We start from the raw sequence: 55,802 nt of genomic DNA, 5'->3' as shown, positions 1-55,802 counted from the left end.
TTCAGCGCCACCGGGTCCTGCAAGGTGCCCTGCAGCGAGACCCGCGTCGGTCCGTTCGCCAGGGTCAGCTGCACCGGCCAGGGCGTCTCGTCATCGCGCAGGTTGAGGATGGCGCCGCCGCGCAGGTCGGCGGTGATGGGCTGGGCGGCGTAGGTGCCGCGCGCCTTGGCGACGATCCGCGCGGGTTCGCCTGCCGGATCCTCGGTCGCCGCCTCGATGCGGAAGTCGGCCCTCAGCTTGGCGATCGCGACATGGGCCTGGCCACCGGTGATCCGCAGCGCGCCAATCTTCGGCCCCGGCGTCGCCGCCTCGGCCACCGTCTCGCGCGGGCCGCCGAAATCGAAGGTGTAATTATCCTTGCCGTCGGCGCGGCCGATCACCTCGAAGACCGGCTGGTCCAGCGTGACCACGGGAATGGCGACGGAGCGGTCGCGCAGCCAGCCGGCGACATCGAAATCCAGGCTGGCCCGGGGGATGGCGGCAAAGGGCGGCGCATCCTCGAAGCCATCCGGGTTGCCGATGCGCAACCCTTCGGCGGTGATGCTGGTCACCTTGCCCAACTTCACGTGCAGATGCTCGATCGTCACCGGCCGGCCGAGCCGGGCGGTCGCCTGCGCCTCGACGATCGGAATCAGCCAGTCCCAGCGGAACAGCAGCACCAGCACCACGATGGCCAGCAGCGGCAGCCCCAACCCCAAAGCCCATCGCCGCCCACGCATCCGCATTCGCCTCCCTGGCTTGCAGAGCGCGACGGGGAGCGAATGGTTCAGCCCCTTTCGGCGACGATGGCCTCACAATGCTCCATCACCTCGCGGCCCGTCAGGTTCCAGACCGTGATGCCGCCGACCATCAGGCATTGCACCAGCCCCTCCGCCAGCTCCGGCAGGGTCAGGCCGAGCCGGATGGCATTGGCCGCATGCGCCTTGGCGCCGCGGGTCTGCCCGACCAGCACATCGAGCAGGGCGAAGATCAGCTCCTTGGTCTTGAGATCGAGCGCGCCGCCATCCTCCTGCCCGCGCATGAGGGAGGCGCGCATCAACCCATAGCCGGCGAAGGCGCCGGGGGCGTGGCGGATCAGCGGCTGGAAGCTGTCGGGCACGCCGCCATGCGTCGCTTCGAAGCTGGCGATGCCGGCCTCCAGCGCCGCCCTGGTGATGTCCATGGGGCTTTCCCCGGTCATGCCGCGCGACGGTCCAGCCAGTCGCGGAAGCGGTACCAATTGCCGACGATCGGCAGCATCCAGGGCGTGCCGGTGTAGAAGGCGCGGGTCGGGAAGTCCCGCCCGTCGAAGACCGGCAGGCGGTTGGTCCCGCCCAGCAGCTTCTTGCCGACCTCCGCGCCGAGGTAGGAGAGCATCGCCACGCCGGAGCCGTTGCAGCCCATGGCGTAGTGCAGCCCCTTCGGCGTGACGCCCATGTGCGGCAGCGCGTCGAAGGCGAAGGCGACGTTGCCGGTCCAGGCATGGGTGACGCGCACGCCCTTCAGCTGCGGCCAGCGCGCCAGCATCATCTCCCGCAAAATGGGCGCCGAGACCTCGGGCGAGACCTGGGTGAAGCGGGCGCGGCCGCCGAACAGCACCCGCGTCCCATCCGGCGACATCCGGTAGTAGGACAGGATGCGGCGGCTGTCGGCCAAGGTTCGCCGCTTCGGGATCAGGCTCGCGGCCAGCGCCGGGTCCAGCACCTCCGTCGCGATGATATGCGAGGCGACCGGGATCAGCCGGCGCTTCAGGTCCGGCGTCAACCCGCCGGTATAGCCGTTGGTGGCGATCACCACGTCCTTGGCCTCGATCGGCCCCTTGGTCGTCTCGACCCGCCAGCCCTCGGCGATGCGGGTCAGCTTGCCCGCGCGGCAGGTGCCGATCAGCGTCGCGCCATGCTTCCGCGCCGCGGCCGTCAGCCCGCGGTGATAGAGCGCCGGATGAATCTTGCCGGTGCGGTTCACCACCATCCCGCCATGGTAGTAGTCGGAGGCGATCTCCTCCCGCTGCCGGTCGCGTGGCACCATGTGGGCATCGGCATCGGCCAGCTCGTTCAGCACCTCCGCCTTGGCCGCCATCCCGTCATAGTGCTTCGGCGTCCAGGCGCCGACGAAGCGGCCGGTGCGCTCGTAGTGGCAGTCGATGGCTTCGCGGGCGATCAGCCCCTCGATGTGGTTCAGCCCGGCCAGGCCATCCGCCATGATGGCGCGCATCTCGGCCTTGGCCTCCTCCACCCCCTGCCGCCCCTTGGCGCCCGAGAGCCCCTTGCCGACGTTGTTGCCGCCGGAGACGCCGCCGCCATTGCGGGTGGAAGCGCCGAAGCCCAGCGGCTCCGCATCCAGCACCACCGCATGGGCACCGCCGCGGCCGAGCTCGATGGCGCAGTTGAGACCCGTGAGGCCGCCACCGACGATCACCACATCAGCGCGGGCCGGCAGCTCCTGCGGCAGGTCGTCGCCCATGGTGATGTCGTCCCACCAGTAGGGCGCGGCCTTGAAGTCGGGATGGAAGACGGTGGGGTCCATGGGCTTCCCTTGGTCCTGGAAATTGTCGGTACCGACGAAACAGGAAAGGCCGGGGAGGAAGTATCCTCCCCGGACCCCTCCTCTATTTCTCTGAGTCCGGCACCTGCCGCGCGGCAGGTGCCGGACTCACAAAAAGGAAAGGTGGGGCTTGGGGAGGGAATACCTTTCCCTCCCCAACCTTCCTGCTCACCGCGAGATTGTCGTCGCAAGCGCCCCACGCCCGAACAGCGCGGTCAGCCCGAGGCAGACCCCGACCAGCAAGATCTGCAGCACGGAGACCGCGGCGATGGTCGGGTCCACCTCCATCATGATGTTGTCGAACATCTTCTTCGGCAGCGTCATCGAGGCGCCGGAGAGGAACATCGCCAGCACCAGCTCATCGAAGGAGCTGACGAAGGCGAGGAAGGCGGCCGAGACCAGGCTCGGCCGCAGCTGCGGCAAGGTGATGCGCCAGACCGCGATGAACCAGCTGGCGCCCAGACCGGCGGCCGCCTGCTCCTGCGCCTCATCGAAGGTCCGCAGCCCGGCGCTGGTCAGGATGACGACGAAGGGCAGCGCGAGGACGGTATGCGCGACCGCCACGCCATACCATGCGCCGATGAGCTGCAGCCGGCTGAAGACGCCATAGAGCGCGATCGAGAGGATGATCGTCGGCACGATGATCGGCGCCGCCGCCAGCCGGTCCAGCGCCCGCACCCAGCGCCGGCGCGAGCGCACCAGCGCGAAGGACAGCGGCACGCCGAGCCCCATCGCCAGCACGGTGCAGAGGCTGGCCGCCTGCACGCTGCGGATGGTCGCATCGATCCAGCCGGGGTCGTTCAGGTAGCGCTGGTACCATTGCCAGGAGAACCCCGGCGGCGGGAATTGCAGGTAGGCGGCCGAGGAGATGGAGATCGGGAAGACCACCAGCAGCGGCAGCATGAGAAAGGCGAAGACGATGCCGACGAAGACCGTCAGCATCGCTTGTCCCGCGCTACGGCGTCGCAAGATGCGACTTCCCGCCGAAGCGCCCGACCAGCGCATAGATCCCCAAGGTCACCGCCAGCAGCACCGCGGACAGCGCCGCGGCGAAGGGCCAGTCGAGGAATTCGCGCACCTGCTGCTCGATCAGCATCGAGATCATGATGACCCGCCCGCCCCCCAGCAGCGCCGGGGTGATGAAGAAGCCGAGCGAGAGCACGAAGACCAGCGCGCAGCCGGCCGAGACCCCCGGCAGCGACAGCGGCAGGGTGATGCGGGTGAAGGCCCGCCAGGCCGGCGCGCCCAGCCCCTCCGCCGCGCGGCCGAGGTCCGGGTCCACCCGCAGCAGCGCCGCATAGATGGGGAAGACCATATAGGGCAGCAGCACATGCACCATGCCGATCAGCACCCCCGAGGTATTGTACAGCAGCATGACCGGCGCATCGATCAGCCCCCAGTCCCGCAGCATCCGGTTCATCACGCCATTGCGCCCGAGCAGCACCATCCAGGCATAGGTGCGCACCAGCACGCTGGTCCAGAACGGCAGCAGCAGGGCGAACAGCCCGAGCGCCAGCCCGAGCCGCCCGGCCCGCGAGAGCCAGAGCGCCACCGGATAGGCGAGAACCAGGCAGATGCCGGTCACCACCGAGGCGATGCGCAGGCTGTCCGCCAGCACCGAGACATAGAGCCCGTCGAGCGCCGCCTTCTCGAAATACTCAAGGCTGCCGCCCTCGACCGACATCGCCAGCAGCCGCAGCACCGGGAAGGCAAACAGCCCGAGCAGCAACACCAGCGCCGGCAGCGCCAGCAGCAGCAACAGGCGCTCACGCGCGTCAGCCACGCGGGACGACATGCACATCCTCCGCCGCGAAGCCGAGGGCGACGGTCGCCCCCTCCCCGGCCGGCGGCGGCGTCGAGGGCCGCAAGGGCACCCGCGCCAGCACCTCCGGCCCACCCTCCACCCGGATCCGCAGCTTGGCGGAGAGCCCGAGGAAGATCGTCTCCACCACCCGCCCGGTCGCCCGGCAATCGAGGCCTGCCGCCTTGGCATCGAGGCGCAGGGCCTCCGGCCGCAGCAGCAGGGTCGCCGGCCCCGGCGGGCAGGCCACCGGCACCGGGCCGAAGCCCGGCACCGCCACCGCATCGCCGCGCGCCTCGCCCTCCAGCAGGTTGGACTCGCCGAGGAAGTCGGCCACGAACCGGGTCGCCGGCCGGGCATAGACCTCGGCCGGGGCGCCGACCTGGTCCAGCCTGCCGTGGTTCATCACCGCGATCCGGTCGGACATCACCAGCGCCTCCTCCTGGTCATGGGTGATGAAGAGCGTGGTCAGGCCGAGCCGGCGCTGCAGCCGCCGGACCTCGAGCTGCAGCCCCTCCCGCAGCTTGCGGTCGAGCGCACCGAAGGGCTCGTCTAGCAGCAGCAGCCGCGGGCCGAAGACCACGGCGCGGGCGAGTGCCACCCGCTGCTGCTGCCCGCCCGAGAGCTGCCGCGGCAGCCGCCCGGACAGCGCGCCGAGTTCGACCAGCGCCAGCGCCTCCGTGACGCGCTTGGCGATCTCCGGCTTCGGCCGCCGCCGCATCTCGAGCGGGAAGGCGACGTTCTGCGCGACGGTCAGATGCGGGAACAGCGCGTAATTCTGGAAGACCATCCCGACATCGCGCTGTCGCGGCGACACCTCGGTCACATCCTCCTCGCCGAGCCGGACCCGCCCCGCATCCGGCGCCTCGAAGCCGGCGACGACCTTCAGCAGCGTGGTCTTGCCCGAGCCGGAAGGGCCGAGGATGGTAAGGAACTCCCCCTCCGCCAGATCGAGGTCGACGCCGCCGAGCGCCGTGGTCGCGCCGAAGCGCTTGACGATCCCCTGGACCGAAAGCCTCAACGCCGGAGCATCCAGCGATTCCAGCGCTCCTGCGCCTTCGCGCCGTTCTCCGTCCACCAGGCGACATCGAGCCAGAATTGCTTCTCGAGGTTGCCCGGCGCCGCCGGCAGCAGCGGCCGCACCTCCTCCGGCACGAAATCCATCGTCGCCGGGTTGAAGCCGGCATAGGAGAGCTCGGTCGCATAGACCGCCTGCAGCCGCGGATTGGTCATCACCTGGATGAACTGCTGGCCCCAATAGGCCTGGCGGGTGCCGCGCGGGATGCCGAAGACGCTGCTCTTCAGGCTGCCCTCGGCGAATTCGGTGGCGACGGTGGCGCCCGACTTTGTCAGCTCGAAGAAGCGGCCGTTCCAGCCGGTGGCCAGCACCACCTCCTTGTCCACCAGCAGCTGCGCCGGCTGCGCACCCGTGGTCCACCAGACCACGATATGCGGGCGGATCTCGTCCAGCTTGCGGAAGGCGCGGTCCATGTCGAGCGGATAGAGCCTGTCCTTCGGCACCCCATCCGCCAGCAGCGCGAATTCCAGGTTGTCGACCGGGTGGTTGCGCAGCGAGCGTGGCCCGGGGAAGCGCTTCACGTCCCAGAACTGCGCCCAGCCCTTGGGCTGGCTGCCGTTCGGGAAGACATCCGTCCGGAACCCCAGCGCCGTGGAATAGGCCGAGGAGACATAGACATGGCTGTCGATCGCCGCCGCCGGGTAGCCGCTGCGGTCGATGATGCTGGCATCCAGCGGCTCCACCAGGTTCATCTGCTTCACCCGGGTCGCGTCCTGGCCGCCGATCTCGGTCACCGTCCATTCCGGATTGCCGCTCTCGACCATGGCGCGGAGCTTGCCGAAGTCGACCGGGGAGGTATCGACCACCCGGATGCCGTGGAGCTTCTCGAATTCGGCGAAATAGGTCCGGCGGAAGATATTGGCCATGGCCCCGCCCGAGGCATTCACCACGATGCGGTCCGGCTTGGCCCGGGCCGGCTGGCCCAGGGCCGGGGCTGCCAGGGCAAGACCTGCCGAGCCCAGGAGCATGCTGCGCCGGCGTGGATGGTTCGTCATGGCAAGGACCCCTCGATTCCGGCGGCAGCTTGCGACAGCACGCCGGGCTTGAGAAGGCGGCAGGCCGGATCGCCGCCCGGCGGGCGCGCCCCGGGCCTCAGCCCGCCGCCTGGACCATGCCGGGCTGTTCCGCCGCCTGCAGCGCATGGCAGATCGCCGGCACCGCGCCGGCCGGCACCGGCCGGCTGAACAGGTGGCCCTGCGCCTCGGTGCAGAGGCCGTCCCGCAGCAGGGCGAGCTGGCCTTCCGTCTCCACCCCTTCCGCCGTCGTCGCCATGCCGAGCTGGCGGCAGAGCTCCGTCACCGCGCGGATGATGACATCGCAGTCGCCCCCCTGGCCCAGGCCCTCGATGAAGGAGCGGTCGATCTTGACATTGTCGAAGGGAAAGCGCCGGAGGTAGCCGAGCGAGGAATAGCCCGTGCCGAAGTCGTCCATGGCGATGCCGACGCCGAGGCCGCGCAACGCATGCAGCGTCTCCAGCGTGCCCTCGGTATCCTCCATCATCACCGTCTCGGTGATCTCCAGCTCCAGGCGGTGCGGCGGCAGGCCGGAATGCTGCAGCGCATGCGCCACCTCCTGCACCAGCCTGCGGTTGCCGAACTGCACCGGCGAGAGGTTGACCGCCACCTTGATCCCGGCGTCCCAGGCCATCGCATCGGCGCAGGCCCGCCGCAGCGCCCATGCGCCGATCGGCACGATCAGCCCGGTGGTCTCGGCCAGGGCGACGAACTCCGCCGGCGGCACCACCCCGCGGGTCGGGTGGTTCCAGCGCAGCAGTGCCTCGAAGCCGCAGATCCGGCGGGATCGCAGGGTCACCATCGGCTGGTAGTGCAGGTCGAACTCGCCGCGAAGGAGCGCCTGGCGCAGGTCCATCTCCAGCGCCCGCCGCGCCTGCATGAGCGCATCCATGCCGGGCTCGAAGCAGCGATGGCGGCCGCGCCCGTCCGCCTTGGCGCGATACAGCGCCAGGTCGGCGCGCTTCAGGATCTGGGCGGGGTCGCAGCCGTCGCCCGGGACCAGGGCGATGCCGACGCTGCTGCCGATGACCACCTGATGCCCCTCGAGGTCGAAGGGCTCGGCCAGCGCCGCGATCAGCCGGGTGGCCAGGGCGGCCGGGTCCTGCGGCGCCTCGAGGCAGGTCTGCACTACGGCGAATTCATCACCGCCGAGCCGTGCCACCGTATCCGTCTCCCGCACCAGCGCCCGGAGGCGCCGGGTCACCGCCCGCAGCAGCGCATCGCCGACCGGATGCCCCAGCGTGTCGTTCACCGCCTTGAAATGGTCGAGGTCGAGGCACAGCACGGCGCAGGCCTCGCCCCGCCGGCTGCGGGCGATGGCCTGGCCCAGGCGCTTCTGGAACAGCAGGCGGTTCGGCAGGCCGGTCAGCGCGTCGTGATGCGCCATGTGGGCGATCTTCGCCTCGGCCTGCTGCCGCTCGGTGATGTCCTCGGCCGTCACCAGCCAGCCGTTGTCGTCGTCGAGCGGCCGGAAGCTGAGGGCGAAGGACCGGCCATCGGCCATCTCCCGGATCTCGGCCGCCGGCTGCCGCCGCGCTTTCAGCCGCCGGATGAGGCGGGCGAGCCCGGCCGCATCGCCGCGGGCCAGGCCGGCGTCGCGCCGTGCCAGGGCCAGCAGGCCGGCGAGGCTGCGGCCCGGCTCCAGCGCGGCGGCCGGCAGCGCAAACATCCCGGCCAGGCGGGCATTGGCCACCACCAGCCGGTCCGCCGCGTCGAACATGCAGAGCGCCTGCGACATATTGGCCAGGGCCGCGCCGAAGCGCAGGTGCTGCAGCCGCGCCTCGGCGGCGGCCCGCATCCGCTCCTCCGACAGGGCGAGCGCGGTCTCCGCCTGGCCGCGGGCCGCCCGCGCCTCGCGCATCGCCGCCTCGGCCTCGGCCAGCTGCCGCTGGCTGCGGAACTGGCGCAGCATCAGCAGGCCGATCGCCGCCACCACCAGCTCGAACAGCAGGGCGGCGCCGACGAGGTAGCGGGCCAGGTTGCGCCATTCCGCCAGCACCGCCTCGGTGGCGGCGGTGACGGTGACCACCAGGGGGTAGCGGGAGAGCCGGTGCGCCGCGATCAGCCGATCCTGCCCGTCGGCCTGGCTGACCTGCCGCACCAGCGCATGCCGCGCCCCGCTCGCCTCGAGCTGGCGGAAGACCCCGGCCTGGGCGAAGGAGCGCCCGATGCTGGCATCGAGGTGCGGCTGTCGTGCCAGCAGGGTGCCGTCCTGCCGGAGCAGCGCGATGGAGGCCGTCGGATCGGGCAGCACCGAGGCGTAGAGGCGCTCGAAGTAGGCGAGCTCGACGGCGCCGAGAAGGAGGCCGAGGAATTCGCCATCGGCCGCGCTGACCCGGCGGGCGAGGTAGATGGTCCAGGTCCCGGTGCCGCGGTTCGGGACCGGCGCGCTGATGTAGCTGAGCCGGCCGGGATCCGCCTTCAGCGCCTGGAAGTAGTCCCGGTCGGCGACGTTGACCGGCGGGATCGGCCAGTAGCGGGAGAAGTTCACGAGCTGGCCGTCGGCATCGATGGCGGTGACGGCATCGAGCTGCGGCAGGCCGTGGGCCCGGTTCCGCAGCCGGTGGTGGGTCGCCTCGCCCGCCATCAGCCGGCGGAAGTCGTCCGGCGTGCCGAGGCCCTGCGACCGCAGGCTCTCGTGCAGGGAGGTCTGCAGCTGCTCGACCGCCTCGAAGGAGCGCTCGGCATGACCCGCCAGGATCAGGGCCGTGGCGCTGAGGTGGCGGCTGCTGTCCTGCAGCGTTCGGGCCCGGAGGTGGGCGAGCAGCAGGCCGGTGGCCGCCGCGGCGGCAAGGCCCAGCACGATCCCGCAGATCAGCAGCAGCCGCCCGGGCCGGCCCCTCCGGGGCGGGGCGCCGGGTCGCCTCGGCCCGGGGAGGGCCTGCGCCGCCGGGCTCTGCCGTCCCCGCGGGCGGCCCGGCGGGCGGCCCCGCGGGCGGCCATCCGGGCGGCCCGGGTCCTCGCCGGCGCGGCGCAGGGTCATGGCGGCGGCCCCGGCGCCGCTGCCCGCGGCGGGGGAGGTGATCGCAGCGGCGCTCATCGGTCCGTCCCTTGGTCAGGCGGGCCGCAAAAAAGAGGATAAGCGCTAAGTTTCCGTTACCAGGCGGCCCCCGCCTGCGGTCAGCGGCCGGTGCCGGCCCCGGGCGCCCCCGGGCTGGTCGGGATCGAGGCGCCGGGCCCGATCCGGCCGACGTTGCCGAACAGGGCCTGCAGCAGGGTCCGGTCGTTGCCCGGGGTCGGCGTCTCCCGCGCCACGACGGCGACCGGCCTGCCATCCTCATCGCCCAGCGTGCGGACCCGGGTCACCACGCCGCGCGGGTCGAATTCCACCACGACCGTCTGCTGGTCGGTCACCGACAATTCCCGGCCCGGGCGGGTGCGGGTGCGGCTGCTGATGTAGTACCAGACCGGGTCGCCGAAGGTGCTGGACTGGGTCGGCGAGCCCAACAGGGCCTGGACATCCGTCCGGGTCTGCACCCCCGGGGTGATTTCCTTCAGCTGGTCCTCGGTCAGGCGGTTGCCGCGCTGGATGACCGGGGCGTCGAAGACGCTGCAGCCGGCCAGCAGCAGCAGCCCGCCGGCCAGGGCCAGGCCAAGCCGGCGATCCGCCGGGCGCCATGCGCTGGACTCGTTGACCGGACGGCAAGGGCGATCCATGTCTCTGGTCCCATCGTGAATACCGCCCCGGCATGGTGCCGCCGGCGGAGCCTGGTGGAGCGTCGGCGATCCTCCCGCGCCCGGGGCCCGTGGCCCCTGGGTGCGGAACGGGCGCACATCACCGGCGCGAATGCCATCATGCCACGGCACGGTCAACCGCGCCGCGGGATGCCCTGCCTTCCGGCGGCCCTGACCGGGCTGCCGGTCGGCGCCGCCGACACAGCTTCTAAGGACACCCCGACCATGGGCCTGCTCGCCCTGTTCCGCCGCAAGCCGCATGAGCGTACCGGCTTCGAACTCTACGGCAAGGCCGTCGCCGCGGCGCGCGACCCCTGGTTCTTCGGCCCCCTGGCGGTGCCGGACACGCTGGATGGCCGCTTCGACCTGGTCGGGCTGCATGTCGCCCTGCTCATCCGCCGGCTGCGCCAGGACCCCGACCCGCGGGGCGCGGCGGTCGCCCAGGCGGTCTTCGATGCCATGTTCGCCGACATGGACATCAACCTCCGGGAGATGGGGGTCAGCGACCTGGCCGTCGGCAAGCGGGTGCGGCGGATGTGGGAGGCCTTCCACGGCCGCTGCCTCGCCTACGAGACCGCGCTCGACGCCGGGGACCAGGCCGCGCTGGCCACGGCGCTGGACCGCAACGTCTGGCGGGCCGAAGCCGCCGCCGCCGCCTCCCCCGCCGCCGCACAGGCCTTGGCCCGGCATGTCGTGGCCGCGGCGGAAGCCCTGGCCGCCCTGCGCTTCGCCGCGCTGCTGCGGGGCGAGGCGCCGTTTCCCGCCACCCCTGCCGCCCCGGACGCCAGCCATGCCGCCTGAACTGACCCTTCCCGAATTCCACCGCCCGGTGCCGCTGGGCACCGTCGGCCAGGCCGGCCGGCGCCTCGCGCTGGAGGCGACGCCTGAGGAATGCGCCGCCCTGGCCGGGCGACTCGGCATCCTCGACCTCGCCAGCCTGACCGCCTCCCTGCAATTGCTGCCGGAGGAGGGCGGCAGCGTCCGGGTCGAGGGCCGCCTGGTCGCCCGGCTGACCCAGGCCTGCGTGGTCAGCCTCGATCCGGTCGGGCAGGCCGTGGACGAGGAGATCGCCTTCCGCCTGCTGCCCCCCGGGCGCGAGCCGCAGGATGGGCCCGACGACATCGACGAGATCGAGAGCCCGGACGGCATCGCCGACCTGGGCGAGGCGCTGGCGGAGCTGCTGGCCCTGGCGCTCGACCCCTACCCCCGCGCCCCGGCGGCGGAGCTGCCGGCCGAGGCGGGCGGCGCCGTCACCGGCGGCTTCGCGGCGCTCGCCGCGCTGCGCCGCAAGGGCTGAGGGAATTCCCCGGCGCGCCCGCAAGGCCGCCTTGCGCCTGGGGGGGGGTGGTGCTACAGCCCCGCCCTCCCGTTGAACCGCCTCGTGTGTTGTAAGAAAGGCTCGGCGCCATGGCCGTCCCGAAGAAAAAAGTTTCGCCCTCCCGCGCAGGCATGCGTCGCAGCCATCAGGCCCTGACCAAGATGGCCCATGCGGAATGCTCCAATTGCGGCGAGCTGAAGCGCCCCCACCACGTCTGCTCGGCCTGCGGGCACTACGACGGCCGTGAGGTCGTGCCGGCCGGCGACGCGCTGAAGGCCGCCATCCGCAACTGAGCCAAAGTCGGCATCCAGGCGGAGCACCGCAGATCGTGTCGCAGAACCTGGCGGCGCCCGCCTTCGCCCTGGCGATCGACGCCATGGGCGGGGACAATGCCCCGCACATCGTCCTCGACGGGATGGAACTGGCGGCCGAACGCCATCCGCAGGCGCGTTTCCTGCTGGTGGGCGACGAGGCGCGGGTCGGCTCCATGCTGGCCAGGCGCCCGCGTGCCGCCAAGGCCTGCATGCTGCGCCATGCCAAGGACGTCATCTCGGCGGAGATGAAGCCGACCGCGGCGCTGCGCCAGGGACGGCAGAGCTCGATGCGGATCGCCATCGACGCGGTCGCCAACGGGGAGGCTTCGGGCGTGGTCTCGGCCGGCAACACCGGGGCGCTCATGGCGCTGGCCAAGATCGTGGTGAAGACCCTGCCCGAGATCGACCGGCCGGCGCTCGCCGCCATCGCCCCCTCGGCGCGCGGCGACGTCGTCATGCTCGACCTCGGCGCCAACATCCAGTGCGATGCCCGCAACCTCGTCGAATTCGCCGTCATGGGCGACAGCTTCGCCCGCGCCGTGCTCGGCCTCAGCGCCCCGACCTTCGGCCTGCTGAACGTCGGCTCCGAGGAGCTGAAGGGCGACGACCGGGTGCGCGCCGCCGCCGAGGTCCTGCGCGAGAGCCATATCGGCGCCAATTTCCACGGCTTCATCGAGGGCCATGACATCGCCGCCGGCACCGTGGACGTCGTGGTGACAGACGGCTTCACCGGCAATGTCGCGCTCAAGACCGGCGAAGGTGCCCTGAAGCTGATGCGCGACCTACTGCGGCAGGTCTTCACCAGCAGCGTGCCGGCCCGGATGGGCTACCTGCTGGCCCGCCCGGCGCTCGACCGGCTGCGCGAATGGATGGACCCCCGCCGCTACAACGGCGCCATCCTGCTCGGCCTCAACGGCGTGGTGGTGAAGAGCCACGGCGGCACCGATGCCACCGGCTTCGCCCATGCGGTCGATGTCGCCATGGACATGGTGACGCACCGCTTCAACGACCGTATCCGCGAGGGCCTGGCCCTGCTCTCCAAGCCGGTCACCGCACCGGCGCCCCCCTGAGGCACGACCGATGGCGATGATGCGAAGCCTGATCGCCGGATGCGGCGGCTACCTGCCGGAACGCTGCGTGCCGAATGCGGCGCTGGCCGCCGAATTCGGCATCGAGACCTCCGACGAATGGATCGTCGAGCGCACCGGCATCCGCCAGCGCCATATCGCCGCACCCGGCGAGACCGCCTCCGCCATGGGCAGCGCCGCCGCCCGCCAGGCGCTGGAGCGCGCCGGAATCGAGGTTTCGGCGGTCGATGCCATCATCGTCGCGACCGCGACGCCGGACAGCGCCTTCCCGGCCACCGCCGTCCGCATCCAGCAGCAGCTCGGCATCACCCGGGGCTTCGCCTTCGACATCGCCGCCGCCTGCACCGGCTTCGTCTATGCCCTCAGCGTCGCCGACGCGATGATCCGCACCGGCCAGGCCCGCTGCGCCCTGGTGATCGGCACCGAGGTCTTCTCCCGCATCCTCGACTGGACCGACCGCGGCACCTGCGTGCTGTTCGGCGACGGCGCCGGCGCCGTGGTGGTGACCGCCGGCGAGGGCGAGGGCAAATCCACCGACCGCGGCATCCTCTCCACCCATCTCCATTCCGATGGCCGGCACGGCGACATCCTGCTGGTCGACGGCGGCGCCGGCTCCACCGGCGGCACCGGCCTGCTGCGGATGGCCGGCAAGGAGGTCTTCCGCCACGCCGTCTCCAAGCTGGCGGCGGTGGTCGACGAGGCGCTGGCGGCCAATGGCCTCGGCCATGGCGACATCCGCTGGCTGGTGCCGCACCAGGCGAACCTGCGCATCATCGAGGCCATGGGCCGGAAGCTGAACCTGCCGCGCGAGCGCGTGGTGGTGACGGTCGGCCAGCATGCCAATACCTCGGCCGCCTCCATCCCGCTCGCCCTGGCGGATGCCGCCGGTCGCGGCATGATCGAGCGGGGCGACCTCGTGGCGCTCGAGGCGATCGGCGGCGGCCTGACCTGGGGTGCCGCCCTGGTCCGCTTCTGAGCGGGGAGTGCGACTTAAGAGCAACGCTGTGGCAGTTTCGCCTCGCCGCGGTTGACGCCTGTGGTCAATATGGGTTTCCTAACAAGCAGAATGGCTTGCAGGAACCAGCTGCCGTATGAACACGCTCACGCGCGCGAACCTGGCTGAGGCGATCTACACGGAAGTCGGCTTGTCCCGGAATGAATCCGCCGCGCTGCTCGAATCGGTGCTTGAACGGGTCGCCGCGGCCCTGCAGGCGGGCGAGGCGGTGAAGATTTCCGCCTTCGGGACCTTCATGGTCCGGCAGAAGGGCCAGCGCGTCGGGCGCAACCCGAAGACCGGGGTGGAGGTGCCGATCCTGCCCCGCAAGGTCCTGTCCTTCCGCCCGTCCCAGGTCCTCAAGGCCCGCATCAACGGGCAATCCATGCCCGATGGGGATCACGCTGCATGAGCGAGTCTCCGCCCGCCCGCCTCCGCAAGGCTGCCACCGCCTTCCGCACCATCAGCGAGGTGGCCGACGACCTGCACATCCCGCAGCACGTGCTGCGCTTCTGGGAGACGAAATTCCCCCAGCTCAAGCCGCTGAAGCGCGGCGGCGGCCGGCGCTACTACCGGCCCGAGGACATCGGCCTGCTCCGCCGCATCTCCGACCTGCTGTACACCCAGGGCTACACCATCAAGGGGGTGCAGAGGCTGCTGCGCGACGGCGGGCTGGGCGAGGCCGAGATGCCCGCCCCGGAGCCGCCCGAGGGCGGCCCCGACAGCCTGCGCGCCATCCTCGAGGATCTCGAGGACCTCGCGGCGGAGATGCACGCCCTGGCCAGCCGGTAGGCCGGCGCGACCCGGGAACGCCGCCCCGGCGGCGCCGACTCCATCCACCGCGGTGCCCCGGCCGGCCTCGGCACGCGACCAGGCAACAATGGGCCGCAGGGGCTAGGCGGCGGGCCCCCAGGGTGCTATCCCGCGCGGCGACGGATCGTAGCGCAGCCTGGTAGCGCACTTGTCTGGGGGACAAGGGGTCGTGGGTTCGAATCCCGCCGGTCCGACCATCCTTCCCATCATGTGCCGAAAAATCGCAGGTGAGCTTGGCCCGGCCAAGTGCTTCAGGGCCGGATCGCCGTGTCCGGCATCACCCTGCCCCGCCCGCGTCACCGCGGTGCCATCCTTAGCGAAGCGCCCTGTTATCGTGGCCCTGCGGCGGGCGGCGGCTACTTGCCGTCGAGCTCGCCGAGGAAGGCGCGGAAGTCCTTCGCCTCGCGGAAATTGCGGTAGACGCTGGCGAAGCGGACATAGGCCACTTGGTCCACCTCCTTCAGCGTCTCCATGACGATCTCGCCGATCTGGCGGGAGGAGACCTCGGCCTCCGCCTCCATCTCGAGGCGCCGCTGGATGCCGTTGACGATCCGCTCGACCCGATCCTCGTCGATCGGCCGCTTGCGCAGCGCCACGCGGATGGACCGCGCCAGCTTCTCCCGGTCGAAGGGTGCCCGCCGGCCATCGGTCTTCAGCACCGTCAGCTCGCGGAGCTGCACCCGCTCGAAGGTGGTGAAGCGGCTGCCGCAGGCGGGGCAGGACCGCCGCCGGCGGATCGCCGCGGCATCCTCCGCCGGGCGGCTGTCCTTCACCTGGGTGTCCTCACTGCCGCAATAGGGGCACTTCATGCCGCGTGCCCTTTCCGGAGCAGCCTTACTGGTAGATCGGGAAGCGCTGGCAGAGCGCGAGCACGCGCGCCTTCACGGATTCCTCGACCGCGGTATTGGCGGCCACGTCGTTGGCGCTGGCAAGCCCATCCAGCACCTCGCCGATCAGCTTGCCGACCTCGCGGAACTCCGCCTCGCCGAAGCCGCGCGTGGTGCCGGCCGGGGTGCCGAGCCGCACGCCGGAGGTGACCATCGGCTTCTCCGGATCGAAGGGAATCGCATTCTTGTTGCAGGTGAGATGCGCCCGGTTCAGCCCGCCCTCAGCCAGCTTGCCGGTCAGCTTCTTCGGCCTGAGGTCGACCAGCACCAGGTGGTTCTCGGTGCCGCCGGTGACGAGGTCGAGGCCCTGGGCCTTCAGCTCCTCGGCCAATGCCACGGCATTGCCGACCACGGCGCGGGAATAGGCGCGGAATTCCGGCTTCAGCGCCTCGCCGAAGGCGACCGCCTTGGCGGCGATGACATGCATCAGCGGCCCGCCCTGCAGCCCGGGGAAGACGGCGCTGTTGAACTTCTTGGCCAGCGCCTCGTCGTTCGTGAGGATCATGCCGCCGCGCGGGCCCCGCAGGGTCTTGTGCGTGGTGGTCGTCGCCACATGCGCGTGCGGGAAGGGCGACGGATGCGCGCCGCCCGCCACCAGCCCGGCGAAATGCGCCATGTCCACCATGAACCAGGCGCCGATCTCATCGGCGATCGCCCGGAACTCCGCGAAGTCCCAATGCCGCGCATAGGCGGAGCCGCCGGCGATGATCAGCTTGGGCCTGGATTCCAGCGCGATCCGCCGGACCTCCGCCATGTCGATCCGCTGGTCCTCGCGCCGCACCGTATAGGGCACCGGCTTGAACCACTTGCCCGACAGGTTCGCCGGCGAGCCATGCGTCAGATGCCCGCCCGCGGCGAGGTCGAGGCCCATGAAGGCATCGCCCGGCTGCAGCAGCGCCAGGAAGACCGCCTGGTTGGCCTGTGCCCCCGAATGCGGCTGCACATTGGCGAAGCCGCAGTCGAACAGCTTGGTGGCCCGGGCGATCGCCAGGTTCTCGGCGATGTCGACGTATTCGCAGCCGCCGTAGTACCGGCGCCCCGAATAGCCTTCGGCATACTTGTTGGTCAGCACCGACCCCTGGGCTTCCATCACGGCGCGGGAGACGATGTTCTCCGAGGCGATCAGCTCGATCCCGTCCTGCTGCCGGCCAAGCTCCAGGCCGATGGCCTCGGCGAGCTCGGGATCGGCCTCGGCGACGGAGGCGCTGAAGAAGCGGGCGGGGCTGCGGTAGGCGGTTGTCTCGTTCATGGCGTCACCCGTTTGCAGGAATGGCATCTGGTGCCAGCTTGGCGAGGCGCCGGGCATGGCGGCCGCCTTCGAACTCGGTCTCCAGGAAGGCCCGCAGCGCATCGATCGCCACCTCGGGCCCGATCAGCCGGGCGCCGAAGGCCGCTACATTGGCATCATTGTGCGCCCTGGTAAGCCTCGCCTCGGTGGTCGAATGCAGCACCGCGGCGCGAATCCCGCCATGGCGGTTGGCGGCGATCGACATGCCGATGCCGGTGCCGCAGACCAGCACGCCGAAGCGCGCCCGGCCGTCCTGCACCGCGGCACAGACCTCATGCGCGAAATCGGGGTAGTCGACGCTGGCGGTCGCATTGGTGCCGAAATCCAGCAGCGGATGGCCGGCCTCGGCCAGGGCCTGCTGGAGGATGGTTTTCAGCGGCAGGCCGGCATGGTCGCCGCCGATCGCAATGGGGAAGGGTGCGTCGGACATGGGGCATCCCTATCACGCAGTGGTGGCCGGCGCGAAGGCCGGTGGCGCAATCCCGGCATGCAGGAAGGAAGGTTAGGGAGGAAAAAGCATTTCCTCCCCAAGCCCCACCTTTGCTTTCTGTGAGTCCAGGCTTCGCCGCGCGGCAAGTGCTAACTCCCAGAAATAGATGAGGGGCTTGGGGAGAATACCTTCTCCCCAACCTTCCTTATTTCGGCCCAATCCGCACCTTCTCCGGCAACGGAATGAACTCCACCGCATCGCTCGGCACCTTGGCGAACCGCCCCGCCTGCCAATCCGCCTTGGCCTGCTCGATCCGCTCGCGCGAGGAGCTGACGAAGTTCCAGAAGACATGCCGCGGCCCGTCCATGGCCGCGCCGCCCAGCAGCAGCAGACGCGCCCCCTGCGGCCCGGCCTTGAGCGCGAGCGAGGAGCGCGGGTGGAAGACCAGCATCCGCCCCGCCCCATGCGTCTCCCCGCCGGAGGTCACCTCGCCCTCCAGCACATAGGCGGCGCGTTCCTCGTGCTGGTCCGGCATCGGCACCGAGGCGCCCGGCGCCAGCACCGCATCGGCGTAGAACAGCGGGGAGGAGACGGCGACCGGCGCCTGCATGCCCCAGCCCTCCCCGGCGATCAGCCGCAGCGCCAGCCCGCCCTCCTCGGCGAAGGGCAGGCTCGCCGCGGCGTGGTGGGCGAAGTCGGGCGCCGTCTCCTCGGCCGACTTGGGCAGTGCCACCCAGGACTGGATGCCCGCCAGGCTGCGCCGCGCCTGCCGGCTCTCGGCGCTGCTGCGCTCGGAATGGGTGATGCCCCGCCCCGCCGTCATCCAGTTGACGTCGCCCGGCAGGATCGGCTGGTCCGAGCCGAGGCTGTCGCGGTGCTGGATCGAGCCCTCGAACAGGTAGGTCACGGTCGAGAGCCCGATGTGCGGATGCGGCCGCACGTCGAGCCCGGCACCGGCCAGGAATTCGCCCGGCCCCATCTGGTCGAAGAAGATGAAGGGCCCGACCATCTGCCGCTGCTGGGCCGGCAGGGCGCGCCGTACCTCGAAGCCGCCCACGTCATGGGCGCGCGGCAGGATCACCAGGGATACGTCGTCAGACATGGTCGATGCTCCGCTCTGTTCGGGCGGACCATAGGCGACTGCGCGGCGTCCCGGCCATCACCGCTCGCGATGACGGCTATTCGCCGAGGAGCGCCTCCCGCAGGGCCTCCCAGCTGTCCCGGTCGGGCGCCATGATCAGCCCGCCGCTGGTCAGGTGCGGCCCGTAGGCGCTGCCGTCGAAGCGGGCGGCATGGCCCCCGGCCTCGCGGTGCAGCAGCCAGCCCGGCGCATGGTCCCAGGGCATCAGCTTGTTGTAGAGCAGCGCATGGGCGTGCCCGCCGGCGACCATGCGGTATTCATGCGCGGCGCAGCGGAAGCCGACGCTGGCCGCCAGCCGCGGCAGCCGGGAAGTGACGCGCGAGCGCAGCGGCTCGGCCAGCCAGCTCCAGGAGACGGCGGCGACCATGCGGTTCACCGGCACCGGTGCCGCCACCCGGAGGTCGCGGCGGTGGCCGTCGGGCGCCTCGATCCAGGCCCCCTCCCCGCGCAGCGCCATGGCGGTGTCGTCGCCGAGCGGGTCGTGGATCCAGCTGGCCACGATCTCGCCCCGCACCATGGCGGCGGCCATGCAGCCGAACAGCGGCAGGCCGGCGGCGAAATTGGCGGTGCCGTCCACCGGGTCGACCACGAAGGAGAGCTCGGCGCCGGCCAGCTGCGTCAGCAGCGCGGGCTCGGCCGCGCAGGCCTCCTCCCCGACCACGACGCAGCCGGGGAAGCGGGCGAGCAGCCCGGCCGTGATCATCCGCTCGGCCGCCTCGTCGGCGTCGGTCACCAGGTCGAGCGGGCCGGATTTGGTCCGCACCGCCTCGGTCGTCAGTCGGCGGAAGCGGGGCAGGATCTCGGCCCGGGTGGCCGCGCGCAGCAGGGCGGCAACATCCGCCATGGCCGCCAGGTCGAAGCGCCGGCTCATGCCGGCGGCTGCTCGAACCGGGCCCGGTCGGTCGCGGAAAGCCTTACCGTCACCTGCACGTCATCCTCGGTATCGGCGCGTTCGATCACCTCGCCATGGCGGTACAGCCAGGCGAGGCGGGCGCCGTCCTGCGAGGGGATGGCGTAGCGCACGGTTTCCAGATTGGCCGAAAGCCGGGCATCCAGCGCGTCCAGCAAGGCCGGCAGCCCCTCCCCGGTCATGGCGGAGACGGCGATGGCGCTGTCGCCCTCGGCGGCGGCTCCCGGCACGGCGCCGACGCCGCCCAGCAGGTCGGCCTTGTTCAGTACCTCGACCACCCGGCGCTGCCAGCCCTCGTCGAGCGGGGCATGGGCACCTTCAGCCATCTCCTCAAGCACCTTCAGCACGTCGCTGCGCTGGGCCGCGGTATCCGGATGCGCCACGTCGCGGACATGCAGGATGATGTCGGCCGCGGCCACCTCCTCGAGCGTCGCCCGGAAGGCCTCGACCAGCTGGGTCGGCAGCTCCGAGATGAAGCCGACGGTATCCGACAGGATCGCCCGCCGCCCCGACGGCAGGCGGATGCCGCGCATGGTCGGGTCGAGCGTGGCGAAGAGCTGGTCCTGGGCATAGACGCCGGCGCCGGTCAGCGCGTTGAACAGGGTGGACTTGCCGGCATTGGTGTAGCCGACCAGGGCGATGACCGGGTAGGGCACCTTCTCCCGCTGCCGGCGGTGCAGGCCGCGGGTGCGCCGGACCTGGTCCAGCTCCTTCTTCAGCTTCACCATGCGGTCGGTGATGAGGCGGCGGTCGATCTCGATCTGCGACTCGCCGGGGCCGCCGAGGAAGCCGAAGCCGCCGCGCTGCCGCTCGAGGTGGGTCCAGGACCGCACCAGCCGGGTGCGCTGGTAGTCCAGGTGGGCCAGCTCGACCTGTAGCGCGCCCTCCTTGGTGCGGGCCCGCTCGCCGAAGATCTCGAGGATCAGCCCGGTGCGGTCGATGACCTTGCAGCGCCACTCGCGCTCGAGGTTGCGCTGCTGCACCGGCGTGAGCGCGGCGTCCACCACCACCACCGCGACCCGCTGGTCGTCGATCGCCTGCTTGGCCATCGCCACCTGGCCGTCGCCGAGGAAGGTGCTCGGCCGGCGTTCCCGCAGCGGCACGATCGCCTGATGGACGATGGTCACGCCGATGCTCGCGGCCAGCCCTACGGCTTCCGCAAGACGCGCCTCGGCAGCCCTGGGCGCGGCATCGAAGGCATGGCTGCCGGTGCCGCGGGGCTGCTTCTCATAGGGCAGGATGACAGCGGCCCGGGTGGGGCCGGTGTCGGAGCCGTCGCCGCGGTCGTTCGCAGGCGCCGGCAGCCCGGGGTCAGTCTCCGCCGACAGGGTTGACCTCACGGTTCATGGTCAGGGTGGTGCCCTCGCGGGCGACGGTGGCGGCCGGGGCGCCTTCGCGGGCGGCGGCGGTCGCATCGAAGAGCTGTATCGGCGCGCCCGGCATCACGGTGCTGATGGCGTGCTTGTAGACAAGCTGGGTATGACCGTCCCGACGCAGCAGGACGGAGAAATTATCAAACCAAGTGATAATTCCTTGGAGTTTGACACCATTCACGAGGAAAATCGTGACCGGAGTCTTGCTTTTGCGAACGTGGTTCAGGAATACATCCTGCACGTTCTGGGACTTCTCGGCTGCCACGGCACGGTCCTTCTTTTTGTTGGCATCCACCTTAAGGCAGTATACCGAAACGGGTTTGCCCCGCTGAAGACTGCACCATCCAATGTTGATGCGGGATTGGCAAGCGATGCCAGACCCTCGTGGAGGGCATGCCGGGCCGCCTTGCCACGGCCTCGGGCATTACCCCGCCGTTCCGCCGCGCAGGTAGGCAGTGAGCGCCATCGCATCCGGAAATGCAAATGCCGGCGCCGCCGCGGCGACCCCGCCGTCATGCGCCGCATCCCCCAGCAACACCGGGGTGCAGCCGGCATTGCGGGCCGCCTGCATGTCGAGCGCGGTGTCGCCGACATACCAGACCTCCGGCCCGGCGACCTGCCCGAGGGCCGGCAGGGCCAGGCGGAAGGGCGCCGGGTCCGGCTTGTCCATGGCGGCATCGCCGGCCCCGAGCAGGATGCGGAACTGCCCGGCCCAGCCGAGATGCGCCGCCTCCGCCCGCAGCAGCGGCCCCTGCTTGTTGCTGATCACCCCCTGCGGCAGCCCGGCCCCGGCGACCGCGGCGATCACCCCGGCCGCGCCGGGCATCGGGGTCAGCACCGCCAGGTGGCGGGCGCGGACCTCGGCGTAGAAGATGTCCCGGGCGGCCTCCCAGTCGCTGCCGAAGATCCCGGGAAAGCTCTCGCGCAGGGACCGGCGGACGTTGCCCTTCACCTCCGCCACGCTCCATTCCGGCAGGCCGAAGCGGGCGAAGGCGGCGTTGAGCCCGGCGGCGATGGCGAGCCAGCCATCGACCAGCGTGTTGTCCCAATCCCAAAGGATCGCCTTGGGCGGGGTCATGCGGCGTTCCCGAGGCTGCCCTTCACGTGGCGGGCAAAGATCTCGAACAACCGGCGCACGACCGGCCCGACCGTCCCATCCCCGACCGGCACGCCGTCCAGCGCCACGATCGGCTTCACGAAGGAGGTCGCCGAGGTCAGGAAGGCCTCCCGCGCCGCCCGGGCTTCCTCCAGGGTGAAGGGACGGTCCTCGAATTCCATGCCGGCCGCCTGCATCTCGGCCAGCAACGCCGCCCGGGTGCAGCCGGGCAGGATGACATGGTCGAGGTGGCGGGTGCGGATGACCCCCGCGGCATCGACGATCCAGAAGGTGGTCGCCGCCCCCTCGGTCACCAGGCCGGTCGCCGCGTCATACAGGATGGCCTCGGCCGCGCCCTGCTCGCGCGCCGCCTGCCGCGCCAGGCAGTTGGGCAGCAGGTTGATGGTCTTGATGTCCCGCCGCGCCCAGCGCTGGTCCGGCAGGGTGATGGCCTTGGCGCCCCAGCGGTCGACGCTGGCGGGATAGGGCGGGATGCGCTTGACCGTCACCACCAGCGCCGGCGGCACCGCGCCGGAGGGGAAGGCATGGTCCCGCCGCGCCACGCCGCGCGTGACCTGCATGTAGAGCAGCCCCTCGGAGACGCGGTTCCGCCGCGCCACCTCGGCCAGCACGTGGCGCAGGGCGGCGCGGGACATCGGCATCGGCAGCCGCATCTCGGCGAGCGAGCGTTCCAGCCGGGCCAGGTGAAGGTCCTCGTCGACGAAGCGGCCGGCATAGAGGTGCACCACCTCGTAGATGCCGTCGCCGAACTGGTAGCCGCGGTCCTCGATGTTCACTTCGGCCAGCCGCTGATCGACGTAGCGGCCGTTGACATAGGCGATGCGCGACATGAAGGACCCCGGTCTGCCGAGGCCCGAGCATGTCACAGCCCGGTGCTGACGGGCACCCGATCCTCGGCATGGACGCCGAGGAATTTCAGCTTCCGGTGCAGCGCGCTGCGCTCCATGCCGACGAAATTGGCGGTGCGGCTGATGTTGCCGCCGAAGCGCAGCAGCTGGGCCTCGAGGTACTGCTTCTCGAACAGCTCCCGCGCCTCGCGCAGCGGCAGGGTCATGATCTCCGAGCTGCGGTCCAGCTTCAGCATGGCCGGCGCCGCCGAGCCCACCTCGGGCGGCAGCATCTCCGCCCGGATCGGCTCCCGCGCCTCACCGGGGGCCATGATCAGCAGCCAGTCGATCAGGTTGCGCAGCTGCCGGACGTTGCCCGGCCAGTCATAGGCCTGCAGCGCCGCCATCGCATCCTCGGCCAGCTCCCGGGAAGGCATGCCCGAGGTCTCGCCGGAGCGCACCATGAAGTGCCGCGCCAGCGCCGGCACGTCCTCCCGCCGTTCGCGCAGGGCGGGGATCCGCAGCGGCACCACCGCGAGCCGGTAGTAGAGGTCCTCGCGGAACCGCCCGGCGGCGATCTCGGCCTGCAGGTCGCGGTTGGTGGTGGCGATCACCCGCACGTCCACCTTCACCCGCACCGCCCCGCCGATCCGCTCGAAGCCCTGTTCCTGCAGGGCGCGCACGATCTTGCCCTGGGTCTCGAGCGGCATGTCCGCCACCTCGTCGAGCAGCAGCGTGCCGCCATGGGCGCGCTCCAGCACGCCGGCCCGGCGCGGCGCCGCCAGGGCATCGGTGCCGGCTTCCAGCCCGAACAGCTCCTCCTCGAAGCGGGACGGATTCAGCGTGGCGCAGTTCAGCGCGACGAAGGGCCCGTCCGCCCGGCGGGAGCGGGCATGGATCATCCGTGCCGCCACTTCCTTGCCGGCACCGGCCGGGCCGGTGACCAGCACGCGGCTGCCGGTCGGCGCCACCCGGTCGATCGCCGCCCGCAGCTGGGCGATCCCGCTGGAGGTGCCGACCAGCTCCGATTCCGGCCCGGCCCGCAGCCGGAGCTCGGAATTCTCCCGCCGCAGCCGCGCCGCCTCCAGCGCCCGGGCCACCACCAGCAGCAGCCGGTCGGAGTTGAAGGGCTTCTCGATGAAGTCGTAGGCGCCCTGCTGGATGGCGCGCACCGCCGTCTCGATGGTGCCATGGCCCGAGATCATGACCACCGGCAGCTGCGGCTCCTCGCGGTGCAGCGCCGCCAGGATGCCGAGCCCGTCCAGCTTCGAATTCTGCAGCCAGATGTCGAGCACCACCATGGACGGCCGGCGCTGCTTGAAGGCCGCCAGCGCCTGATCGGAATTCGCGGCCTGCCGAGTCTCGTAGCCCTCGTCCGAGAGGATCCCCTCGATCAGGGCGCGGATATCCGGCTCATCATCCACGATCAGGATTTCATGCGCCATGCGCGCGCCTCATGCTGCCGTCCGGCCCAAAGTCGGGGGAAATGTCATTCGCTCCAGTCTCCGTGCCATTGGACCGGTCCGCCAGGCGGTCCGTCCCAGGGCGCCACGGCAGGGTCAGGACCGCCCGGGCACCACCACGCCCCGACGCTGCCTCCCGGGGTCGGTCCTCCAACCCCAGCCTGCCTCCGTGGTCCTCCATGATCTTCTTGACGATGGCAAGGCCGAGACCGGTGCCCTTCGGCTTGTGGGTCACATAGGGCTCCGCCAGCCGCTCCCGCTCATCGCCCTGTGGCAGGCCGATTCCATCATCCTCGATCGCGAGCGCCACCGCATCCTCCCCGGGTTCGATGCGCACGATGATGTGTCCGAGGCTCCCGGCCTGCCCCGGCTCCGACTCGCCGCCGCCCTCGCCGCCGTCCTCGGCCTGGGCGCGCATCGAGATCGCATCCGCGGCATTCATCAGGAGGTTGGTCAGCGCCTGTCCCAGCAACCGCCGGTCGCAGGGCACCACCGGCACCACGGCGGGCAGCTCGACCGTGTAGCGGATGGCCGGATGGGCGTCGCGCTGCAGCACGAGCGCCTCCCGCAGGACCTGGGACAGGTCCTCCGGGCGGATGACCGGCTGGGGCATCCGGGCGAAGGCGGAGAATTCATCCACCATCCGGCCGATGTCGCCGACCTGCCGGACGATCGTATCGGTGCATGCCACGAATGTTTCGGGATCGTTGGTGATCTGCTTGAGGTAGCGGCGCTTCAGCCGTTCCGCCGAGAGCTGGATGGGGGTCAGCGGATTCTTGATCTCATGCGCGATCCGCCGCGCCACATCGGCCCAGGCCGCCTTGCGCTGCGCCCCCAGCAGTTCGGTGATGTCGTCGAAGGTCAGCACGAAGCCGGCGATCTCGCCGCTGCCGGTGGCGCCCCGTTCCTGGCCATGCCGCTCCTCGCCGATCTGCGCCAGCAGGATACGCCGGTTGCTCGGCGGGCCGATGCGGATTTCGGCGGTGCGGGTGCGGTCGCCATGGCCGTGGTCGCCGCCGGGCAGCTCCCGGCCGCCCTCCGCCGCCGGGGTGGCCCCGGGGTCCAGCAGCACGGCGAATTCCGGCACCACCTCGGCCAAGCGCTGGCCGATGGCGGCATCGAGGTCGAGGCCGAGCAGCTCGCTCGCCCGCCGGTTGGGCAGGTTGATGCGGCCATCGGTCTCGAGCCCGACCACCCCGGCCGAGACCCCGGCCAGGACGGTCTCGGTGAAGCGGCGGCGGTCGTCGATCTGCCGGTAGGCCTGCAGCAGCTCCGCCCGCTGCGCCGCCAGCTGGTTGGTCATGCGGTTGAAGGCCCGGGCCAGGCTGGCGACCTCCTCGTCGGCCGCGCCCTCCTCGACCCGGGTCGAGAGGTCGCCGCCCCGCACCCGCTCGGCGGCGACGATCAGCCGGCCGATCGGCCGCGCCAGCTGGTTGGCCAGCACCAGCCCGATCAGCACCGCCGCCAGCAGCACCAGCAGCGCCGCGATGGCGAAGATCATCACGAAGGTGACCTGCAGGCCCGAGCGGTTCTGGTCGAGCTCGACGTATTCCGCGACCGCCTGCTCGACCGAGCGCTGGTGCATCAGCACGGTGGTATCGAGCGGCCGGCCGATCAGCAGCATCCAGCCCTCGCCGAAGTCGAGCGCGACCACCGCACGGACCCGGTCGTCCGCCGGCAGCACCGCCACCTCGCCGAGCCGGGCGGTCGAGATGGCATCCTCCGGCGGCGGGTCGAGGGTGAAGCTGGTGGTGTAGCCGGCATGGGCGATGACCTGCTGGGTCGCCGGGTCGAAGACCACCGCCTCGGTCAGGTTGCGCAGCGCGGTATGGGTGGCGAGGACGCGCGCGAAGGCGAGGCCGTTGTCCGGCAGCAGGACGCGCGCGCGGGAGAGGTCGGCGGCCATGGCGAGCGCATCGCCCCGGATGGTGTTGCGGTGCTCCTCGAGGTAGCCGCGGCTGGCCTGCAGGCTGGCCTCCAGGGTGCCGCGGACCCGGTCGCTGAACCAGGTCTCGATGCCGAGGTTGAAGAACAGCGCGGCGAAGGCGGCGACCAGCATGGCCGGCACCACCGCCACCACGCCGAACAGCAGCACCAGCCGGACATGCAGCCGCGAGCCGGCCGAGCCGCGCCGGCGCTCCGCCCAGACCCGCACCAGCCGCCCGGCGAGCGAGGCCAGCAGCAGCAGCAGCACCGCCAGGTTCACCAGCACCATGCCGACGATGACGCCGGGCCGGGTCGGGCCGAAGGGGCTGCCGTCCGAGAGGACCGAGAAGGTGGCGATGCCCAGCAGCAGGGCGCCGACCGCCAGGCCGAGGGTCATCCCGCGCCCGAGCAGCCGGTCGGCGATGCGGCGCGGCAGCCCGCGCCGTTCCGGTTCCGCCCCGCCCCCGGCCGGGCCGGGAGCCGCAGGCTTGAAGGGGCGGGCCGGCATCAGCCGAGCCCGCGCACCACCGGCAGGTCCAGCTCCCGGATCTTCTTGCGCAGGGTGTTGCGGTTCAGCCCGAGCATGGCCGCGGCCTTGATCTGGTTGCCGCGGGTCGCCCCCAGCACCAGCCGCAGCAGCGGCCGCTCCACCTCGGCGAGCACCCGGTCGTAGAGGTCGCGCACCGGCATGCCGTCCTTGTGGGCGGCGACGAAGGCCTTGAGGTGCCGCTCGACCGCCTGCTCCAGCGTCTCCGGCCCGCGGGTGCCGGCCTCGGACGGCGGCTCGGCCTCCGACAGTTCGGCGCCGATCGCCTCGGCATCGATGGTCTCCTGGGCATAGAGCGCGGCCAGCCGCCGCATCAGGTTCTCCAGCTCGCGGGCATTGCCCGGCCAGGAATGCTGCTTGAGCCGGTCCAGCGATTCCGGGCTGAGCTGCTTGGAGGGCAGGCCGGAGGCCTTGGCGCGGTCGAGGAAGTGACGCGCCAGCAGCGGGATGTCCTCCAGCCGCTCCCGCAGGGGGGGCAGCCGGATCGGCACCACGTTCAGCCGGTAGAAGAGGTCCTCGCGGAACAACCCCTGCCGGATGGACTGCCGCAGGTCGCGGTGGGTCGCGGCGACGATGCGGACATTGGCCTTGATCGGGTTGCGGCCGCCGACGGTGGTGAACTCGCCCTCCTGCAGCACCCGCAGCAGCCGGGTCTGCGCCTCCGGCGGCATGTCGCCGATCTCGTCGAGGAACAGGGTGCCGCCGGCGGCCTGCTCGAAGCGGCCGATGCCGCGGTTGAGCGCGCCGGTGAAGGCGCCGCGCTCATGGCCGAAGAGCTCGCTCTCGATCAGCTCGCGCGGGATGGCCGCCATGTTGATGGCGACGAAGGGGCCGCCCCGCCGGCGGCCGTAGTCGTGCAGGGCGCGGGCCACCAGCTCCTTGCCGGTGCCGCTCTCGCCGGTGATCATCACCGTCAGGTCGGTGGTCGTGAGCCGGGCGACGGTGCGGTAGATCTCCTGCATCGCCTGGCTGCGGCCGACCAGCGGCAGCTTCTCCTCGGGCTCCGCGTCCTCGGCCGGGGCGGGCGCCTGGGGGGCGGCCAGCGCCCGCTCCACCACCGCCAGCAGCTCCTTCAGGTCGAAGGGCTTGGGCAGGTACTCGAAGGCGCCGCGCTGGGCCGCCTTCAGCGCCGTCATGAAGGTCGACTGCGCCGACATCACCACCACCCGCAGGTCGGGGCGGATGCGCTTGATCCGGGGGACCAGGTCGAGGCCGTTCTCGTCCGGCATGACCACGTCGGTGATGACGAGGTCGCCCTCCCCGTCCTCGACCCAGCGCCAGAGGGTGGAGGCCGAGGAGGTGGCGCGCACCTGATAGCCCGAACGGCCCAGCGCCTGGCTGAGCACGGTGCGGATGGCCCGGTCGTCGTCGGCGATCAGGATGGTGCGGCTGTCGTTCATGAAGGGTCCTTGAGGCGCGGCCCGGCGCTCTCGCGCTGGCCTGCCGGCGGCATCGCCAGCGAGAGGCGGAAGATGGTCCGGCCGGGCCGGCTGTCGCATTCGATCAGGCCGCCCTGGTCGGCGACGAGCTTGGCCACCAGCGCCAGGCCCAGCCCCTGCCCGCCCCGCTTGGTGGTGACGAAGGGCTCGAACAGCGTGGCCCGGACCGGCTCCGGAATGCCGGGGCCGTTGTCCCGGACGATGACCTGCAGCGGCACGTGCACCCGCTCGTTGCTGCCGGGCACGGCGATGCGGACGCCGTGGTGGTAGGCGGTGGCGAGGACGATCTCGCCGCCCATGGGCTCGACCGCCTCGGCGGCATTCTTCACCAGGTTCAGCAGCAGCTGCACCAGCAGGTCGCGGTTGCCCCAGACCAGCGGCAGCGAGGGGTCGTATTCCTCGACGATCCGCAGGTGCGCGGCGAAGCCAGTCTGGGCGACGCGGCGGACGTGGTCCAGCACCTGGTGGATGTTCACCGGCCCGAGCTCGACCGGGCGGTCCGAGAACATGTCCATCCGGTCGACCAGGTTGCGGATGCGGTCGGCCTCGTCCTGGATCAGCACGCAGAGCTCGCGGTCGGGCTCGCTGGCGTTCTGCTCCAGCAGCTGGGCGGCGCCGCGGATGCCCGAGAGCGGGTTCTTCACCTCATGCGCCAGCATCTCCGCCATGGCCGAGGCGCCGCGCGCCGCGCCGAGGAAGTTGAGCTGGCGGTTCATCATCTGCGCGGTCGAGCCGTCCTGCAGCGTCAGCACCACCGCGCCCGGCATCTCGGTCAGCGGCGCGCCGTGGGCGGCGACGCCGCGGCGCTTCAGCCGCGGGCTGTCGAGCAGCAGGTCGTGGTCGGAGACCGGGGCCTCGTGCTGGCGGACCTGGGCGAGCAGGGCGAACAGCCGGCTGTCCGGCGGCAGCAGGTCGCCGAGCCGCATGGCCGCCAGGGTGCCGAAGGAGAGCTGGAAGAACAGCTCCGCCGCCTGGTTGGCGTAGCGGAAGCGGTCCTCGGCATCGAGCACCACCGCCGGCATCGGCAGGGCGCCGAGGATCGCGGCGGCATCCGGCAGCGGCGCCGGCAGCGGGCGCGCCGCCTCCGGCCGCCGCGGCCGGGCGGCGAGGACGCCGCTCATGCCGCGATCCTTTCCTGCCCGAGGGCGTGGAAGCGGGCGCGGGCGGCCTCCAGCCCGAGGTCGAGCAGCGGCCGGTAGAAGGCATCGATCCGGGCGGCCACCTCGGCCGCGGTATCGACCTGGTTGATGCCGGAGCGGAACTCCGCCGAACCCGGCAGGCCCTTGGAATACCAGGCGATATGCTTCCGCGCGAGGCGGACGCCGGTCTGGGTCCCGTGGTGCGACAGCATGTCGGCGTAATGCTCCAGCAGGATCGCCAGCTGCTCCGCGAGGCTCGGCTCGGCCGGCTCCCGGCCGGTGGCCAGGTACTCGGCGACCTGGCGGGGGAACCAGGGGCGGCCGTAGCAGCCGCGGCCGATCATCACCCCGTCGGCGCCGGAGAGGCGCAGCGCCTCGGCGGCATGCTGCGGGGTGAGGATGTCGCCGTTCACCAGCACCGGGATGCCGACGGCCTGCTTGACCAGCCGGACGAAGCCCCAGTCGGCGGTGCCGGTATAGAGCATCTGCCGGGTGCGGCCGTGGACGGTCACCAGCCGGATCCCGCACTCCTCGGCGATTCGGGCCAGCTTCGGCGCGTTGAGCGAGGCATGGTCCCAGCCCATGCGCATCTTCAGGGTGACCGGGACGGACACCGCCTTCACCACCGCCTCGAGGATGGCGGCGGCGCGGGTCTCGTCGCGCATCAGGGCGCTGCCGGCCTGCTGGCCGAGCGCCACCTTCTTCACCGGGCAGCCGAAATTGATGTCGATGATGGCGGCGCCGCGGTCGGCGGCGAGGCGGGCGGCCTCGGCCATCACCGCCGGGTCGCAGCCCGCGAGCTGCACCGCGGAGGGGGCGCCGAAGCCGTCGACCTCGGCCATCTTCAGGGTCTGGCGGTTCTCCCGGACCATGGCCTGGGAGGCGATCATCTCGCTCACCACCATGCCGGTGCCGAGGCGGCGCGCCAGGCGGCGGAAGGGCAGGTCGCTCACCCCGGACATGGGCGCGAGGTAGACCGGGACGGCGATGTGGACGCCGCCGACCAAGATCGGTGGCAATCCGCACGGATCAAGGGCAGCCTTGGCCACTGGGGCCTGGGGGGCGGGCAGGTCGATGCTCATGATTTGGGCAAACTACGGGAAGTCGGGCGCCTGGGCAACGCGCCACCGACAGAATCACGAGAGGCGTCCCAAATTGATGCACCGCGCCGCCGGGGTGCCGGGGATTCCGCGCGGGCGGCATCTGGGCTAGCCTGCCGGCGATGAACATCGCCGCACTCCTGATGGCCGCCGGCAGCGGCTCGCGCTTCGGCGCGGCCCAGCCGAAGCAATACCTGCCCCTGCTGGGGCGTCCCGTCATCCGCCACGCCGCCGAGGCCCTGTTGGCCGGCGGCCAGGTGACCCGGGTGCTGCCGGTCTGCGCCGCCGGCGAGGAGGCGCGGGTCGCCGGGCTACTGGCCGGCCTGCCCGGGGTGCTGCCGCCGGTGGTGGGCGGCGCCACCCGGCAGGCCAGCGTCCGGGCCGGGCTCGAGGCGCTGGCGGGGCAGGATCCCGCGCCGGCCGCGGTGCTGGTGCACGACGCGGCGCGGCCGGTGGTGCCGGAGGGGACCATCCCGGCGCTGCTGGCGGCGCTGGAGCAGGCGGAGGCCGCCATCCCGGCCCAGCCGGTGGCCGATACGCTGAAGCGGGCCGCGGCCGGCACCGTCCTGGAGACGGTGCCGCGCGCCGGGCTCCACCGCGCCCAGACCCCCCAGGCCTTCCGCTTCGCCGCCCTGCTGGCGGCGCACCGGGCGGCCACGGCCGAGGCGACGGATGACGCGCAACTCATGGAACTCGCGGGCGCGGCGGTGCGGCTGGTCGCGGGATCGGAGACCAACGTGAAGATCACCTTCCCCGAGGACCTGGACCGGGTGGCGGCGCAGATGGGGCAGCGGCCGCTGCTGCCCCGGGTCGGCACCGGCTTCGACGTGCACCGGACCGAGGCCGGGCGGCCGATGGTGCTTTGCGGCGTGGTGGTGCCCTGCGACTTCGGGCTGGAGGGGCACTCGGATGCCGATGTCGGCATCCATGCGCTCTGCGACGCGATCTACGGGGCGCTGGCGGAGGGCGACATCGGCCGTTGGTTCCCGCCGAGCGAGATGCAGTGGAAGGGCGCCGACAGCGCGCAATTCCTGGTCCATGCGGCGGGCCGGGTGGCAGCGCGGGGCGGCCTCATCGCCAATGCCGACGTCACCCTGATGTGCGAGCGGCCGAAGGTCGGCCCGCACCGGGAAGCGATGCAGGCGCGGCTCGCCGCCCTGATGGGGGTGGAGCCGGGCCGGGTCGGGGTGAAGGCGACGACGACCGAGCGGCTGGGCTTCACCGGCCGGGGCGAGGGCATCGCGGCGCAGGCCGCGGTCATGCTGCTGCTGCCGGCCTGAAGGCCCGCTCGGTTTCCCTCAATTCGGCTCAATTCCGCTCAATTCGGCTCAAATTTCGTGAGTCCGGCGAGGAAGGTCGGCCCGCAACCCCTTGACCTCGCAGCTTTTCATCCGGCGAGAGTTGAGGAAGTGAGGACTAAAGCGAAAGCCCCGCCGCCGCCGGCCGCACGGGGCCGGTTGATGCCCATATCATAACACAAGCGATCCGAGCGGGGCAACCGCCTACCGGTTGGCCGCCTTGTTGGTGCCCACGTTCTCGTGCCACTCGATCGGCATGCCGTCCCAGCTCGCCAGCTGCTTGCCGGGCCATTTCCGTCGGAGATAGACGATGAAGCCGTCGGCGGTGGCCTCGACATGGCCGGTCTTGCCGTCGGTGAGGCGGAGGTGCTGGGCGAGCGCCGCAGCCTGGTCCTGCATGTAGGTATCGGTCATGGCCCAGTCTCGCATGATTCGGCGGCAAGGCCAGCGGCCCGCTGCCGGGCTATCGCGGCACGGCCGCAGGCTTCGCCCGCCGCCGTTCGGCGACCGCGGCCAGCGCCATCAGCCCCAGCGACCCGGCGGCGACCAGCGGCAGGTCGAGCCAGGGCGCCGCCGCGGGGAAGGCGCGGAACAGCGCGGCGACGGCATAGGAGAAGAACAGCCCGACGCAGAAGACGTTGAGGCTGTTGCGCCCGGTGGCGGCCAGCGCCGGCAGCAGCCGCCCCGGCAGCGCCATCGCCCGCGGCGGCACCAGCGCCACCACGACATAGGCCAGGGCCAGGGCATGCAGCACCCGCGGCAGGGCGAGATCCTGCTTGCCCATGATGGCCTGCAGGTCGAGCGCCGGCCCGGCGACCAGCCCGTGCCCGACCAGGCGGACCCAAAGCCCCAGCCCCAGCACCGCCGCGGCGGCGGCCAGCAGCGCCGGATGGCGGCCGATGGCGCGGCCCCGGAGCAGCGCCCGCCGGCCGAACCAGACCCCCAGCACGAACAGGATCTGCCAGGCCAGCGGATTGAACTCCACCTCCGTGCCGCCGAGCCCGGGCAGGTGCCAGCCGCGCAGCTGCACCGCGGCATAGAGCGCGGCGGCCGGCAGCATGGCCCAGGCGCCGAGCCGGTCCATGCCGCGGATCAGCAGCGGCAGGGCCAGCATGCACCAGATGAAGACCGGCAATATGCCCATGTAGGCCGGCTGGTAGAGCAGCGTGGCGGCGGCCGGCAGCGCCAGCCAGGGCTCGGTCAGCAGCCAGGACCAGCCCATGGCGGCGGCCTGCCCCGGGGTGCGCAGCGCCATCTCGGTGGCGATCACCAGGGCGCCGAAGCCGCAGAAGACGATCAGATGCGTCATCTGCAGCCGGGCGATGCGCGGCAGCAGGTCCCGCAGCGCCGCGGCGAAGCCGCCGCGGTCCTGCTTCAGCACGAAGAGCGAGCCGAGGGCGAAGCCCGAGAGGAACAGGAACTGCTCCGAGCTGTCGGAGAAGCCCCAGGCCGCCGAGATCAGCCAGGCGCCGATGAAGGAGCCATGCGCATGGGAGGCGAAGATCTGCAGCTGCAGCCAGCCCCGGAGCAGGTCGAGCCTGGTGTCCCGGGGCGGGCGCTGCAGCGGCATCGGGGCTCTCCTCAGGCGGCGGTCGGCCGGGGCAGCACCCCGGCGCGGGCGAGCAGGGCCCGGGCCTCCTCCCGCCTCAGGACCAGGATCAGCGCCGCCATGGCCCAGGTGAAGCAGGCTTCCTTGAACAGCCCGCCGCCGTCGCCGTAGGGATCGATGCCGATCGGGCCGATGGTGTGGAAGAAGATCGCCCCGCTCATGAGCCCGAACGCCAGCGCGGCGCCGGGGATGCGGGTGCGGGGGATCAGCACCAGGACCGCGGCGATGATCTCGAGGATGGCGACGCCGAGCCGGATCGGCTTCTCCTGCGCCGGGATGCCGAACCAATTCGCCAGGGGCTGGAAGACCCCGTCGATGGAGCCCTGGTTGCCGGTGAGCTTGTACTGCTCGTACCAGAGGAATTCATAGGCGATCCAGATCGCGGCGGCCCAGACGGCCAGCCCCGACAGACGATCCCGTGCCATGGCGGCTGCTCCTTCCGGGCCGGTCGCGGCGGCGTCAGCGACGGTCGTACTGGACTTCGATCATGCCGCCGGTGCCGACCGTCAGCCGCGGCACGGCCCCGTCGTTGCCGACGCGCATGCTCGGCGCCGCGGTGTCGTAGACGACCTCGAGCATGCCGTTGACGTTCTCGAGCCGCACCACGCGCTGCGACTGCGGCAGGCCCGGCGCCATGTCGTAGACCAGCGTGACCGAGGCATCGTCGTTGATCATCACCATGCGGACGCTGCGTTCGCCGGCGATGGGACCGAGCGGCATGCGCTGCCCGGGCTGCATCGGCGCGCCCGGCTGGATGGCCGTCGCGGCGGCCGTCTGGGCCTCGGCCGCCGGGGCCGCGGCGAAGGTCGACAGGGCAAGGGCGGCGGCGAGGGCGATGCGGCGGATCATGATGCTGTCTCCATCCAGGGGGTACGCGGGATGGTTCGCCGAGGCCGGCCGCATGGTTACGCGGCCATGCCTCGGGGTCCCTTCCCTGCCCCGGTCGGCGCAGCCGCTACTTCTCCACGTTCCAGAACATCGGGAAGCTCGACTGCGGCAGCCCGCGCAGCGTGCTGCGGTAGGCGGCGGGGATGGTGAACTGGCCCCAGCTCACCGCCGGCGTCAGCCCATAGGCGATCGCCTGGATCTCGTCGGCGAGCCGCTTCCGCCCGGCGAGGTCCGGGGCCCGGGCGAAGGCGGCCAGCAGCGGCGGGATGCGCGGATCGCAGCTCCAGCCGGGATAGTCGGCGCAGGTATTGGCGACGTAGAAATGCGTCAGCGGCGAGATCATGTCGATGCCGTTGGCATAGACCGAGAACAGGCTCCAGCCCTCCTTGCGGGCGCGGCGGGCGAGCACGGTGCCCCAGTCCATCACCTGCTGGTCGACGGTGAAGCCGGCCTGCTTCAGGTTCTGCGCCAGCACCATCGAGGCGGTCTGGCTGATGCTGCCCTGGACCTCCAGCATCACCACCGGCTGGCCGGCATAGGAGGTCGCGGCCAGCGCCGCCTTGGCTTTGTCCACGGAGAAGTCGAGGGCCTCGGCGCCGGCGGTGCTCTCGTAGGGGCTGTCGCACATCCAGAAGCTGCCGCAGCGCCCCGCCGCGTAGCGCGGCGGCACGCCGATCGCCTGGGTCACCGCCGGCTGGTCCACGAGATGCCAGAGCACCTGGCGGATCTTCGGGTCGTCGAAGGGCGGCGCCAGGTGGTTCAGGCGGAAATTGCCCTGGAACATGTGCAGCCCGCCGAGGCCCATCAGGGTGATGCCCCGGGCGCGTTCCAGCATCGGCAGCAGGTCGAAGGGGACGTATTGCTGGTAGTCGATCTCGCCGGCCATCAGCGCGGTGGAGGCGGTCGCCTGGTCCGGCATGACCCGCAGGCTGAGCTGGTCGATCTTCACCCGCTTGCCGCCGGCCATGAAATCGGCCGGCTCGGGGCGCGGCGCGTAGCCGGCGAATTTCTCCAGCACCATGCTGTTGCCGGGGCGCCAGAGATCGGCGCGGAAGGCGAAGGGGCCGCTGCCGATGACCTCGGTGAGGCGGGTATCGCCCGGCGTGCGGGCCAGGCGTTCCGGCAGGATGAAGGGCACCGGCGCATTCGGCTTGCCGAGGACCTCGAGCACCAGCGGGAAGGGCTCGCGCAGGCGCAGCACCAGGGTGCGCGCATCGGCGGCCTCGAACGCCGCCCCGGCGGCGAGCAGCAGCCGGCCCATGGCATCGCGCGGCGCCCAGCGCTGGAGCGAGAGGGCGCAGTCGCGGGCAGTGACGGCGGCGCCGTCGTGGAACAGCAGCCCCGGCCGCAGGGTGAAGCGCCAGAGCAGCCCGTCCTCGGCGCTGCTGAAGGTCTCGACCATCTGCGGCCGGATGGCGCCGGCGCTGTCCATGGCGAAGAGCGTGTCGAAGACATGGGTGCCGAAGCTGCGGGTGATGGCGGCGGTGGTGAAATAGGGATCGAGGATCACCGCCTCGGATTCCAGCACCGCATTCACCACCGTCGCCGCCCGGGCGGAGCGGCTCAGCGCCGGCGCCGCCAGGGCTCCGGCCAGCAGGATGGTGCGCCTCGTTGTCGGCGGCATGGCTTCTCTCCCCGGTGGACCGGGGCGAGCTTAGGCACGCCTCCGCCGTGCCGTCACCCGATGGCGCCCGCCTCGGCGTCAGCCGATGGCCGCCGCCGCGGCGAAGCCGGCCTCCGCCGCCTGCAGCGCCAGGTCGATGTCGGCGGCGGTATGGGCGCAGCTCAGGAACATGTTGTGCTTGGGGTGGAAATAGGCGCCGGCCCGCAGCGCCGCGGCGCAGAAGGCATTGCCGCGGGCGAAGTCGGCATCGCCCTCGAACAGCATCAGCGGCATCTGCGCCGGGCCGGACTGGCGGATGGCCAGGCCATGCCGGGCGGCCCCCGCTTCGAAGCCGGCGCGCAGCCGCTCCCCCATCGCCCGCATGTGCGCGGGGCCATCGAGGCGGCGGAGCTCCGTCAGCGTCGCGAAAGCGGCGGCCATGGGCACCGCGGCGCACCAGAAGGAGCCGGTGGTGAAGATGCCGGCCGCGGCGTCCCGGAAGCGCTCGGCGCCGGTGACCGCCGAGAGGGCATGGCCATTGGCGATGGCCTTGCTCCAGGCCGCGAGGTCCGGGCGGATGCCCAGCGGCTCCCAGGAGCCGCCGAGGTCGAGGCGGAAGCCGGCGCGGACGTCATCCAGGATCAGCGCCGCGCCGGTCTGGTCGGCCAGTTCGCGCAGGCGCCGGGCGAAGGCGGGGTCGGGCATCTCCTGGTCGCGGCCGAGGTCGTGGCGGAAGGCGGCGACCAGGATGCCGGCGAGGTCGCCATCCGCCTGGTCGACGGCATTCTCCAGCGAGGCGATGTCGTTGTACTCGTAGTGCAGGACATGGGCGCGGTCCTCGGCGGTGACGCCGACGAGGGAGGGCGAGCACCAAGGGGCGGCGCCGTGGTAGCTGCCGCGGGCGGCGAGGATCTTGCGCCGGCCGGTGCCGGCCCGGGCGATGGTGACGCAGGCGGTGGTGGCGTCCGTCCCGTTCTTCTCGAACAGGCACCAGTCGGCGGCGGGGATCTGCGCCACCATGGCCTCGGCGAGCTCGACCAGCACCACGGCCGGGCCGTTCATGGCATCGCCTTGCGCTGCCTGGCGGGCGGCGGCTTCCTCCACCGCGGGGTTCCGGTGGCCGAGGACGATGGGGCCCCAGCTGCACATGAAGTCGATCACCGTGTGGCCGTCGACATCGGTCAGCCGGCAGCCCTCGGCGCGCTGGTAGTATTGCGGGTAGCCGGCGGGGAGCCGGGCGGCATCGAGATGGCCCCAGAGGCCGCCGGGGATGACGGCGCCGGCGCGGCGGCGGAGCGCGGCATCCCGCGAGTTGGGCAGCTGGTCCATGGTCGGTGCTCTCCGGAAGATGCCGCATGATGGCGCAGATCGGCCGGGCGGGGCAGCCGCCCCCCCTTGCCGCCCGCCGTCTATGCCGCGAGGCTGTCCCCCTGCCCGGGGGGGGGACTCCGCCATGCGCCGCCTGCTGCTTGCCCTGCTGCTGCTCGCCGCGCCGGCCGGGGCGGAGACGGTGCTGCGCATCGGCATCGCCAGCGACCCGGACGTGCTGGACCCGACCCTGTCGCGCAGCGTGGCCGGCCGGCAGGTCTTCGCCGGGCTCTGCGACAAGCTGCTCGACATCGACGAGAAGCTGGCCATCGTGCCGCAGCTCGCAACCGCCTGGCGCTGGGAGGCCGACGGCCTGGCCCTGGTGCTGGAGCTGCGCCCCGGCGTGCGCTTCCATGATGGGGCGGCGATGGATGCGGCGGCGGTGGTCGCGTCGCTGGAGCGGCACCTGAAGACCCCGGGCTCGACCCGGCGGGGCGAGCTGGGGCCGGTGCGGGCGGTGGAGGCGACCGGGCCGCTGACGGTGCGGATCGCGCTCAGCGAGCCCTTCGCGCCGCTGCTGGCAGCGCTGTCGGACCGGGCGGGGATGATCGTCTCGCCGCGCCAGGCGGGGGTGGTGGGGGCGGAATTCGCCCGGGCGCCGGCCTGCGCCGGGCCGTTCCGCTTCGTCCGCCGGGTGGCGCAGGACCGGATCGAGCTGGAGCGCTTTGCCGAGTATTGGGACGCGGGCCGCATCCATGTCGACCGGGTGGTCTACCGGCCGATCCCGGATACCACCGTGCGGGCAGCCAATCTGCGCGCCGGGCAGCTCGACATCATCGAGCGGGTGCTGCCGAGCGACATCGACGAGCTGCGGCGGGACCGGCGGGTGGCGGTGCGGCAGGTGGCGAGCCTCGCCAGCGTCTATATCGCGGTGAACATCGCCAATGGCCCGGCGGCCGAGAGCGCCATCGGCCGCGATGCGCGGCTGCGGGAGGCACTCGACCTGGCGATCGACCGGGAGGTGCTGAACCGGGTCGCCTTCGAGGGGCTGTACCTGCCGGGCAACCAATCGGTGCCGCCCGGGCATCCGCAGCATGTCGTGGCACTGCCGTCACCGGCCCGGGATCTGGCGCGGGCCAAGGCCTTGGTTCAGGCGATCGGCGGCCGGCCGCGGGTGCGGATGTCGGTGCCGAACACCACCGAATACGTCCAGGCGGCCGAGGTCATCCAGGCCATGGCGGCGGAGGCCGGGATCGAGCTGCAGCTGCAGGTGATCGAGGTTGCGACCCTGCTGCGGCAATGGACGGCGGGCGAGTTCGAAAGCCTGATCATCGCCTGGTCGGGGCGGGTAGACATCGACCAGAACCTCTGGGGCTTCAATGCCTGCGGCGAGGCGCTGAACGGCGGCAAGTACTGCAGTCCGGCGGTCGATGCGGCGCTGCGGGCGGGACGCTCCCAGGTGGCGCCGGAGGCCCGTCAGGCGGCCTATGCCGAGGCCATGCGCCTGCTGCTGGCGGGGCGGCCGTATATCTATTTGTGGCACCCCGTGTGGTTCTTCGGCACGGCGGCGAAGCTGCGGGGGCTGGCCCTGGTGCCGGATGGCTTGATCCGGCCGCAGGGAATCAAGGTGGAGTGAGGGTTATGATCGATCTCGCGGCGCATCTGCCGGAATTGGATGGCAGGCTGGAAGTGCCGGGGCTGGCGGCGCCGGTGACGGTGCAGCGGGATGCGCAGGGGGTGCCGCATATCCGGGCGGCGAGCGCGCATGACGCCTGGTTCGCGCTGGGCTTCGTGCATGCGCAGGACCGGCTGTTCCAGATGGACCTGACCCGGCGGCGTGCGACCGGGCGGGCGGCGGAATTCCTCGGCGCTACGGCCTTCGAGCAGGATGCGCTGTCGCGTCGGCTGGGCGTGGAGCGGGCCTCGCGCCGCGACTACGACGCCGCGGCACCGGAGACCCGGGCGATGCTCGACCGCTACGCGGCGGGGGTGAATGCGCTGATCGACAGCGCGACGCCGCGGCCGGTGGAATACGCGCTGCTGGATGCGGTGCCGGAGCGCTGGGAGGGCTGGCAGAGCATCGCGGTCATGCGGCGGCTCGGGCTGCTGATGGGCTCGGTCTGGTTCAAGCTGTGGCGGGCGGCGGCGCTGCCGGTGGTTGGCGCCGAGCAGGTGGGCAAGCTGCGCTACGACGACGGCGGGCTCGATGCGCTGATCATCCCGCCCGGGGTCGAGGCGAAGCGCTGGGAGGCGACGCTGGCCGAGCTGGCGCCGAGCATCGCCGCGCTGCTGGAGGCGGCGGCGCCGGATGCGGCGGGTGGCGGCAGCAACAACTGGGTGCTGGGCCCGAGGCGCAGCGACACCGGCCGGCCGGTGCTGGCGGGCGATCCGCACCGGGTCTTCGAGATCCCGAACATGTACGCCCAGCACCACATCGCCTGCGACGCCTTCGATGCCATCGGCCTGACCGTGCCCGGCGTGCCGGCCTTCCCGCATTTCGCCCACAACGGCAAGGTCGCCTGGTGCGTCACCCATGCCTTCATGGACCTGTTTGACCTCTTCGTGGAGCGTTTCGATGCCGGCGCGGCGCACTACCGCTTCCGCGGCGAATGGCGGCCGACGACGCGGCGGGAGGAGGAGATCGCGGTGCGCGGCGAGGCGCCGCGGCGGATCGCGGTGATCGAGACGCATCATGGCGCGGTCATCGCCGGCGATCCGGCCAGGGGTACCGCGCTGACGCTGCGCACCGTGCAGACGGCGGAGACCGACTTCTCCTTCGACTGCCTGCCGCGGCTGCTGCGCGCCGGCTCGGTCGAGGAGTTGTACGAGGCGACGCGCGGCTGGGGGCTGATCGACCACAATCTGGTTGCGGCCGATACCGCCGGGCATATCGGCCAGCTCGTCCGCGCCACCATGCCGCGGCGGCCGCGCGCCAATGGCTGGCTGCCGGTGCCGGGCTGGACCGGCGAGCACGAATGGGAGGGCTGGATTCCCTTCGAGGCCATGCCGCGGGTGATCGACCCGCCGGGCGGCGTCATCGTCACCGCTAACAACCGGGTCGTGGCCGACGACCACCCCGACTACCTCTGCACCGATTGCCACCCGCCCTACCGGGCCCGGCGCATCGCCGCGCTGATCGAGGCCGGGGCCTCCGGCACCGCGGCGGGGGCGGCGGTGATCCATGCCGACGTGCTTTCCCCGCATGCGGCGCTGCTGCGGGCGCGGCTGGCGGCGCTGCCCGGGCCGGCCGGGCCGGCGGCGGCGCTGCGGGATATGCTGCTCGGCTGGGACGGGCAGATGGAGGCGGGCAGCGAGGCGGCCGAGGGCTATGTCGCGCTGCGCCGGGCGCTGACCGCGGTGCTGGCCGAGCGGAGCGGGCTGGCGGCGCTGGCCGGGCAGCCCTACCTCTCGGTGGCGCCGGGGATCGTGCCGCTGAACCAGCTCTGGTGGTGCCTGCCGACCCTGCTGCGGAACGACGATGCCGCGCTGCTGGCGGGCTGGAGCTGGGACCAGGCGCTGGCCGAGGCGCTGCGGCGCGCGGCGGGGCCGCGGCGGCTCTGGGGGAGCGCGCATCAGCCGCGCTTCAGCCACCCGCTTTCGGCGCTGTTCCCGGAGGCCGGGCTCGACCCCGCCGCGCTGCCGCTGCCGGGGGATGGCGACACGGTGCAGGCCATCGGCCTGCTGCCCTCGGCCGGGACGGCGGCCACCTACGGGGCGCTGGCGCGCTATGCCTTCGACGTCGGGGACTGGGACAACAGCCTCTGGGCGGTGTTCCACGGCGTCTCCGGCCGTCCCGGCAGCCCGCACTACGCCGACCAGAACCCGGCCTGGTCCGCCTGCCGGATGGCGCCGATGCGGTATTCCTGGGCGCTGATCGCCCGGGAGGCGACCGCCACCCAGATCCTCGAACCAGGAGAGCCCGCATGAAGCTGCCAGGCCCCGACCACCCCATCAGCATCACGCCGACGCCGCAGCGGGTCCGCGTCCTGCTCGGCGGCCAGGTCGTCGCCGAGACGACGCGGGCGGTGACCCTGCAGGAGGCGAGCTACCCGCCGGTGCAGTACATCCCGCGCGCCGATGCGGCGATGGCGCTGCTGGATAAGACGCCGCGCAGCACCCATTGCCCCTACAAGGGCGATGCCAGCTACTACAGCATCGCCGCCGGCGGGACGCGGGCGGAGAACGCCGCCTGGAGCTACGAGGCCCCCTTCCCCGCCATGGCGGCGATCGAAGGCTACCTCGCCTTCTACCCGGACCGGGTGGACGCCATCGAGCTCGGCTGAGCCCCGGCCTCAGGCCCGGCGCGGCGGCGGGGCCTGCGCCGCGCGGACCGCGCCGCCCAGGGCGGCCATGGCCCGGCGCGGCTGCCCCGCGGCCAGTTCCTCCTTCGCCAGCCGCAGGCCGGAGAGCACCGTCTCCCGCGCCGGGGTCAGGCCTTCGTGGCTGATCAGGAGCCTGAGCTGGGTCTCGGCCAGGGCCAGGTTGAGCGCCGCCACCCTTCCGTGGTCGTCGCGCAGCGCATGGTCGGCGCCCAGCAGCAGCTCCAGCAGGTGCCGCGCCTCCTCCGAGCCGGGCGGCAGGGGCAGCAGGTGCGGGCTCGGCGGGTCGTGGTCGTGCCCGGGCCCCCGCGGCATGAAGGGCACCAGGCTGGCGCTGAAGATGTCGAGATAGGGATGTCCGACGGATGGTGTCGGCATGGTCGTCTGCCTCATCTGCGGCACGATGCCGCCACCGGACAGATTAGACCGCGGCGGCGGGACCGTGACGCATATCGATGTGAGGCGGGTTGAGACTCCGCAATGCCGCCGCCATGCGGCGGCCGGCGGGGTCCTATTCCTTGTAGTCGGGCTCCTTGCGGTCGAGGATCCGCTTCAGGGCGGCGAAGTGCCATTCGGCGTTCGACTTGCCGCCGTACTTCTGGCCGGAGGCCTTGAAGCTGGCGATGGTGCCGTCGACGACCTCCTGCGGCAGGTGGCGCAGCGGCTTGCCGGTCCACATGGCATAGAGCTGCACCTGGGCGACCCGCTCGATGTAGTAGAGCCGGTCATAGGCCTCGGCGACGGTGCGGCCGACGGTGGCGACGCCGTGGTTGGCCATGATGAGGATGGTCTTGTCGCCGATGACGCCGGCCAGGCGCTCGCCCTCGGAGGGGTCGAAGGCGAGGCCGGTATAGGTCAGGTCGTAGGCGGTGTTCATCATGGTGCCGAGCTCGGTCTGGCCGATCGGCAGGATGCGCGGGTCCTCGAGGCGCGAGAGGGCGCTGGTGAAGGGCATGTGGGTGTGGAAGACCGCGGCGGCGGTGGGCAGCGCCTTGTGCATCGGCGCATGGATGCAATAGGCGGAACGCTCGATCTCGCCCTCGCCGGCCCGGCGGGTGCCGTCGTAGCCGACCTCCATGAAGCAGCTGGCGGTGACCTCGGACCAATGGGTGCCGAAGGGAATCTGGTAGTAGCGGTCCTCGGCGCCGGGCACGCGCAGCGTCAGGTGGTTGAAGATGCCCTCGTGGAAGCCGTGCATGACCGCCAGGCGATGCGCGGCGGCGAGGTCGACGCGGGCCTGCCAGCGCTCATCGGCCAGGGCCAGGTCCTGCGGGGCAAGCGATTCCAACGGCATGGCAAGGCTCCTCGGATTTGCGTGCCGGGGATGCTAGGCCGATCCGCCGGAGGAGCAAGGAATTAACCGCAGCCCGGCGGGGCGACGCGGTCCTCCGCCCCGATCAGGGCGAAGCCGAAGGGCGCGGCCGCGGCCGGGTCGACGGTCACCACCACCGCGCGGGTATCGCCGTCGCCGGGCACCATCACCCGCATCAGGTTGGGCGCTTCCGGCGCCGGGTGGTCCTGCAGCCAGAAATGGCTGTCGCCATGCAGCAGCAGCACCGGCCGGCCGAAGGCGCGGGCGGCCCCGGCCAGGGCGGCGCGGGCGGCGAAATGGCCCGCGAACAGGCCGCGGCCGCAGCGGTCGCGGTAGTACATGTCCGCCTGCAGGGCGACGACCACGGCCCGGCTGCCGGCGGCGCTCGCGGCGGCGAAGCCGGCCTCGAGCCAGGCGCGGTTGGCGGCGTCGCGCGCCGGGTACTCGGCCGCGGCGCCGGGCGGCAGCGCCGGGTCGCGGTCGAGCGGCCGGTTGTTGTCGGACCCCGGCACGTGCAGGGTGAGGAAGGTGACGCCGTCCCTCTCCCAGCGGGCATTCTCGACGAAAAGCGCATGCGCCGGGTCGGCATCGGCCTGGCGGAGCAGCGGCATGCTCGCCTGGCCCAGGCTGCGCGGCTCGGCGAAGAAATGCTCGCGCAGCAGGCGGAGCCGGTCGAGCGGGTCCCAGCCGCCGGCGCGGGGCTGCCAGCAATCGGTCCATTCGTTGTCGCCGGGGGTATAGACCAGGGGCGCCGCGAGGCGGCCCATCCAGCCGGCGGTGCGGCCGATGATGATCGCGTCCGTGCAGGCCTCGGCGCCGCCCTTGGTGTCGCCGAGGAAGATGCTGAAGGCGGGGGCGGCGGCGTTGATGGTCCCGACCAGCGCCTCGACCCGGGCCAGCTCGCCGGCGCAGGCGGCCTCGTCCCGGCCGTTGCAATAGGGCATGTCGCCGAAGGCGACGAAGCGGAAGGGCTCGGCGTCGGCCGTGGCCGGCAGGGCAAGGAGCAGCAGGAGGAGGAATGCGCGCATGGGCCGAGCCTAGGCGCCGTCCTCCGGCCGGGCCAGTGACGATGCCGGGGCAGCGGGGCGGAAGGGCTGCAGCAGCATGCGGTCGAGCTGTAGCTCGGCCGGGTCGCGGAACTGCCCGATGCCGATGGTCAGGCCGAGCTGCCCCGCCCGCGGTTGCGCCCGGTAGGTGCCGAACAGCCGGTCCCACCAGGCAAGGTTGAAGCCGTAGTTGCTGTCGGTCTCCTCCCGCCGGATGGAATGGTGGATGCGGTGCATGTCGGGCGTGACGATGACCCGGCGCAGGGCCCGGTCGAGGCCGAGGGGCAGCCGGACGTTGCCGTGGCTGAACATGGCGGAGGCATTCAGCAGCACCTCGAAGGCCAGCACCGCCAGCGCCGGGACGCCGAGCGCCAGCACCACCGCCAGCTTGATGAGCATCGACAGGATGATCTCGAGCGGGTGGAAGCGGAGGCCGCTGGTGACGTCCAGCTCGAGATCGGCGTGGTGCATCCGGTGCAGCCGCCAGAGGATCGGCACCGCATGGAAGGCGACGTGCTGGGCATAGATCGCCAGGTCCAGCAGCAGCACCGAAAGCGGGATGGCGAGCCAGGCCGGCGCCCCCAGCAGCGGCAGCAGGCCCCAGCCGCGCGCCTCGGCCAGCAGCGCCAGCCCGACCGCGGCGGTGGGGAAGAGGATCCGCAGCAGGAGGGTATCGAGCAGGACGATGCCGAGGTTGCCCGGCCAGCGGCGGGCCCGGCCAATCGCCTGCGGCCGGCGCGGGGCGCGCCATTCCCACGCCGCCATCAGGGCGAAGACGCCGAGGAAGGCGCCGAGGCGGATCAGCGGTTCGGCCGGCAGGGCGATCTCGGGCATGGCGGGAAGATGGGGCGGCGGGGCCGTTCTGCCAGCGGCCGGCGCTGCCGGTCTGGCAGCGCCCCGGCGCCGCTGTTGCCTTATGGCCGCCGCCGCGCTACCGGCCCCCGCGTGTCCCCTCCCCTCCCGCTCCGCACCGACGATTTCGACTTCGAATTGCCCGAGGCGCTGATCGCCCAGGCCCCGGCCCGGCCGCGCGACGCGGCGCGGCTGCTGGTGGTCGGCGGCGCGGCGCCCGAGGACCGGGTCATGCGCGACCTGCCGGGGCTGCTGCGGCCCGGCGACATCCTGGTGGTGAACGATACCAAGGTGATCCCGGCGCGGCTGCGTGGCCGCCGCGGCGAGGCGGCGGTCGAGATCATGCTCAACCGCAACGAGGGCGGCGGGATCTGGGAGGCGCTGGTGCGCAACGCCCGCCGGCTGCGGCCGGGCGATGCGGTGGCGATCGAGGGCACGGATCTCTCCGCCCGGGTGCTGGAGCGGCTGGAGGGCGGCACGGTGCGGCTGGACTTCGGCCCCGACCCGGCGCGGCTGGCCGAGGCGCTGGAGCAGGCAGGGGAGATCCCCCTGCCCCCCTATATCGCCCGTCCGGACGGGCCGCGGCCGGAGGACAAGGCGGATTACCAGGCGCTCTTCGCCGCCCGCCCCGGGGCGGTGGCGGCACCGACCGCCAGCCTGCATTTCACCCCGGGCCTGGTCGCGGCGCTCGAGGCGCGCGGCGTGGGCCGGGCGACCGTGACGCTGCATGTCGGCGCCGGGACCTTCCTGCCGATGCGGGCGGAGGATCCGCGCAGCCACAGGCTGCACCCGGAGTGGGGCGAGGTGACGGCGGCAGCGGCCTCGGCCATCGCCACGGCGCGGGCCGCCGGCGGCCGGGTGGTGGCACTCGGCACCACCGCGCTGCGGCTGCTGGAGGCGGCGGCCGCGGCGGATGGGGCGGTGGCGCCCTTCCGCGGGCTGACCGACATCTTCCTGCTGCCGGGGCACCGCTTCCGCAGCGCCGACCTGCTGCTGACCAATTTCCACCTGCCGCGCAGCACGCTGTTCATGCTGGTCTCGGCCTTCGCCGGCACCGCGCGGATGCGGGCCGCCTACGAACATGCCATCGCCGAGGGCTACCGCTTCTACAGCTACGGCGACGGCAGCCTGCTGCACCGCGAGGATCTGGCGTGACCCTGCATTGGACCCGACTGGCCGAGGATGGCGCCGCCCGCGCCGGGGTGCTGCAGACCGCGCATGGCCCGGTGGAGACGCCGGTCTTCATGCCGGTCGGCACCGCCGGCACGGTGAAGGCGATGACCGCCGATGCGGTGCGCGCCACCGGCGCGCGCATGGTGCTGGGCAATACCTACCACCTGATGCTGCGCCCCGGCGCCGAGCGCATCGCCCGGCTCGGCGGGCTGCACCGCTTCATGGACTGGCAGGGGCCGATCCTGACCGACAGCGGCGGCTACCAGGTGATGAGCCTGTCCGAGCTGCGGACCATGGATGCCGACGGCGTCACCTTCCGCAGCCACCTGGACGGCAGCAAGCACCGGCTGACGCCGGAGCGCAGCATCGAGATCCAGCACCTGCTCGGCGCCGACGTGACCATGTGCTTCGACGAATGCACGCCCTTCCCGGCGACGGAGGAGCAGGCGGCGACCTCGATGCGGCTGTCGATGCGCTGGGCGGCGCGGTCCCGCCAGGCCTTCGTCCCGCGCGAGGGGCATGGGCTGTTCGGGATCGTCCAGGGCAGCACCTTTCCCGCGCTCCGGGCCGAGAGCGTCACGGCGCTGACCGCGGTGGGCTTCGAGGGCTATGCGGTGGGCGGGCTCGCCGTCGGCGAGGGTCAGGCGGCGATGTTTGCGACGCTTGACGTCACCACACCGCTGCTGCCGCGGGAGGCGCCGCGCTACCTGATGGGGGTCGGCACGCCGGCCGACCTGGTGGGCGCCGTCGCGCGGGGGATCGACATGTTCGACTGCGTCATCCCGACCCGCTCGGGCCGCACCGGCCGCGCCTATACCAGCCGCGGCGTGCTCAACATGCGGAACGCCCGGCATGCCGACGACGGCGGGCCGATCGACCCTGCCTGCGGCTGCCCGGCCTGCGCCCGACATTCCCGGGCCTATGTCCACCATCTGCTGAAGGCGGAGGAGATGCTCGGCCCGATGCTGCTGACCTGGCATAATATTCAGTATTATCAGGACCTGATGCGCGGGGTTCGGCAGGCCATATTGGCCGGGGGCTTCGCGGCGCATGCGGCGGCGCTCGCTGCGGCCTGGGCACCGGAGGCGACGGAATGAGCGGCGAAGCGACGACCGATACCAGCGGCCTGACCCTGCTCGGGCACGGCGCCGCGCTGCCGGCCAGCCCGGAGGCGGCGACGCTCGAGCGGGTGCCGAACCCGCATCTGGGGTACCGCTACTGCGTGCGCTTCACCGCGCCGGAATTCACCAGCCTCTGCCCCATGACGGGACAGCCGGATTTCGCCCATCTGGTGATCGACTACGTGCCCTCGGATTGGCTGGTCGAGAGCAAGTCGCTGAAGCTCTACCTCGGCGCCTTCCGCAACCATGGCGCCTTCCATGAGGCCTGCACGGTCGCCATCGCCCGGCGGCTGGTGGAGGAACTCTCGCCGGTCTGGCTGCGGATCGGCGGCTACTGGTACCCGCGCGGCGGCATCCCGATCGACGTCTTCTGGCAGTCCGGCGCGGCGCCCGAGGGGGTCTGGGTGCCGGACCAGGGCGTGCCGCCCTACCGCGGCCGGGGCTGACCACTGGGCTGAGGATCCATCGGGCCTTCGGGCACGTCGGCGGCCCAGAGCTGCGGGACATGGCCCTGGCCGGGCAGCTCGTAATGCCACCACTCGGACTCGATATGCGCCCAGCCGCTGGCCGCCATGATGCCGAGCAGCAGGGCGCGGTGGCGGATGGCTTCCGCCGGCAGATCCAGCGAAGCTTGGGCGGATTGCGGCACTCCGGCGTCGAAGCCGGTGCCCATCTCCAGCGCCGCACCGGTGAGCGCATCGGCCAGGGTCAGGTCCACCGCTACCCCGCGCGGATGCATCCCCGAGCCATCACGCGGGTCGGCGACGAAGACCGGGTCCGGCAGCGCCCGCCACAGCGCCCATTGCGCATCCAGTGGGCGGAAGGCGTCGAAGACGCGGAGCTTCAGGCCGAGCGGCCGGGCGCGGGCCACCGCCGCCAGCAGGGCGGCATGCGCCACCGGGTGCAGCAGCGCCACCGGGCGGTGGTAGATCGGCTGGCCGGTGAGGTTGTCCGCCGTCGCATAGCGGAGATCGAGCAGGACGCCATGGTTCTCGGTCACGGGCAGGAGCATGGGACCGGTCTAGCTTGGAACCGACGGGTCCGCATCCGGCCCCGGGGGTGCTAGAAGCGCGCCGTGGACATCATCGCCAGCATCCGGGCCGAGGCGCTTCGCCTCGGCTTCAGCAGCATCGGCTTCACCGAGGCCCGGCTGCCGCCCGAGGCCAGGGCGCGGCTCGACGCCTTCCTCGCCGCCGGGATGCAGGGCGAGATGGGCTGGCTGGCGGACCGCGCGGCGCAGCGGGCACAGCCGAAGGCGCTCTGGCCGGAGGCGGTGAGCGTCATCTCGCTCGGGCTGAACTACGGGCCGGAGGAGGACCCGCTGGCGGTGCTGGCACAGCGGGAGCGCGCCAGCATCAGCGTCTATGCCCGCAACCGGGACTACCATGAGCTGGTGAAGTCGCGGCTGAAGGCGCTCGCCCGCTGGCTGCTGGCGCAGCAGGGCGGGGAGCTCAAGGTCTTCGTCGATACCGCCCCGGTGCTGGAGAAGCCGCTGGCGCAGCAGGCGGGCCTCGGCTGGCAGGGCAAGCACACCAACCTGGTCAGCCGCGAATTCGGCTCCTGGCTCTTCCTCGGCGAGATCTACACCACCCTCGCGCTGCCGCCCGCCGCGCCCGAGACCGACCATTGCGGCAGCTGCCGCGCCTGCCTCGACAGCTGCCCGACCGACGCCTTCCCGGCGCCCTACCGGCTGGATGCGCGGCGCTGCATCAGCTACCTCACCATCGAGCACCGCGGACCGATCCCCGAGGAGCATCGGGTCGCCATGGGCAACCGCATCTATGGCTGCGACGACTGCCTGGCGGTCTGCCCCTGGAACAAATTCGCCGCCGCGCACAGCGAGCCGGCCTTCGCCCCGCGCGCCAGCCTCGACGCGCCACGGCTGGCGGAGCTGGCGATGCTGGACGATGCGGGCTTCCGGGCGCTGTTCACCGCCAGCCCGGTCAAGCGCATCGGCCGCGACCGCTTCGTGCGCAACGTGCTGGTGGCGATCGGCAATTCGGCGTCGCCGGCGCTGCGGGCGACGGCCCAGGCGCTGGCCGAGGATCCCGACCCGGTGGTGGCCGAGGCGGCCCGCTGGGCCGCAGGACGATTGGAGACGGCATGAGCGAGAGCGCATTGGTCCTGTTCAGCGGCGGCCAGGATTCCGCCACCTGCCTCGCCTGGGCGCTGGACCGCTTCGGGCGGGTGGAGACGCTCGGCTTCGACTACGGCCAGCGGCACCGGGTGGAGCTGGAATGCCGGGCGGTCTTCCGCGACCGGATCGCGGCCGCCTTCCCCGCCTGGGCGGCGAAGTTGGGGGAGGATCACAGCCTGCCGCTCGAGGCGCTGCGGGCGGTCTCGGATACCGCCCTGACGCGCGATACCGCGATCGAGATGGGCGCGCATGGCCTGCCCAATACCTTCGTGCCGGGGCGGAACCTCATTTTCATGACCTTCGCCGCGGCGCTGGCCTACCGCCGCGGCCACAAGCACCTGGTGACCGGCGTCTGCGAGACGGACTACTCCGGCTACCCCGATTGCCGCGACGATACGATGAAGGCGCTGCAGGTCGCGCTGAACCTCGGCATGGAAAAGCGTTTCGTTATCCACACGCCGCTGATGTGGCGGGACAAGGCGGCGACCTGGGCGCTGGCCGAGGCGCTGGGCGGCACGGCGCTGGTCGAGGCCGTGCTCGAGGATACCCACAGCTGCTACCTCGGCGACCGCAGCCAGCGGCATCCCTGGGGCTATGGCTGCGGCCGCTGCCCGGCCTGCGACCTCAGGCGCCGCGGCTGGGAGGCCTGGCGGGCGGCGGCCGCCTAGGGCGGCAGCAGCACCACCGTCACGCTGCGCTCGACCGGGACCGCGCCGCGGGCGAAGGCGGCGCGGCGGGCCTCGGCGCGGATGCGGTCGCGCTCCACCCCGAGCTTGGCCAGCAGCGTGGCGACCGCCCCGGCCCGGCGCGCCGCCAGGGCGGTGCCGGCCTGCGCCCCGCCCTCCTGCGCCCCGGCATGGCCGAGGACGCAGACCATGCGGTCCGGTGACTGCTTCGCCCGCTCGGCCGCGGCCGCCAGGTTGGCCCGGGCGCCCTCGCCCGGCGTCGCCGCGCCGCGGTCGAAGGGGATGGCGAAGGCATCCTCCTCCAGCTGCTCGGCGCCGACGCAGGTGAAGGGCCGCGGCTGCGCCCCGGCCCGGCCGGGCAGCAGCAGCGCGACGGCCAGCGGCCCGGCCAGCAGGAAGGGGATCATGCCGCCACCAGCAGCCCGGCGTCCTGCAGCCGGCCGAGCAGGCCGGCGGCATCGACGCCGGGATGGGCTTCCGCCAGCTCGGCCGCGGTCACCTCCGGCCGGGCCAGCAGCCAGCCGGCGGCCTCCACCTCCGCGCCGGCCAGCGGCAGGCTTCCCTGCGCCGTCTTCAGCATCCAGTCGGCGCCGCGGCGGACCGGCCTGGCGCCGACCGCCAGCACCCGCCAGGCCGGCGCCTCGGCGTCCCCGGCCCCGACCGCGGTCCCGGCAGGCGCGATCCCCCGCGCCGCCAGCAGGTCGTTGCCGCCGCGGCTGAAGCGGTAGTCGGCGACGAAGCGCTCCAGCACCTCCATCACCCGGGGCTCCCGGCAGAGCTCAGCCAGCCGCTGGCCGAGCGCCCCGGCCCGGCTGGTGAGGGCGAAGCGGGCGGCGGCGCTGCCGTCCTGGCGCGGCAGCGGCTTGCGGAATTCGGCATCATACAGCGCCCGCTCCAGCAGCATGTTCAACAGGTCCATCCCGAGCGGCGCATGCACCCCATAGGCGATGTGCACAGAGGCCGGGGCCTCCGCCAGGGCGTCGTGGTACCAGCCGCGCGGCAGGTAGAGCAGGTCGCCGGGCTGCATCAGCACCCGCTCGCGCAGCCGGCCCTTGGCCTGCTCGTGCTGCGCCTGCGGCTGGTTGCGGAAGACCGGATGCGCCAGCGGCCAGTCGGCGCGGCCCTCCCAGAGGTTCCAGGTCTTCTCGCCCTCCACCTGCACCGCCCAGACCTCATGCGTGTCGTAGTGGGCGGGGAAGGCCTTGTGGCTTTTCCAGGAGACGTAGACGTTGCCCTGGGCCTTGCCGAGCCCGGCGCCCTCGAGCGCGGCGGAGACGGCGGCGAGGCCGGGGGTGAGGCTGTCGACGTCGTTCATGACGACGGAGGCGCCGCGCCGCACCCAGTCCCGCACCTTGGCGGCCTCGGGCTGCAGCACCGGCGCATTGTCCCGGCTGGTGGCGCGGCCGCAGTACTGCTCCGGCGGGACCGGGGTGCCGTCCATCACCAGCTGCAGCGAATGGCCGGACCAGATGTGGGTCATGTCCAGCAGCCGGTTGAGCTGGCGCCAGGACAGGACCTGGGCGAACTTGGCCGGGCCGCCGCGGACGTGCATCGGCTTGCGGTCATGGTATTCGGCAAAGAACTGCTCCGGCGTGACCGGGGCGAGCAGATCGGCGAGGGTCAGGGTCATGGCCGCCCCTTGTAGCAGACCGGCGCCCCCGTGGGGACGGGCGGCACGGCCGGCCGGGGCGGGGACTCGGGCTGGGCATCGGGACATCCTGCGCTCGGCCGGGACCCCGGGCCCGGGGTGGCATCATCCGGGAAAATTAAACATCCCCCAGGGAAAAGCAATCAATGATAGCGGGTCCCGGCGCCGTGGCGGCGCTGTGGCCTGGGGCCGCGGTGCCGGGGCCGGGCCCAGCGGGCCAGTCCGCCCTTGCCCCTGCCCCGGCTTCCCGCGAAGGATGCCGCCACGACAGCGCAGGGGGATGCGACCGATGACCGAGCCGGGGCTGGACGAGCCGGGGCGGCTGGAGCTGCTGCACCTCGCCGAGGAAGCGCTGCGGCGACTGGCCCCGACCCTGCCGCCGGACGCCGCCGCGCTGCTGCGCCGGCTGCAGGCCGCGGTCCCGACCGCCGAGCTCGCCTCGCCCGAGGCGATGGCCGCCGGCGCCGCCAGCCTCTTCGCCCTGGCCCAGGACCGCCCCGCCGGCGTCACCCGGCTGCGGCTGCTGCCGCCCGGGCCCGGCCAGGGCGCCCATGCGGTCGCCGAGGTCGTCACCGACGACATGCCCTTCCTGGTGGACAGCCTGCTCGGCGCCCTGGCCCGCCAGGGCCGGGTGGTGCGGCAGCTGCTGCATCCCGTGGTCGCGGTGCGGCGGGATCCGGCCGGACGCCTGCTGGCGCTCGGGGATGCGCCCGGCGCCGTGCTCGAGAGCATGATGCGCGTCACCCTGGACGCCGCCCCGGCGGCGATGCTGCCGGGCACCGCGGCGGCGGCGCCGGAGGACTGGCCGGCGCTGCAGGAGTCGCTGGCGAGGGCCCTGGCCGATACCCGCATCGCGGTCGCCGACTTCCCCGCCATGGCCGCCGTGCTGCGCCGGGCCGAGGCGGAGGTGACGCCGCCGGCGGCGGAGCCCGGCGCGGTGGAGTTCCTGCGCTGGCTCGCCGAGGATAATTTCGTGCTGCTCGGCCATCGCCGCCTGGCGCTGGCCCCGGGTGGCGGCATCGCCGCGGTGCCGGCGGAGGATCTCGGCCTGCTGCGCGACCCCGCCCTGCCGGTCTTCGACGTGCTGCGCGACCTCACCACCCTGCCGCCGCGGCTGCGCGACGCCCTGGCGGCGGCGCCGGCGGTCAGCGTCGCCAAGGCGAACATGCGCAGCACGGTGCACCGGCCGCAGCACGCCGACGTGGTGGTGACCCATATCCATGGGCCGGACGGGCGGGTGACCGGGGTCCGCCTCTTCCTCGGCCTCTTCGCCGCCAGCGCCTACAACCGCAACCCGCGCAGCATCCCGCTGCTGGCGGAGAAGGTGGCCCGCATCCTTGCCGCCGCCGGCTACGACCCGGAGGCGCACGACGGCCGGGCGCTGCGCAACATCCTCGACACCTGGCCGCGCGACGAGCTGTTCCAGGCGGAGGAGGCCGAGATCCTGGCGGCGGCGCGGCGGGCGCTCGACCTGCAGATCCGCCCGCGCCCGGCGCTGGTGCTGCGCCGCGACCCCTTCGGCCGCTTCGTCTCGGCCATCGCCTGGCTGCCGCGCGACACCTTCGACACCCGGCTGCGGGAGAAGGTGGGGGCGATGCTGGCGCGGGCCTTCGAGGGGCGGCTGAGCGCCTGGTACGTCGCGCTCGGCGATGCGCCGCTGGCGCGGGTCCACTACATCATCGGCACCGACCCGGCGCGGCCCGACCAGGTGCAGGCCGCGGCGCTGGAGGCCGCCGTCGCCCAGGCCGCCCGCGGCTTCCAGGACCGGCTGGCCGAGGCGCTGGTGGCCGAGCGCGGCGAGGCCGCGGCGGCCACCGCCCTGGCCCGCTGGCGCGACGCCTTCCCCGCCGCCTACCGCGAGGCCGCGACCGGCGCCGAGGGCGCCGCCGACCTGGCCCTGGCGGAGGGCGCCCTGGCCGAGGCCCGGCCGGCGGCCTCGCTGCGGCACCAGCCGGGCACCGAGGGGCTGGTGCTGCGGCTGGTCAATCCCGGCGGGCCGCTGCCCCTGGCCGATGCCCTGCCGCTGTTCGAGAGCCTGGGCCTCAGGGCGATCGAGGAGGTGCCGCACCGGCTGGCCCCGGCCGGCGCCCCGCCCGCGGTGCTGCACGTCTTCGCCCTGATGCCGGCGGCGCCGGTGGCCGAGGACCGCTTCCCCGCCGTGCTGGAGGCGCTGGCCGCGCTGCTGGAAGGCCGGGCCGAGGCGGATGGCTTCAACCGGCTGGTGCTGCAGGCCGGGCTCGACTGGCGGGAATGCTGGCTGCTGCGCGCCCTGTACCGCTGGCTGAAGCAGGTCGGCTTCGGCTTCGCCCAGGCCAGCGTGGAGGCGGCGCTGGCCGCCCAGCCCCGGGCGGCGCGGCTGCTGGTCGACCTCTTCCATGCCCGCTTCGACCCGGACCGCCCGCGCGGCGCCGAGGGTGCCATGCAGCAGGCCTGGGACGAGGTGCTGGCGGCGGTCGAGAGCCCGGACGAGGACCGCATCCTGTCGCGCCTGCACCGGCTGCTCGGCGCCCTGCTGCGGACCAACTACCACCTGGGCAAGCCCTACCTCGCGCTGAAGATCGACAGCGCCGCCGCCGGCGAGATGCCCAGCCCCCGGCCCTGGCGGGAGATCTTCGTGCATTCGCCGCGGATGGAGGGCGTGCACCTGCGGGCCGGGCCGGTGGCCCGCGGCGGCATCCGCTGGTCCGACCGGCGGGAGGACTTCCGCACCGAGATCCTCGGGCTGATGAAGGCCCAGCGGGTGAAGAACGTCGTCATCGTGCCGACCGGCGCCAAGGGCGGCTTCGTGCTGAAGCACGTCCCGGCCGAGCGCGAGGCCTTCCAGGCCGAGGGCGTCGCCTGCTACCGCATCCTGGTGCAGGGGCTGCTCGACATCACCGACAACCTTAGCGAGGCCGGGGTGATCCCGCCTTCCCGGGTGGTGCGGCGGGACGGCGACGACCCCTACATGGTCGTCGCCGCCGACAAGGGCACCGCCACCTTCTCCGACATCGCCAACGGGCTGGCGGCCGACTACGGCTTCTGGCTCGATGATGCCTTCGCCAGCGGCGGCTCGGCCGGCTACGACCACAAGGGCATGGGCATCACCGCCCGCGGCGCCTGGGTGATGGTGGCGCGCCACTTCGCCGAGCTGGGCCACGACATCCTCGCCGAGGATTTCACCTGCGCCGGGGTCGGCGACATGTCCGGCGACGTCTTCGGCAACGGGCTGCTGGTCAGCCGGCGCACGAAGCTGGTTGCCGCCTTCGACCACCGCCACATCTTCCTCGACCCCTCGCCCGATCCGGCGGCGAGCTTCGCCGAGCGGGCCCGGCTGTTCGCCCTGCCGCGCTCCTCCTGGGCCGACTACGACCCGGCGCGCCTCTCGCCCGGCGGCGGCATCTTCCCCCGCAGCCAGAAGTCCATCCCGGTCTCGCCCGAGGTGCGGGCGCTGCTTGGGCTGGAGGCGGAGCGGCTGGAGCCGGCGGCGCTGATCCAGGCCATCCTGCGGGCGCCGGTCGACCTGCTCTACTTCGGCGGCATCGGCACCTATGTGAAGTCCAGCGGCGAGAGCCAGGCCGAGGCCGGCGACCGGGCCAATGACGCGGTCCGGATCGATGGCCGGGAGGTGCGGGCCAGGGTGGTGGGCGAAGGCGCCAACCTGGCGGTGACCCAGGCCGGGCGGGTGGAGATCGCGGTCGCCGGCGGCCGGCTCAATACCGATGCGCTCGACAATTCCGCCGGCGTCTCCACCAGCGACCACGAGGTGAACATCAAGATCCTGCTGGCCGATGCCGAGGCCTCGGGGGCGCTGACGCGGACCCAGCGGGATGCCCTGCTGGCGGCGATGACCGAGGAGGTCGGCCGGCTGGTGCTGCGCGACAACGCGCAGCAGGCGCTCGCCATCAGCCTCGAGGAACGCGCCGGCGCGGCCGCGCTGCCGGCCCAGGCGGCGCTGATGCTGCGGCTCGAGGCGGCGGGCGTGCTGGACCGCTCGGTCGCCGGCTTGCCCGATGCCGCGGCGCTGGCGGCCCGCATTGCCGCCGGCGAGGCGCTCACCCGGCCCGGGCTCTGCGCCCTGCTGCCACTCGCCAAGCTGTGGTTGACCGAGGCGATCGAGGCCAGCGACCTGCCGGACGACCCGGGCTTCGCGCCGCTGCTGACCGCCTATTTCCCGGCCGAGCTGGGCGAGCGCTTCCCGGCGCTGATCGCCCGCCACCGGCTGCGGCGCGAGCTGGTGGCCACCGCCATCGCCAACGAGGTCGCCAACCGGCTGGGCTGCGCCGGGCTGGGCCGGCTGGCGGCGGCGGCCGTGCCGGCGGCGGCGGCGCGGGCGGCCTGGCTCGCCGGCGCGCTGTCCGGCCTGCCGGCGCTGGCCGATGCGGTCGATGCGGCCCCTGCCCCGGCCGAGGCCCGCTTCGACCTGCTGCTGGTCCTGCGGCGGCTGCAGGAGGAGGCGGCACTCGGCCTGCTGGCGGCGCCGCAGCCGCTGGCGGCAGCGCTCGCCGCGCTGCAGCCGGGGATCGCCGCGCTGGTTGCCGCCGGCGAGGCGGACCAGGCCGCGCCGGAATGGCGGGAGGCCGGCCTGCCCGCCGCGGCGGTGGCCCTGGCGGCGGCGG

Annotated in this window: 52 protein-coding genes, 1 tRNA gene and 1 pseudogene (1 of these 54 running past the window's edge); 18 read left to right on the top strand and 36 right to left on the bottom strand. The window is 72.5% G+C overall.

Going from position 1 to position 55,802, the window contains the following annotated elements; all coding sequences use genetic code 11:
- The 9 genes from QWZ14_RS07800 to QWZ14_RS07760 form a co-directional block, all read right to left on the bottom strand.
- Positions 1–719: the 5' end (the start) of an AsmA family protein gene (locus QWZ14_RS07800; protein ID WP_290316059.1), read on the bottom strand. 1,210 nt of this gene lie to the left of the window's left edge; the window shows 719 of its 1,929 coding nt (coding positions 1–719); the start codon lies at positions 717–719; its stop codon lies off the left edge, out of view.
- 47 nt (positions 720–766) lie between these two features.
- Positions 767–1,162, bottom strand: coding sequence for a carboxymuconolactone decarboxylase family protein (locus tag QWZ14_RS07795; protein ID WP_290316058.1), 396 nt, complete (start codon positions 1,160–1,162; stop codon positions 767–769).
- 14 nt (positions 1,163–1,176) lie between these two features.
- The gene (locus tag QWZ14_RS07790; protein ID WP_290316057.1) at positions 1,177–2,505 is read right to left on the bottom strand and encodes an NAD(P)/FAD-dependent oxidoreductase; all 1,329 of its coding nucleotides are present in this window, start codon (positions 2,503–2,505) and stop codon (positions 1,177–1,179) included.
- A gap of 186 nt (positions 2,506–2,691) precedes the next feature.
- Entirely contained in the window at positions 2,692–3,492 is an 801-nt protein-coding gene (locus tag QWZ14_RS07785) for an ABC transporter permease (protein ID WP_290316056.1), read from the bottom strand.
- Positions 3,479–4,306: an ABC transporter permease gene (locus QWZ14_RS07780; protein ID WP_290316055.1), complete on the bottom strand. Its 828-nt coding sequence runs from the start codon at positions 4,304–4,306 to the stop codon at positions 3,479–3,481. The genes QWZ14_RS07785 and QWZ14_RS07780 overlap by 14 nt, the downstream gene beginning before the upstream one ends.
- The gene (locus QWZ14_RS07775; protein ID WP_290316054.1) at positions 4,299–5,345 is read right to left on the bottom strand and encodes an ABC transporter ATP-binding protein; all 1,047 of its coding nucleotides are present in this window, start codon (positions 5,343–5,345) and stop codon (positions 4,299–4,301) included. The genes QWZ14_RS07780 and QWZ14_RS07775 overlap by 8 nt, the downstream gene beginning before the upstream one ends.
- Entirely contained in the window at positions 5,342–6,397 is a 1,056-nt protein-coding gene (locus QWZ14_RS07770; protein ID WP_290316053.1) for an ABC transporter substrate-binding protein, read from the bottom strand. Before QWZ14_RS07770 ends, QWZ14_RS07775 begins: the two co-directional genes overlap by 4 nt.
- Positions 6,398–6,494: 97 nt before the next feature.
- A complete protein-coding gene (locus QWZ14_RS07765) occupies positions 6,495–9,455 on the bottom strand; it encodes a bifunctional diguanylate cyclase/phosphodiesterase (protein WP_290316052.1) in 2,961 nt (986 codons plus the stop codon).
- A gap of 80 nt (positions 9,456–9,535) precedes the next feature.
- Positions 9,536–10,072: an outer membrane protein assembly factor BamE gene (locus QWZ14_RS07760; RefSeq protein WP_290316051.1), complete on the bottom strand. Its 537-nt coding sequence runs from the start codon at positions 10,070–10,072 to the stop codon at positions 9,536–9,538.
- Positions 10,073–10,315: 243 nt separating this feature from the next.
- Between QWZ14_RS07760 and QWZ14_RS07755 the strand changes: the two genes are divergently transcribed.
- The 8 genes and pseudogenes from QWZ14_RS07755 to QWZ14_RS07720 all read left to right on the top strand — a co-directional run bounded on the left by QWZ14_RS07755 (position 10,316) and on the right by QWZ14_RS07720 (position 14,814).
- Entirely contained in the window at positions 10,316–10,891 is a 576-nt protein-coding gene (locus QWZ14_RS07755) for a ubiquinol-cytochrome C chaperone family protein (RefSeq protein ID WP_290316050.1), read from the top strand.
- Positions 10,881–11,387, top strand: a complete 507-nt coding sequence (locus QWZ14_RS07750; RefSeq protein WP_290316049.1) for a YceD family protein — start codon at positions 10,881–10,883, stop codon at positions 11,385–11,387. Before QWZ14_RS07755 ends, QWZ14_RS07750 begins: the two co-directional genes overlap by 11 nt.
- Before the next feature lie 110 nt (positions 11,388–11,497).
- A complete protein-coding gene (gene rpmF / locus QWZ14_RS07745) occupies positions 11,498–11,701 on the top strand; it encodes a 50S ribosomal protein L32 (RefSeq protein ID WP_290316048.1) in 204 nt (67 codons plus the stop codon).
- Between the two features lie 35 nt (positions 11,702–11,736).
- Complete coding sequence (gene plsX, locus QWZ14_RS07740) at positions 11,737–12,792, top strand: phosphate acyltransferase PlsX (protein WP_290316047.1); 1,056 nt, start codon at positions 11,737–11,739, stop codon at positions 12,790–12,792.
- Between the two features lie 10 nt (positions 12,793–12,802).
- Positions 12,803–13,786: a beta-ketoacyl-ACP synthase III gene (locus tag QWZ14_RS07735; protein WP_290316046.1), complete on the top strand. Its 984-nt coding sequence runs from the start codon at positions 12,803–12,805 to the stop codon at positions 13,784–13,786.
- Between the two features lie 115 nt (positions 13,787–13,901).
- On the top strand, positions 13,902–14,216 hold the full coding sequence (locus QWZ14_RS07730; RefSeq protein WP_290316045.1) for an integration host factor subunit alpha: 315 nt from the start codon (positions 13,902–13,904) through the stop codon (positions 14,214–14,216).
- Positions 14,213–14,506 (top strand): annotated as a pseudogene (locus QWZ14_RS07725) (MerR family transcriptional regulator); the annotation flags it as partial. The gene QWZ14_RS07730 and the pseudogene QWZ14_RS07725, both read left to right, overlap by 4 nt.
- Before the next feature lie 231 nt (positions 14,507–14,737).
- A tRNA-Pro gene (locus tag QWZ14_RS07720) sits at positions 14,738–14,814 on the top strand.
- 159 nt (positions 14,815–14,973) lie between these two features.
- Here the strand turns inward: QWZ14_RS07720 and nrdR are convergent.
- The 14 genes from nrdR to dusB all read right to left on the bottom strand — a co-directional run bounded on the left by nrdR (position 14,974) and on the right by dusB (position 30,123).
- Positions 14,974–15,426 carry a transcriptional regulator NrdR gene (nrdR, locus tag QWZ14_RS07715; RefSeq protein WP_290316043.1) on the bottom strand — a complete coding sequence of 151 codons (453 nt, stop codon included), beginning with the start codon at positions 15,424–15,426 and terminating at the stop codon, positions 14,974–14,976.
- Positions 15,427–15,451: 25 nt separating this feature from the next.
- Positions 15,452–16,753: a serine hydroxymethyltransferase gene (glyA, locus tag QWZ14_RS07710; RefSeq protein WP_290316042.1), complete on the bottom strand. Its 1,302-nt coding sequence runs from the start codon at positions 16,751–16,753 to the stop codon at positions 15,452–15,454.
- Between the two features lie 4 nt (positions 16,754–16,757).
- Positions 16,758–17,222, bottom strand: a complete 465-nt coding sequence (gene rpiB / locus QWZ14_RS07705; RefSeq protein WP_290316041.1) for a ribose 5-phosphate isomerase B — start codon at positions 17,220–17,222, stop codon at positions 16,758–16,760.
- 205 nt (positions 17,223–17,427) lie between these two features.
- A complete protein-coding gene (locus QWZ14_RS07700; protein WP_290316040.1) occupies positions 17,428–18,324 on the bottom strand; it encodes a pirin family protein in 897 nt (298 codons plus the stop codon).
- 76 nt (positions 18,325–18,400) lie between these two features.
- Positions 18,401–19,234, bottom strand: coding sequence for an inositol monophosphatase family protein (locus tag QWZ14_RS07695; protein WP_290316039.1), 834 nt, complete (start codon positions 19,232–19,234; stop codon positions 18,401–18,403).
- Positions 19,231–20,577 (bottom strand): GTPase HflX, encoded by a 1,347-nt coding sequence (gene hflX / locus QWZ14_RS07690; protein WP_290316069.1) that lies wholly within the window; start codon positions 20,575–20,577, stop codon positions 19,231–19,233. The genes QWZ14_RS07695 and hflX overlap by 4 nt, the downstream gene beginning before the upstream one ends.
- Positions 20,578–20,584: 7 nt before the next feature.
- Positions 20,585–20,911: an RNA chaperone Hfq gene (gene hfq / locus QWZ14_RS07685; protein ID WP_290316038.1), complete on the bottom strand. Its 327-nt coding sequence runs from the start codon at positions 20,909–20,911 to the stop codon at positions 20,585–20,587.
- A gap of 159 nt (positions 20,912–21,070) precedes the next feature.
- Positions 21,071–21,724, bottom strand: coding sequence for an HAD family hydrolase (locus QWZ14_RS07680; RefSeq protein ID WP_290316037.1), 654 nt, complete (start codon positions 21,722–21,724; stop codon positions 21,071–21,073).
- Positions 21,721–22,593: a D-amino-acid transaminase gene (locus QWZ14_RS07675; protein ID WP_290316036.1), complete on the bottom strand. Its 873-nt coding sequence runs from the start codon at positions 22,591–22,593 to the stop codon at positions 21,721–21,723. The genes QWZ14_RS07680 and QWZ14_RS07675 overlap by 4 nt, the downstream gene beginning before the upstream one ends.
- Before the next feature lie 32 nt (positions 22,594–22,625).
- Positions 22,626–24,035 carry a nitrogen assimilation response regulator NtrX gene (ntrX, locus tag QWZ14_RS07670; RefSeq protein ID WP_290316035.1) on the bottom strand — a complete coding sequence of 470 codons (1,410 nt, stop codon included), beginning with the start codon at positions 24,033–24,035 and terminating at the stop codon, positions 22,626–22,628.
- A complete protein-coding gene (locus QWZ14_RS07665) occupies positions 24,025–26,487 on the bottom strand; it encodes a sensor histidine kinase NtrY-like (protein WP_408903648.1) in 2,463 nt (820 codons plus the stop codon). The genes ntrX and QWZ14_RS07665 overlap by 11 nt, the downstream gene beginning before the upstream one ends.
- Positions 26,487–27,926 carry a nitrogen regulation protein NR(I) gene (gene ntrC / locus QWZ14_RS07660; RefSeq protein WP_290316034.1) on the bottom strand — a complete coding sequence of 480 codons (1,440 nt, stop codon included), beginning with the start codon at positions 27,924–27,926 and terminating at the stop codon, positions 26,487–26,489. The genes QWZ14_RS07665 and ntrC overlap by 1 nt, the downstream gene beginning before the upstream one ends.
- Positions 27,923–29,086 carry a two-component system sensor histidine kinase NtrB gene (locus QWZ14_RS07655; protein ID WP_290316033.1) on the bottom strand — a complete coding sequence of 388 codons (1,164 nt, stop codon included), beginning with the start codon at positions 29,084–29,086 and terminating at the stop codon, positions 27,923–27,925. Before QWZ14_RS07655 ends, ntrC begins: the two co-directional genes overlap by 4 nt.
- A complete protein-coding gene (dusB, locus tag QWZ14_RS07650; RefSeq protein WP_290316032.1) occupies positions 29,083–30,123 on the bottom strand; it encodes a tRNA dihydrouridine synthase DusB in 1,041 nt (346 codons plus the stop codon). Before dusB ends, QWZ14_RS07655 begins: the two co-directional genes overlap by 4 nt.
- A gap of 203 nt (positions 30,124–30,326) precedes the next feature.
- Here dusB and QWZ14_RS07645 point away from each other — a divergent pair, with 203 nt between their 5' ends.
- On the top strand, positions 30,327–31,484 hold the full coding sequence (locus QWZ14_RS07645) for a bifunctional 2-C-methyl-D-erythritol 4-phosphate cytidylyltransferase/2-C-methyl-D-erythritol 2,4-cyclodiphosphate synthase (RefSeq protein ID WP_290316030.1): 1,158 nt from the start codon (positions 30,327–30,329) through the stop codon (positions 31,482–31,484).
- A gap of 222 nt (positions 31,485–31,706) precedes the next feature.
- On the opposite strand, the gene QWZ14_RS07640 is transcribed toward QWZ14_RS07645, so the two are convergent.
- The 6 genes from QWZ14_RS07640 to QWZ14_RS07615 all read right to left on the bottom strand — a co-directional run bounded on the left by QWZ14_RS07640 (position 31,707) and on the right by QWZ14_RS07615 (position 36,931).
- A complete protein-coding gene (locus QWZ14_RS07640) occupies positions 31,707–31,916 on the bottom strand; it encodes a hypothetical protein (RefSeq protein WP_290316029.1) in 210 nt (69 codons plus the stop codon).
- 49 nt (positions 31,917–31,965) lie between these two features.
- Positions 31,966–33,072 carry an OpgC domain-containing protein gene (gene opgC, locus QWZ14_RS07635; RefSeq protein ID WP_290316028.1) on the bottom strand — a complete coding sequence of 369 codons (1,107 nt, stop codon included), beginning with the start codon at positions 33,070–33,072 and terminating at the stop codon, positions 31,966–31,968.
- A gap of 11 nt (positions 33,073–33,083) precedes the next feature.
- A complete protein-coding gene (locus QWZ14_RS07630) occupies positions 33,084–33,536 on the bottom strand; it encodes a hypothetical protein (RefSeq protein WP_290316027.1) in 453 nt (150 codons plus the stop codon).
- 34 nt (positions 33,537–33,570) lie between these two features.
- Entirely contained in the window at positions 33,571–33,960 is a 390-nt protein-coding gene (locus QWZ14_RS07625) for a hypothetical protein (RefSeq protein WP_290316026.1), read from the bottom strand.
- 106 nt (positions 33,961–34,066) lie between these two features.
- Positions 34,067–35,623, bottom strand: a complete 1,557-nt coding sequence (locus tag QWZ14_RS07620; RefSeq protein ID WP_290316025.1) for an ABC transporter substrate-binding protein — start codon at positions 35,621–35,623, stop codon at positions 34,067–34,069.
- A gap of 78 nt (positions 35,624–35,701) precedes the next feature.
- Positions 35,702–36,931, bottom strand: coding sequence for an aminotransferase class III-fold pyridoxal phosphate-dependent enzyme (locus QWZ14_RS07615; protein WP_290316024.1), 1,230 nt, complete (start codon positions 36,929–36,931; stop codon positions 35,702–35,704).
- A 124-nt stretch (positions 36,932–37,055) separates the two neighbouring features.
- Here QWZ14_RS07615 and QWZ14_RS07610 point away from each other — a divergent pair, with 124 nt between their 5' ends.
- From QWZ14_RS07610 to QWZ14_RS07600, 3 genes are read left to right on the top strand one after another with little or no spacing between them, the layout of a single operon-like run.
- Positions 37,056–38,546: an ABC transporter substrate-binding protein gene (locus QWZ14_RS07610; protein ID WP_290316022.1), complete on the top strand. Its 1,491-nt coding sequence runs from the start codon at positions 37,056–37,058 to the stop codon at positions 38,544–38,546.
- A gap of 5 nt (positions 38,547–38,551) precedes the next feature.
- Positions 38,552–40,837 (top strand): penicillin acylase family protein, encoded by a 2,286-nt coding sequence (locus QWZ14_RS07605; RefSeq protein ID WP_290316021.1) that lies wholly within the window; start codon positions 38,552–38,554, stop codon positions 40,835–40,837.
- Entirely contained in the window at positions 40,834–41,193 is a 360-nt protein-coding gene (locus QWZ14_RS07600) for a DUF427 domain-containing protein (RefSeq protein ID WP_290316020.1), read from the top strand. Before QWZ14_RS07605 ends, QWZ14_RS07600 begins: the two co-directional genes overlap by 4 nt.
- A 9-nt stretch (positions 41,194–41,202) precedes the next feature.
- Here QWZ14_RS07600 and QWZ14_RS07595 read toward each other — a convergent pair whose 3' ends face one another.
- The 4 genes from QWZ14_RS07595 to QWZ14_RS07580 all read right to left on the bottom strand — a co-directional run bounded on the left by QWZ14_RS07595 (position 41,203) and on the right by QWZ14_RS07580 (position 44,421).
- Positions 41,203–41,607 (bottom strand): tetratricopeptide repeat protein, encoded by a 405-nt coding sequence (locus QWZ14_RS07595; RefSeq protein WP_290316019.1) that lies wholly within the window; start codon positions 41,605–41,607, stop codon positions 41,203–41,205.
- Between the two features lie 133 nt (positions 41,608–41,740).
- Positions 41,741–42,523, bottom strand: a complete 783-nt coding sequence (locus tag QWZ14_RS07590) for a class II aldolase/adducin family protein (RefSeq protein WP_290316018.1) — start codon at positions 42,521–42,523, stop codon at positions 41,741–41,743.
- Between the two features lie 62 nt (positions 42,524–42,585).
- Positions 42,586–43,569, bottom strand: coding sequence for a hypothetical protein (locus QWZ14_RS07585; protein WP_290316017.1), 984 nt, complete (start codon positions 43,567–43,569; stop codon positions 42,586–42,588).
- Between the two features lie 9 nt (positions 43,570–43,578).
- On the bottom strand, positions 43,579–44,421 hold the full coding sequence (locus QWZ14_RS07580; protein WP_290316016.1) for a sterol desaturase family protein: 843 nt from the start codon (positions 44,419–44,421) through the stop codon (positions 43,579–43,581).
- 111 nt (positions 44,422–44,532) lie between these two features.
- Here QWZ14_RS07580 and queA point away from each other — a divergent pair, with 111 nt between their 5' ends.
- From queA to queF, 3 genes are read left to right on the top strand one after another with little or no spacing between them, the layout of a single operon-like run.
- Positions 44,533–45,594 (top strand): tRNA preQ1(34) S-adenosylmethionine ribosyltransferase-isomerase QueA, encoded by a 1,062-nt coding sequence (gene queA, locus QWZ14_RS07575; RefSeq protein ID WP_290316015.1) that lies wholly within the window; start codon positions 44,533–44,535, stop codon positions 45,592–45,594.
- The gene (tgt, locus tag QWZ14_RS07570) at positions 45,591–46,709 is read left to right on the top strand and encodes a tRNA guanosine(34) transglycosylase Tgt (protein ID WP_290316014.1); all 1,119 of its coding nucleotides are present in this window, start codon (positions 45,591–45,593) and stop codon (positions 46,707–46,709) included. The genes queA and tgt overlap by 4 nt, the downstream gene beginning before the upstream one ends.
- Positions 46,706–47,179 (top strand): preQ(1) synthase, encoded by a 474-nt coding sequence (gene queF, locus QWZ14_RS07565; RefSeq protein WP_290316013.1) that lies wholly within the window; start codon positions 46,706–46,708, stop codon positions 47,177–47,179. The genes tgt and queF overlap by 4 nt, the downstream gene beginning before the upstream one ends.
- On the opposite strand, the gene ddpX is transcribed toward queF, so the two are convergent.
- Positions 47,161–47,745 carry a D-alanyl-D-alanine dipeptidase gene (ddpX, locus tag QWZ14_RS07560; RefSeq protein WP_290316012.1) on the bottom strand — a complete coding sequence of 195 codons (585 nt, stop codon included), beginning with the start codon at positions 47,743–47,745 and terminating at the stop codon, positions 47,161–47,163. The two genes, queF and ddpX, sit on opposite strands and share 19 nt — an antisense overlap.
- A 63-nt stretch (positions 47,746–47,808) precedes the next feature.
- Here ddpX and queG point away from each other — a divergent pair, with 63 nt between their 5' ends.
- Both queG and queC read left to right on the top strand, forming a co-directional pair.
- Positions 47,809–48,840: a tRNA epoxyqueuosine(34) reductase QueG gene (gene queG / locus QWZ14_RS07555; RefSeq protein WP_290316011.1), complete on the top strand. Its 1,032-nt coding sequence runs from the start codon at positions 47,809–47,811 to the stop codon at positions 48,838–48,840.
- Positions 48,837–49,538: a 7-cyano-7-deazaguanine synthase QueC gene (gene queC, locus QWZ14_RS07550; RefSeq protein ID WP_290316010.1), complete on the top strand. Its 702-nt coding sequence runs from the start codon at positions 48,837–48,839 to the stop codon at positions 49,536–49,538. Before queG ends, queC begins: the two co-directional genes overlap by 4 nt.
- On the opposite strand, the gene QWZ14_RS07545 is transcribed toward queC, so the two are convergent.
- Positions 49,535–49,963: an OmpA family protein gene (locus QWZ14_RS07545; protein WP_290316009.1), complete on the bottom strand. Its 429-nt coding sequence runs from the start codon at positions 49,961–49,963 to the stop codon at positions 49,535–49,537. The genes queC and QWZ14_RS07545 overlap by 4 nt on opposite strands.
- Positions 49,960–51,186: a cupin domain-containing protein gene (locus QWZ14_RS07540; protein WP_290316008.1), complete on the bottom strand. Its 1,227-nt coding sequence runs from the start codon at positions 51,184–51,186 to the stop codon at positions 49,960–49,962. Before QWZ14_RS07540 ends, QWZ14_RS07545 begins: the two co-directional genes overlap by 4 nt.
- A gap of 307 nt (positions 51,187–51,493) precedes the next feature.
- Here QWZ14_RS07540 and QWZ14_RS07535 point away from each other — a divergent pair.
- On the top strand, positions 51,494–55,802 hold a 4,309-nt coding region (locus QWZ14_RS07535), incomplete at its 3' end, for an NAD-glutamate dehydrogenase domain-containing protein (protein WP_290316007.1).

It is taken from the genome of Paeniroseomonas aquatica (assembly GCF_030409335.1).
Classification (GTDB): domain Bacteria; phylum Pseudomonadota; class Alphaproteobacteria; order Acetobacterales; family Acetobacteraceae; genus Belnapia; species Belnapia aquatica.
The sequence above is the reverse complement of the archived record's forward strand: the minus strand, read 5'-3'. Positions and strand labels throughout refer to the sequence as shown.

Bases quoted from the DNA above. Each gene is read 5' to 3' on its own strand.
- QWZ14_RS07675 (WP_290316036.1), bottom strand. From the start codon at position 22,593: ATGTCGCGCATCGCCTATGTCAACGGCCGCTACGTCGATCAGCGGCTG.
- QWZ14_RS07665 (WP_408903648.1), bottom strand. From the start codon at position 26,487: ATGCCGGCCCGCCCCTTCAAGCCTGCGGCTCCCGGCCCGGCCGGGGGC.
- QWZ14_RS07770 (WP_290316053.1), bottom strand. From the start codon at position 6,397: ATGACGAACCATCCACGCCGGCGCAGCATGCTCCTGGGCTCGGCAGGT.
- QWZ14_RS07760 (WP_290316051.1), bottom strand. From the start codon at position 10,072: ATGGATCGCCCTTGCCGTCCGGTCAACGAGTCCAGCGCATGGCGCCCG.
- ntrX (WP_290316035.1), bottom strand. From the start codon at position 24,035: ATGGCGCATGAAATCCTGATCGTGGATGATGAGCCGGATATCCGCGCC.
- ddpX (WP_290316012.1), bottom strand. From the start codon at position 47,745: ATGCTCCTGCCCGTGACCGAGAACCATGGCGTCCTGCTCGATCTCCGC.
- QWZ14_RS07700 (WP_290316040.1), bottom strand. From the start codon at position 18,324: ATGTCTGACGACGTATCCCTGGTGATCCTGCCGCGCGCCCATGACGTG.
- QWZ14_RS07630 (WP_290316027.1), bottom strand. From the start codon at position 33,536: ATGGCACGGGATCGTCTGTCGGGGCTGGCCGTCTGGGCCGCCGCGATC.
- QWZ14_RS07590 (WP_290316018.1), bottom strand. From the start codon at position 42,523: ATGCCGTTGGAATCGCTTGCCCCGCAGGACCTGGCCCTGGCCGATGAG.
- rpiB (WP_290316041.1), bottom strand. From the start codon at position 17,222: ATGTCCGACGCACCCTTCCCCATTGCGATCGGCGGCGACCATGCCGGC.
- QWZ14_RS07605 (WP_290316021.1), top strand. From the start codon at position 38,552: ATGATCGATCTCGCGGCGCATCTGCCGGAATTGGATGGCAGGCTGGAA.
- opgC (WP_290316028.1), bottom strand. From the start codon at position 33,072: ATGCCGCTGCAGCGCCCGCCCCGGGACACCAGGCTCGACCTGCTCCGG.
- QWZ14_RS07790 (WP_290316057.1), bottom strand. From the start codon at position 2,505: ATGGACCCCACCGTCTTCCATCCCGACTTCAAGGCCGCGCCCTACTGG.
- QWZ14_RS07695 (WP_290316039.1), bottom strand. From the start codon at position 19,234: ATGAGCCGGCGCTTCGACCTGGCGGCCATGGCGGATGTTGCCGCCCTG.
- nrdR (WP_290316043.1), bottom strand. From the start codon at position 15,426: ATGAAGTGCCCCTATTGCGGCAGTGAGGACACCCAGGTGAAGGACAGC.
- QWZ14_RS07655 (WP_290316033.1), bottom strand. From the start codon at position 29,086: ATGAGCGGCGTCCTCGCCGCCCGGCCGCGGCGGCCGGAGGCGGCGCGC.
- QWZ14_RS07755 (WP_290316050.1), top strand. From the start codon at position 10,316: ATGGGCCTGCTCGCCCTGTTCCGCCGCAAGCCGCATGAGCGTACCGGC.
- QWZ14_RS07540 (WP_290316008.1), bottom strand. From the start codon at position 51,186: ATGACCCTGACCCTCGCCGATCTGCTCGCCCCGGTCACGCCGGAGCAG.
- rpmF (WP_290316048.1), top strand. From the start codon at position 11,498: ATGGCCGTCCCGAAGAAAAAAGTTTCGCCCTCCCGCGCAGGCATGCGT.
- glyA (WP_290316042.1), bottom strand. From the start codon at position 16,753: ATGAACGAGACAACCGCCTACCGCAGCCCCGCCCGCTTCTTCAGCGCC.
- QWZ14_RS07580 (WP_290316016.1), bottom strand. From the start codon at position 44,421: ATGCCCGAGATCGCCCTGCCGGCCGAACCGCTGATCCGCCTCGGCGCC.
- QWZ14_RS07680 (WP_290316037.1), bottom strand. From the start codon at position 21,724: ATGACCCCGCCCAAGGCGATCCTTTGGGATTGGGACAACACGCTGGTC.
- ntrC (WP_290316034.1), bottom strand. From the start codon at position 27,926: ATGAACGACAGCCGCACCATCCTGATCGCCGACGACGACCGGGCCATC.
- QWZ14_RS07735 (WP_290316046.1), top strand. From the start codon at position 12,803: ATGGCGATGATGCGAAGCCTGATCGCCGGATGCGGCGGCTACCTGCCG.
- queF (WP_290316013.1), top strand. From the start codon at position 46,706: ATGAGCGGCGAAGCGACGACCGATACCAGCGGCCTGACCCTGCTCGGG.
- QWZ14_RS07730 (WP_290316045.1), top strand. From the start codon at position 13,902: ATGAACACGCTCACGCGCGCGAACCTGGCTGAGGCGATCTACACGGAA.
- QWZ14_RS07615 (WP_290316024.1), bottom strand. From the start codon at position 36,931: ATGGACCAGCTGCCCAACTCGCGGGATGCCGCGCTCCGCCGCCGCGCC.
- QWZ14_RS07765 (WP_290316052.1), bottom strand. From the start codon at position 9,455: ATGAGCGCCGCTGCGATCACCTCCCCCGCCGCGGGCAGCGGCGCCGGG.
- QWZ14_RS07625 (WP_290316026.1), bottom strand. From the start codon at position 33,960: ATGATCCGCCGCATCGCCCTCGCCGCCGCCCTTGCCCTGTCGACCTTC.
- QWZ14_RS07645 (WP_290316030.1), top strand. From the start codon at position 30,327: ATGAACATCGCCGCACTCCTGATGGCCGCCGGCAGCGGCTCGCGCTTC.
- QWZ14_RS07640 (WP_290316029.1), bottom strand. From the start codon at position 31,916: ATGACCGATACCTACATGCAGGACCAGGCTGCGGCGCTCGCCCAGCAC.
- QWZ14_RS07585 (WP_290316017.1), bottom strand. From the start codon at position 43,569: ATGCGCGCATTCCTCCTCCTGCTGCTCCTTGCCCTGCCGGCCACGGCC.
- QWZ14_RS07545 (WP_290316009.1), bottom strand. From the start codon at position 49,963: ATGATCCCCTTCCTGCTGGCCGGGCCGCTGGCCGTCGCGCTGCTGCTG.
- QWZ14_RS07595 (WP_290316019.1), bottom strand. From the start codon at position 41,607: ATGCCGACACCATCCGTCGGACATCCCTATCTCGACATCTTCAGCGCC.
- QWZ14_RS07750 (WP_290316049.1), top strand. From the start codon at position 10,881: ATGCCGCCTGAACTGACCCTTCCCGAATTCCACCGCCCGGTGCCGCTG.
- QWZ14_RS07610 (WP_290316022.1), top strand. From the start codon at position 37,056: ATGCGCCGCCTGCTGCTTGCCCTGCTGCTGCTCGCCGCGCCGGCCGGG.
- QWZ14_RS07620 (WP_290316025.1), bottom strand. From the start codon at position 35,623: ATGCCGCCGACAACGAGGCGCACCATCCTGCTGGCCGGAGCCCTGGCG.
- QWZ14_RS07795 (WP_290316058.1), bottom strand. From the start codon at position 1,162: ATGGACATCACCAGGGCGGCGCTGGAGGCCGGCATCGCCAGCTTCGAA.
- QWZ14_RS07600 (WP_290316020.1), top strand. From the start codon at position 40,834: ATGAAGCTGCCAGGCCCCGACCACCCCATCAGCATCACGCCGACGCCG.
- queC (WP_290316010.1), top strand. From the start codon at position 48,837: ATGAGCGAGAGCGCATTGGTCCTGTTCAGCGGCGGCCAGGATTCCGCC.